Raw genomic sequence first — 55,971 nt, 5'->3', positions numbered from 1 at the left:
CGGTGCCGGTAGAGGTAGGAGATGGCGACCGCGAGGTAGTGGTTGGGGTTCATCAGGCCCGCGTCCGGGGTGACGATGCCGTGCCGGTCGGCGTCGGCGTCGTTGCCGGTGGCGATGCGGAACCGGTCGCGCTGCTCGATGAGGGAGGCCATGGCGTACGGCGACGAACAGTCCATGCGGATCTGGCCGTCCCAGTCCAGCGTCATGAAGCGCCAGGTGGGGTCGGTGTGCGGGTTGACCACCGTCAGGTCGATGCCGTGCTGTTCGGCGATGCGCCCCCAGTAGGCGACGGACGCGCCGCCGAGCGGGTCGGCGCCGATCCGGATCCCGGCCGCGCGGACGGAATCGAGGTCGAGCACGCTCGGCAGATCGCCGACGTAGCTGCCGAGGAAGTCGTACCGCTGAGTCGTGTCCGCGGCGAGCGCGCGGGCGTAGGGCACCCGGCGTACGTCCTTCAGGCCGCCCGCGATGATCTGGTTGGCCCGGTCCTGGATGCAGGAGGTCGCGTCGGAGGCCGCGGGTCCGCCGCTGGGCGGGTTGTACTTGAAGCCGCCGTCCGCGGGCGGGTTGTGCGAGGGCGTGACGACCACCCCGTCCGCGAGGCCGGAGGTGCGGCCCCGGTTGTGCGTGAGGATGGCGTGCGAGACCGCGGGGGTGGGCGTGTAGCCGTCCCCGGTGTCGATGAGCACGGTCACGTCATTGGCGGCGAACACCTCCAGCGCGGTGACCTTCGCCGGTTCGGAGAGGGCGTGCGTGTCGGCGCCCAGGAAGAGAGGGCCGTCGGTGCCCTGGGCGGCGCGGTACTCGCAGATGGCCTGGCTGGTGGCGGCGATGTGGTCCTCGTTGAAGGCGCTCGCCAGGGATGAGCCCCGGTGCCCCGACGTGCCGAACGCCACCCGCTGCGCCGGGTCCGCCGGGTCGGGGTGCAGCGCGTAGTACGCCGTGACCAGCCGCGCCACGTCGACAAGGTCCGCGGGACCGGCCGGCCGGCCGGCTCGCTCGTGCGGCATGAGTCCGCTCCTTGGCATCGGTGTGATCCAACACTCGACGCCCATCTTTCCTGCCGGACGCCCGCCAGGCGAGTACGCCTCACCAGCCAGGGCACCGTGCCACGGCTCGCCCGCCCGGCCTATCATCCGGTGCTCCGATCTTCGTCCCGTGCTGCCCGCTCCGCAGGACGCCTCCGACAGACAGGTCTTCCCCATGCCCGGTTCCACCACCAACGCCCCCTGGGGCCTGGCCCGTTCCGCCCAGCTCGCCGTGGCGGCAGCGGCCAGTACCGAGTTGTTCTGGGCGCTCGCTCACCGCGCTCGTCTGCTGCACCCGGCGATCACGCCGGCCACCGATCTCGTCCTGGCCACGCGGATCAACGTGTACGTCAAGCCGGCGGCGATCGTGCTGTTCCTGGTGTGGTTCGCCCGCTGCCGGCGCAACGCGGACCTTCTCTCGCCCGGCGCGGTGCGCACCTCGGTCTCGTGGGCCGTGCTCGCCTGGCTGCTGCCGGTGTTCAACCTCTGGGCACCGCGCGGGCTCGTGCAGGACGTCCTGCGCGCGAGCGCCCCCTCCGGCGCGGCGACGGACCGTTCGGACGTCATGGTGAACGTGTGGTGGGCGGCCTGGACCGGGCACGCGGTGCTGTACCTGGCCGGTCCGCCCTTGGGCTACGGCACCTCGTTGCCCCTGCTCGTGGCGGCGCAGGCCCTCGACTTCCTGGCCGCCGCGCTGGTCATAGCGGTGATCCAGCGCATCACGGCACGGCAGGCCGCCGGCCTGGGACCCGGGGTCCCGGTTCCCGTGCCCGACGGCCTGCCGCACGCTTCGTAACCCCGCGGGTCAGCCGATGTGGTAGCTGTCGCCGTACACCTTCCAGTCCAGCGGGGTGTTCAGGTCGAGGTTGCCCTTGCGCAGGAAGACCCGCTGTTCGGTGTCGACGCGGCTGGTGTCGCTGTGGGCCTCCTCCTGCTTCATGGCCCACACCCGGGCGTCGAGGAAGGCGTTGAGGTACGTCGTCTCCTTGCCGCCCTGGGCCGGCGGCTTGGCACTGCGCAGCGCCCGCTTGCGGATGTTGCGGAAGCTGGTGGGGTCGTCGCCGTCGCCGTGCATCACGATGGCGTCGTAGTAGCAGAACTGGCCGAGGGCGCGCAGGCCGTCCGTCTTGCCCTGGGCGACCGCGGGGTTGAAGTAGACGCGGTCGCGCTCGTCGTTCTGGGCCCGCTGGAACGCGGTGTCCTGGGCTGCCCTGCGCCAGTCCCGGGGGAAGTTCGGGTCGAGGCCCTTGTGGGAGTCCGTGCCGTTGACCCTCCGCAGGGCGGGCAGGTACTTGGCGAGGACGTTGCCGGGCTTGCGGTCGGTGTAGAGCTGGACGAGGTCGAGCATGTCGCCGGTGCCGGAGCAGAACCCGATGATGCCGGCGGTGTAGCCACGGCCGTCGCCGATGTCCTCGATGTACTTGTACTGGGCCTTCCAGTCGAGCGACGAGTTCTCCGCGCTCGACACGAGCTGCATGGCGATCTCCTTCTTCGCCGGGTCGTCCAGGCCCGGCGCGGCCGAGGGCGCCGCGGCGACGCGCTGGACGCCGAGCAGCGCGCCGGAGGCGACGGCACCGAACACGGCGACGGCGGCCCTGCGGGAGACGTGGGCGGAGGCTGCCGTTTCGCGGCCTGCTGTTTCATGGTCTGCGTGCACCACGGGGACTCCAAGTCGGGGTGGGGGGTGGGGAGTTGGTCCGGAACCAGCTTCGATAGGAAAGTTTCCTATCAAACACAGAGGGCACCGGTAACCCGTCCCGCCAGAACTTCGTACGATTACACAGCACCCGCTTCCCGCGACCCCGCCCTCGGCGATTCAGAAGCCACAGCACTGAATGCCATGAAGGGCATCGGTTGGACTTACGAATCATGGAGGCGCAGGGTGGAGACGCCCCGTCGCACACGACGGGCACCCCTACAGCACCACCCGGAGAAGACCCGATGACCCACGTCGCGGACCCCGATCGCTACAACGGCACCATGCGCTACCGGCGCACCGGCCGCTCGGGACTGGACCTCCCCGTCCTGTCCCTGGGCTACTGGCACAACTTCGGCGACGACCGGCCGTTCGAGACCCAGCGCGAGATCGCCCTGCGCGCCTTCGACCTCGGGATCACCCACCACGACCTGGCCAACAACTACGGTCCGCCGTACGGCTCGGCGGAGATCAACTTCGGGCGGCTGCTGAAGCAGGACCTCGCGCCGTACCGGGACGAGCTGGTGATCTCCACCAAGGCCGGCTGGGACATGTGGCCCGGCCCCTACGGGCAGGGCGGCGGCTCCCGGAAGTACGTGCTCGCGTCGCTGGACCAGTCGCTGCGCCGCATGGGCGTGGACTACGTGGACATCTTCTACTCGCACCGGCTGGACACGAGCACGCCCCTGGAGGAGACGATGGGCGCGCTCGACACCGCCGTCCGCCAGGGCAAGGCGCTGTACGTGGGCATCTCCTCCTACGACACCGAGCGCACCCGGCAGGCCGTCGCCATCCTCCGCGACCTGGGCACCCCCATGCTGATCCACCAGCCGTCGTACAGCATGCTCAACCGCTGGATCGAGACCGACGGCCTGCTGGACGCGGCCCAGGAGGAGGGCTTCGGTGTCATCGGCTTCACCGCGCTCGCCCAGGGGCTGCTCACCGGCCGTTACCTCGACGGCGTGCCCCAGGACTCGCGGGCCGCGCAGGGGACGTCGCTCGACGCCTCGTTGCTGACGGAGGACATGCTGCACCGGCTGCGCGCCCTGAACGACATCGCGGCCCGGCGCGGGCAGACCCTGGCCCAGCTGGCGCTGGCCTGGGCGCTGCGCGACCAGCGGGTCACCTCGCTGGTGATCGGTGCCTCCCGCGTCGAGCAGCTGGAGCAGAACGTCGCGGCGCTGGAGAACCTCGACTTCAGCGACGAGGAGCTGGCCGAGATCGACAAGTACGCCACCGACGGCGGCGTCGACCTGTGGCGGGACGCACGGCTGGGCAATCTCGGCTGAGACCGCCGACCGCAGGACGGCTCGCTCTGCGCCTGCGCAGCAGCCCCTACCGCACCCTCCTGACCCACCACGGGCAGGGGGGTGCGCGCCGTTTCGGCGGGACTCCGGCACGGCCACGTGTCTGTGATCAGGTTCCGGTCGGGGTGTGTGGCCGCGGCAGGGCGCCGTCACGTTCCAGGCCGACGAGCCACTGGGTGACGACGGCATTGATGAAGGTGTCCGTGACCTGGCCGCGGTCGAGGAAGAGCCGGGCAAGGACGGGCCCGTAGAGCATCGTGTATTCGTCGTCGTTGATCTGGACGCCGGAGGGTTCCAGCAGTTTGTTCAGGGCTGCGTGCCGGTCCTCGCCGATGCGGGTGAGGGCCTGGGCACTGTCGGGGTCGTGGTCCGCCTGGGCGGTGACGGCGAGGACGGCGGTACGGATGGCGGGGTCACTGATGCCGTTGCGCAGGCTTTTCAGCCAGGCGGTGGCCACAGCGCGCACGTCACTGCTCGGTTCGGGGTAATCGCCGAAGTCGGGCCCTTCGAGGATGAGGTCGAAGAGCAGGGCGGCGCGGTTGGGCCAGTGCCGGTAGAGGGTCTGGCGGGTGACGTCGGCCCGCTCGGCCAGCAGGGCATAGGTCAGTCCGGCCGGCCCGACCTCGGGCAGCAGCTCACGCGCGACGGTCAGGATGCGGGCGCGAGTGCGCTGGACGCGCGGGTTGCTCAACGTCGGTTGCCGGCGGTGGACGGGCGTGGAGGACATGAGGCCATCCTATCCAAGAATCATACGTCACGTGTGATGAGTGCCACAGCTGCCGGGCTTCATTAATCACACGCACTGTGTGATACACCGGAAGGGTAATCACACGCACTGAATGATTCAGGGTGTGTCCGTTTCCTTTCTTCCGGGAGTTCCTGATGTCCACTGCGATCACTTTCTCCGAGTACGGCGCGCCCGGCGTGCTGACGCTGTCGGAGGTCCCGACGCCGGAGCCTGGTCCGGGCCAGGTCCGCGTCCGCGTGCGGGCGAGTGCTGTGAACCCGATCGACGTGCGGATCCGTGCGGGGATGATGCAGGGCGTCTTCCCCGTCGAGTTCCCGATGGTCCCGGGCTGGGACGTCGCCGGTGTGGTCGACGAGGTCGGCGAGGGTGCGAGCTTCGCGGTCGGCGACGAGGTCTTCGGCGTCGCCTCGGTCGGCGGCTACAGCGAGTACGCGCTGCTGGACCGGCCGTTCGCCAAGCCCAAGCAGCTGTCGTTCGAGACCACGGCCGCGATGGTCACGGTCGGTGAGGCTGCCTACCGGGCGCTCAAGCACCTCGGCGTGCAGCCGGGGCAGACGCTGCTGGTCCATGGTGCGGGCGGAAGTGTCGGCACCATCGCGGTGCAGCTGGCCGCCGCGCGCGGTATCGCCGTGGTCGGCACCGTCGCCGAGCAGGACATCGAGCGCGTCAGCGGCCTCGGCGCCACCGCCGTCCGCTACGGCGAGGGCTGGGTGGAGCGCGTGAAGGCCGCGACTCCGGGCGGGGTGGACTTCGTGTTCGACGCCTCCGGTGCGGGCGTGCTCGCCGAGTCCGTCGCCCTGGTCGGCGACCCCGGGCGGATCATCACCATCGCGGACCCGTCCTTCGCCCAGCACGGGGTGCGCTTTACCGGAATGGACCCGGCCGACCGGTTCCCCGAGGCACTTCCGGAACTGGCCGGCCTGATCGCCGCCGGCAAGATCGACGTCCCGGTGTGGCGGGCCTACCCCCTGGCGGAGGCCGCGCAGGCCCACGCCGACATCGAAGCACGCCGCAACGAGGGCAAGGTCGTCCTCCTTCCCTGATCCCGAAGCCTCCGCCTCGCCGTACCCCCGTGCGGGCGGGTGAGGCGGCCCCGGGCCGCAGCCGGGACATTCCCAGACCGGCTGCGGGCCCAGCCGAAGCGTCCACCGCACCGCCGCTTTCGGCGGACGCAGACCTGACCGCCGCGTTCGAGGGGTACGAGGCCCCGCCCTCTTCCCGCCTACGCCGGCTGGTCCGGGACGGGTCCGCCCGGCCCGGTGGGCCGGGGCCGGTCGCCGGTGTCCGGGCGCTGTTCGAGCGGCGGCGGGGCGTCGCCCGTGGTGAGGTGCTCCAGCACCTCGACCAGCTCCTGGCAGGCCTGTTCCACCGAGCGCCGGGTGTTGCGCTGTTCGGTGATCACGGCGGACAGCAGCAGCGCGGTCAGCGCCATGGCGCCGTTGAAGGCCTGGAGTTTCGCCATGATCTCGATCCGGGTCAGCTCCGTGAAAGCCCCGACGCCGTCCGTCGCGGCGACGGTGGCCAGCACCGATGTCACCAGCGCGCAGAGCGTGCTGCCCACCAGTTCGAAGCGCAGGGCGGCCCAGATGATCAGCGGGTACACGAGGAAGAGCAAGCTGAGCGAGCTGTAGACGGCCAGCGGTACGAGGAAGCAGGCGACCATGGTCAGCGCGGTCGCCTCCTTCCAGCGGCGCCACGGCGGGGGCCAGCGGGCCCGGTTCAGAAGGAGCAGGAACGGGGTGACGATCAGGACGCCCATCGCGTCGCCCACCCACCAGGCCAGCCAGACCGGCCAGAAACTGTGCGCGGGCAGCTTGTCGGCGGCGAGGAGCAGTCCGACGCCGGCGGTCGAGCTGATCGTCGTTGCGGCCAGGGCGCCGAGGAAGACCAGGGCGAGGCCGTCCCGCAGCCGGCTGAGGTCGGTGCGGAAGTGGGCGCGGCGCAGCAGCAGTACAGCGCACAGCGGCGCGACGGTGTTGCCGACGAGGATGCCGATCACATCGACGTGGGGGGTGTTGATGGACCAGACGACGAGGAACGCGCCGAGCGTGATGCCGGGCCAGCAGCGCAGCCCCAGGATCAGCAGGGCGGCGACGGCGACGCCGGTCGGCGGCCAGATGGGGGTGACGACCGCGCCCTCGACGGTGAGGCGGCGCAGCAGTCCGAGCCGGCCGGCCCCGTAGTAGCAGGCCGCGACGGCCAGTACCTGGACGGCGTAGCCGCCCGGCCGGCGCAGTTCCTGGATACCCACCACAGCAGCAATTCGACACCGAAGGCCGGACGGCGGCGAGGCGAGCGGCGCCCCGTCCGGCCCTATGACTGAACGCCGGGCTCGTCGAGGCCCACGACGAGCACGGCGGCGTCGTCCTCGTGGCCCACTCGCTCCGCGCCCTTGATCACTGCGGCGGCCAGTGACTGCGGCTCCAGGCCGGCGACGGCGGCGATGCCCGCGAGCCGCACCACGTGGTCGAGCCCCTCCTCGATGCTCAGCGAGGGCCCCTCCACCACGCCGTCGGTGAGCATCACGAACATTCCGCCAGTGGTGAGCCGGTGCCGGGTGACCGGGTACTGCACACCGTGCTGGATGCCGAGCGGCGGTCCGCCTTCGTCGTCGACGACGCCGGACTTGCCGTCGGCCGTGGCCCAGACGAAGGGGATGTGCCCGGCCCGCGCGCTCTCCAGATGGCCCGTGGCGGGGTCGATCCGCATGAAGGTGCAGGTGGCGAAGAGCTCGCTGCCCAGGGAGAGCAGCAGGTCGTTGGTGCGGCCGAGGAGTTCCCCCGGCTCGCCGGTGACGGAGGCGAGCGCGCGCAGTCCGGCCCTGACCTGGCCCATGAAGGCGGCGGCCTCGATGTTGTGGCCCTGTACGTCGCCGATGGTCAGCCCGATGCGCCCGTCGGGCAGGGGGAAGGCGTCGTACCAGTCGCCGCCCACGTTGAGGCCGTAGCAGGCGGGCGCGTAGCGGACGGCCAGGTGCAGGCCGGGGACGGCGGGCAGGTCCCGGGGCAGCATGCCGCGCTGCAGGGCGATGGCCAGCTCGACCTGGGTGCGCTGCAGCTCCGCGCGCTCGCGTGCCTGGGCGGTGAGCGACCCGAGTCTGGCCAGCAGCTCGTCGCCTTGGTCCGTGGAGCGCTTGCGGGGCATCGATCACTTCCGGCGGGGCGATCGCCGTTTCTGGCGACCACCTGGATTTCCAGGCAAACGCCTAGATTTTACCGTTATAAGACGATCCTGCCTCAGGGACGGCCGGAGGGTCGATGTACCCGGCCGTCACCCGCAAGGCGTACGCCACCGGAAACGAGCGCCCGGCTCACAGCGGGGAGTGGGCCACCACCGTCACATAGGCCCCGAACAGCAGGGAGACGACGGTCAGCGCGGCTCCGACGATGAGTACCTGGGCCGGCCGTGCCCGGAAGGTGTGGGTCAGGGCGCGCGCGGGCGGGATCAGCAGCGGGAAGACCGGCAGCAGGAAGCGCGGCTTGGACGAGAACGAACCGGAGCCGCCGACCACGAGCAGGATCAGGACTCCGGCGAAGACGACCAGGACCAGCGGGGCGCGGTCCAGGCAGAGCAGCACGAACAGCAGGATGCCGGCCGCGACGATCGCCAGGGCCGCGGGATAGACGAAGCCGCCGCCGTGCAGGAGCAGCGCCCGCAGGAAGCGCAGGGAACCGGCGCCGAAGTCGAAGCGCGAGTCCCAGGCGCCCTGCACCTTGAAGTAGCCGCCGACCAGGTCGCCGGTCCGGTGCCCGACCCACAGCACATAGCCGAGCCAGCCCAGCGGCGCGAGCAGGGCCCCGATCCACAGGGTCACCGGGACCCGGCCGCGTCGGCGCAGCGCCTCGTGCACGGCGGCGACACCCACCGCGACCGCGACGGCGAAGCCGGTCGGCCGGGCGAGGCCCGCCAGCGCGCCCAGCGAGCCCGCCCACAGCCAGCGACCCTTGAGCACGTAGTACAGGGACCAGACGGCGAGCGCGGCGAACAGCGACTCGGTGTAGGCGATGGTCAGCTCGATGGCGTGCGGCTGGACGGCCCACAGGGCGACCAGCGCGGTGGCGACGCCCCGCCCGTACAGCAGGTGGCCGATGGCGTAGATCCCAAGGGCCGCCACACCCGCCGCGGCCCAGGTGATGAGCATCGCGGCCTGTCCGGGGGTGAGCGGCAGCAGCAGGGTCAGGGCGCGGATGAGCCCTGGGTAGAGCGGAAAGAACGCCCAGTCGGTCTGGACGGCGCCCTTTGGGGTGATCAGGATGAGGTGGCCGTAGCCGTGGGTCGCGATGTGCAGGTACCAGCGGGAGTCCCAGGAGTGGGCGAGGCTCTTGACCAGCGGGTGTCCGGCGAGGTGGTTGGTGATGACCACGGCGAGGAGCCCGGCGAGCCGGACGGCCGCGAACAGGGCGAGGGCCGGCAGGGCGCCGGGCGGGATGCGGTGCCGGGCGGCCAAGGGCCGGGTCGGGCGGTCGAGGGAACTGGTGGGGGCGGCCCGCTCGGGCCTGGGTACAGAGGACGTGCTCACCCCACGACCTTGATCACAACGCGTACGGGCACGCAATCGGCGACCCGGGTTTCTTACGCTCTTCCACCCTGATTCAGGAATTGCTCGAAGAAAGGGTGCGAATTGGACACCGAACCGGGTGTCGAACCAGGTTCCGAACCGGGTGCCGAACTCGGCGCCGAATGCGGACCAATCACCACACCCGGCACCCCTGTGAGGAGCCTCATGAAGGGCCGCCGTAGGGTGTGGTTACCATATGAGCGCTGCCTAGCTCGAAAGATAGATCTGTGACTGTCAACGACGACTCGTTCACCAACTGGAAGACCCGCGAGGAGATCGCGGAGTCGATGATCCCGCTCATCGGGAAGCTGCACCGCGAGCGGGACGTGACCGTCCTGCTGCACAGCCGCTCCTTGGTGAACAAGTCGGTGGTCAGCATCCTGAAGACGCACCGGTTCGCCCGGCAGATCGCCGGCGAGGAGCTGTCGGTCACCGAGACCATGCCGTTCCTTCAGGCGCTGACCGCGCTCGACCTCGGGCCCTCCCAGATCGACCTCGGCATGCTGGCCACGATGTACCAGGCCGACGACCGCGGCCTGAGCGTGGCGGAGTTCACCGCCGAGGCCGTCGCGGGTGCCACCGGCGCCAACAAGATCGACCGCCGCGAGCCGCGCGATGTCGTCCTCTACGGCTTCGGCCGCATCGGCCGGCTCGTCGCCCGCCTGCTGATCGAGAAGGCCGGCTCCGGCAACGGACTGCGCCTGCGCGCCATCGTCGTGCGCGGCGGCGGAGAACAGGACATCGTCAAGCGCGCCTCGCTGCTGCGCCGCGACTCCATCCACGGCCAGTTCAACGGCACCATCACCGTGGACGAGGACACCAACACGATCGTCGCCAACGGCAACGCGATCAAGGTGATCTACGCCGACGACCCGACGTCCGTGGACTACACCGAGTACGGCATCCGGGACGCCATCCTCATCGACAACACCGGCAAGTGGCGCGACCGCGAGGGCCTGTCCAAGCACCTGCGCCCCGGCATCGAGAAGGTCGTCCTGACCGCGCCGGGCAAGGGCGACGTCCCGAACATCGTGCACGGCGTCAACCACGACACGATCAAGCCGGACGAGCAGATCCTGTCCTGCGCCTCCTGCACCACCAACGCGATCGTCCCGCCGCTGAAGGCGATGGACGACGAGTACGGCGTGCTGCGCGGCCACGTGGAGACCGTCCACTCGTTCACCAACGACCAGAACCTGCTGGACAACTACCACAAGTCCGAGCGCCGTGGCCGCTCCGCGCCGCTCAACATGGTCATCACCGAGACCGGTGCCGCCTCCGCCGTCGCCAAGGCGCTGCCCGACCTCAAGGCGAAGATCAGCGGCAGCTCGATCCGTGTCCCCGTGCCGGACGTCTCGATCGCGATCCTCAACCTGCAGCTGGCCCGCGAGACCACCCGCGAGGAGGTCCACGACTACCTGCGTGAGGTGTCGCTGACCTCGCCGCTCAAGCGCCAGATCGACTTCACCACGGCGCCCGACGCGGTCTCCAGCGACTTCATCGGCTCGCGCCACGCCTCGATCGTGGACGCCGGCGCGCTCAAGGTCGACGGCGACAACGCGATCCTCTACCTCTGGTACGACAACGAGTTCGGCTACTCCTGCCAGGTCGTCCGCGTCGTCCAGTACGTCTCGGGCGTCGAGTACCCGACCTACCCGGCGACCGCCGTCTGACGGGTGTCGCTGTAGGCATACGGCCAGGCGTACGGCCGCCGACCGGGGTTCCGGTCGGCGGCCGTCGTGCTGCCGGGACGCGTGCGGTCAGGCCTTCGTGGGCGTGGCGCAGGCGCCCGCGGCACACGCCGTGAGCCACTGGTCGAAGTCGGCGTCGTAGCGGGTGCCGATGCCGTCGTTGTAGACGGCGTACCCGCCGGCGTAGTCACCGGTGCGGAAGCGGGCCAGCATGCGCTGGAGGTCGTCGGGGTGCCGCTCGGCCATGTAGCGCACGGCGAGGTAGCCCCACGGGTAGGTGCGGACCACGTCGCTGTTGTCGTACGTGCTCTGGAACAGGGTGCTCAGCCGGTACGTGTGCTTGCCGGCCTCCTGGATCGCCTGGTCGTCGGCGAGGCCCCGGTAGCCGTAGGAGACGTACTCGGCGACGCCCTCGATCCACCAGATGTCCGGCACCGAGATCTGCCGGCCGAAATCGCCCTTCATGTCGTCACGGCCGTCGAGGAAGTGCGTGTACTCGTGGTTCAGGTTCCAGATCCGGGCCGTGAAACCGTCGTCGTAGTTCTTCTGGTACATGATCGACATCGGCTGGTTGGCCGGGTCCGAGGGGTTGCCGTCCAGGGTCATGCCGCCGTTGTCGGTGCTGATGCCGTACATCGCGCCCGCGTAGGTCTGGTAGTCGGCACGGCTGGCGTAGACGACGAGCTGGAGGGTCGAGACGTACTGGCCGGGTATCGCGCCGTCGGCCTTCACCAGGGAGCGGAAGTAGGCGTCCTGGTGCAGCACGCTGGCGCAGGCGGCGTCGAGGTCGGCGGCGGTGAGCGCCTGGGCGCGGATGCTGATGTTCGCGTCGCACGGGTGGGTGATCGGCAGAACGGCCTTGGTGAGCTTGCCGGGCAGGTCACAGACGTCGTAGTACGCGCAGTCGGCGCTGTCGTAGTAGCTCGCCTGCGTGGCCACGGCGACCCACAGTCCGGCCGTGGGTCCGGTCATCGCCGTCCGGTCCAGCACGTCCTTGGTCAACGGCCGGATGGTTTCCCGCAGTTCCGGGTGCTCGACGTAACGGGCCAGGTTCTGCCCGGCGTTGGAGTCCAGGAAGGCCAGGTTGGTGCCGAGCCGGCCGGTGTTGGCGAGCGCGAAGTCGTGCAGCGTGCCGATGATGCGCGGGTCGGCCGCGACCGCCTGCACGTACGCCGGGTTCCAGTTGCCGCGCCACAACGGCGTGTAGACGTCGTTGACGGCCCGGACCATGCTGTCGACGGTGTCGTATGAGCTGTTGTAGCCGTCGAGCAGCCGCCGGTAGACGGAGAGATAGCGGCCCTGCTGGTCGGCGCTGTCGGTGAGGATGACGGTCTCGCCGAGGATGTCACCGTTCGCGGCCGTCACGTCCTGGGAGTGGGTGCTGGCGAAGAAGGTGTCCAGGCCGCCCGTGACGGCGGTGGTCAGGCGCGAGGTGTACGACCCCACGTCGCTGGGGTGGTTGAACTGCACGTAGTAGCCCGCGCGCAGGAACAGCACGAGTTGCAGCGGGCTGCCGGAGTTGTTGCCCTGGTACCGCCCGGCCGTGCGTGTGTACGCGTTCGCGACGGACAGCATCTGGGACTGCCGGAAGATGTCGTGCGCATTCTTGCCGGTGACCGAGAAGAGGGTGTTGACGCAGTCCGGGGTCGAGGACTTCACGAAGTAGACGAGGGCGGATCCGGTACGACTGCCGAAGTCGTCCGGGGTGCAGGACGCCGCCTTTGCCGTGGCCCCGTGGCGCGGTTGCGCGCTCTTGTGGGTGTGCGCCGACAGTGGCTGTTGCGGCGGGAGTTGAGCGGGGCTGAGCTGGTGAGTCTGGGCCGCGGGCTGCTCGGTGACGGTGGTGGGCGCGCCGGTGGGCGACGGCACCGAGACGTTACTGCGCGGCGTGGCAGCCTCCGGGCCGGTGTGGGCCTGGGGTGCCGCCAGCGCGGGCGTCGACAGCAGGCCGGCCACGGTGACACAGACGGCGGCGGCACCGGCCACGCGTCTGGGCAGCGCGAAGCGATAGCGCATCGGGAATCCTCCACTGATGGATGCGCCCCTGTGGGGTGTTGAGGCGTGTGAGGCACTGTCTCAGCGAGTCACCCCGGCCAACAATGTCGTGTGACATAGCACATGGCATTGGCTGGCCATAACACCTTGGCGTATACCGGGAGTTGACGGCGTTACGCCCCGGCCACGTTCCAGGTGCGCGAGGCCCAGTTCCGCAGGTGTGGTGCCTGTGCGACGAGGTCGCGGTAGGCCGCGGTGGCCGACTGGAAGAGGGACTCCACCACGTCGTCGGTGACGGTGTCGGGCCGCCAGGCCAGTACGTACCGGCACCACAGCGGGGAGCCGGCGAGCGGTTTGACCACGATGTGCGGGATCGGGCGCAGCGTCGGCTGCACGAGGGACACCCCGAAACCGTCGGCGATCATGCTCTGCAGCTGGGTCTGGTCGCCGAGGAACTCGTGGACCGTGACCGGCGTGAACCCGGCCGCGGCGCAGGCGTCGTAGAACACCCCCGGCCAGCCGGCACCGTCGTCCGGGGTCACGAACCACGCGTCCTCGGCCAGGTCCGCCAGCTGCACCTGGGCAAACTGGCGCAGCCGGTGCCGGGAGGGCAGGGCGACGAAGGTCGGCTCGGTGACGATCCCGCGGTGTTTCACGGCGGCCGAGTGCCGCAGCTCCATGCCCGGGTAGTCGGCGGCGATGGCCGCGTCCACCGTGCCCTCCTCCAGCAGCTCCACGATCCGCGAGGAGGCGTAGACGCTGTTCACCGCGAGGGACAGCTCCGGCAGCCGGGTGCGGACGCGGGACACCGTGCCGGAGAGTATGGGCGAGTTGGTCGCGGCCACCCGCAGGGTCCGGCGGGCTCGGGGTGCGGCCGGCCGGTGCCCGATGGCGTCGGCGCGGGCCAGGACGTCCCTGGCCTGCGCGACGACCTCGGCGCCGTAGGGTGTCGGCCGCACCCCGCTCGTGCCGCGTTCGAAGAGCGGCTCGCCCAGATGGCGCTCGATGCGCCGGAGCTGGGTACTCACGGCGGGCTGCGAGTACCCGAGCTGCGTGGCGGCACGGCCCACACTGCCCGCATCGGCGATCGCGCACAGCACCCGCAGATGCCGCAGCTCCAGTTCCATCGGTCCACTCCCCCGCTCGTCCCACGACCGGTCCCGGGCGAGGGTGCGCCCTTGGCGAAACCGGTGCTCACAGCCACTGCCGGCCGTGGTCGCGACCGGCGGATCGAAGCGTTCCATTGTGTCCGCCGCCGACACAAGTCGCGGGCCCGCCAGAAACCGGCTGGTCACGGTGTGTGCGGGAGTAGGTCCCCCCGTCGCCTCAGTGGCGGCTGATCACCTCGGCGACCCGGATGAACCCGTCCGTGCCGTGGCCGAGGCCGATGACCCGGCGGGCCATGCCCTCCACGGCACGCATCACGCCCGCGTCGATGCCGTGCGCCTCCGAGACCTCGACGACATGGGCCATGGTGGAGGCCGCCGAGGTGATGGGGTTGATCTCCCCGGAGTAGCTGCCGCTGTCGGCGTCCTCCGCGAAGGTCGCGAAGAGCGGCGGCAGGATCGCGCCGATGCCCTGGGCGAAGGGCGCCAGCTCGCGGGCGGTGACGCCCTCGGCCCGGGCGATCGCCACGGCGTGCGCGTAGCCCGCCATCGCGGTCCAGAAGATGTCGAGCAGCGCGATGTCGAAGGCGGCGGCCCGCCCGGCGTCCTCCCCCAGGTGGGTGTGCGTCCCGCCCAGCGCCTCCAGCACCGCCCGGTGCGCCTCGTAGAGGTCGCGCGGACCGCTGTGCAGGAAGACGGCCTCGGGTGTGCCGATGCTGGGGGCCGGGGTCATGATGGCTCCGTCCAGGTAGCCGATGCCGTGGGCCGCCGCCCAGTCGGCGGTGTCCCGGGCGCACTTCGGGGTGTCGGCGGTGAGGTTCACGACGGTACGGCCCTTCAGCGCGCGGGTGACCTCGTCACGGCGCAGGATCGCGTCGGAAGCGGCGTAGTTCACCACGCAGACGACGACCAACTCCGCCGCGGACACGGCTTCTTCGGCCGAGCCGGCAGCGTAGGCGCCCTGTTCGGTCAGCTCCCGGTCCTTGCCGGGCGTACGGTTCCACACCGTGGTCCGCAGGCCCGCCTTCAGGAACGCGCCGGCGAGCGCGCGGCCCATCGGGCCGAGACCGAGCACCGTGACGGCAGGAAGATTCGGCGACGTGGACATGTTGCAACTCCCGTAGTCAGTAAGGAAAAAGAGAAAACAGAGAAATACGGCCGGACGGCCGGTGGACAACCGAAGAGGACGACCATGACGCGCAGCCGTGCCCAGGATCCGAACGTCTGCGGAGTGACCGCCGCGATCGCCGTGATCGACGGCAAGTGGAAGACGTCGCTGCTGTGGCTGCTGGAGTCCGGCCCGCACCGGCCCGGCGAGCTGCGCCGCCGGCTGCCGGGGCTGAGCGAGAAGGTGCTGACCCAGGCGCTGCGCGAGATGGAGGAGAACGGCCTGGTGCACCGGGAGGTGCACGACGTACTGCCGCCGAAGACCGTGTACTCGCTGACCGCGTTCGGCCGTGACCTGGCCGAGGCACTGGACCCCTTGTCCGCGTGGGGCCACCGCCGTCTGGAGCGGCTCCGCGAGCGCGAAGCGGCCTCCTGACGCGCCGCGGCTGTCACCTCCCGTCCGTTCTCCGGCAGCCCCTGACCTCGGGAAACAGCCTCCCCCGCCCGGCCCGGGCTGCCAAGTACGCACAAAAAAGTGGGTACTCGGCTCACACGAGGTGAGCGAAGACCACCAGGTTCTCGGTGTAGTCCTTGGCGGAGTGGTCGTAGTCCCCCGCGCAGGTGATCAGCCGGGCCTCGGGGCGGCGTGTGTCGGCGTACACGCGCTTGCTGGGGAAGTCGTCCTTCGCGAAGGTCTGGGTGCTGTCCACGACGAAGTCCGCCCGGCGCCCGTCGGCCCGCTCGACGGAGAACCGGTCGCCGCGCTTCAGTTCGTCGAGGTTGGCGAAGACGGCCGCGGAGGTCTTCGTGTCGATGTGCCCGGCGATGATCGAGGTGCCCGCCTCGCCGGGCGAGGCGCCGTCGGAGTACCAGCCGACGAGGTTGGTGTTGCCCGCGGGCGGCGGCTGGAGCTGGCCCGAGGCGTTGATGGTCAGGGCGGCGAAGGGGGCGTTCACGGAGATCTTCGGGATGACCAGCCGGGTGGGCGCGGACCTGGGCAGCGCCTTGCCGACCTGGTGCGGGTCGGCCTGGCCCGCGGACGCGTCCGTGGTGAAGTTCGCCCCGTGGTGGCCGCCGAGGACGCCGACGGCGAGGAGGACGGCGGCCACGCCCCACATCGTCAGCCGCCCGCCGGAGCGGGTGCCCGGCTCGTCCGGCGCCGGTGCGGCGGGGGTCGGGGAGGAGGGAGTTGCTGCCATCGGACACCACCTCACTCGGGCACGGCAGCACGGGGGATCACGGCAGGAGATCGAGCCACCGGGATCGGGAGTCGCGCGCCGACGGGCGCCCGAGTCGCCGGTACGGGCTCCGGGCCGCAGGGGATGCGGGCCGCCGACGTGGTGCGCTCGCCGGCAGCCCCCGCAGCCCCTGAATCGCGGCAGCCGGTCAGGAGGCCGGGTCGCCGGCCTTGCGGCGGCGCAGCGCGTAGGCGCCGGTGGCGCCCACGGCCAGCACGGCCAGCCCACCCGCGGAGACGCCCGGCGTGGCGAGGGCGCCGCCGCCGGTGTGCATACCGCCACGTGGCTCGTCGCGGTCCTCGCCCCCGTCGTTGTTGTTGTCACGACCGCTGTTGTTGTCACGACCGCTGTTGTTGTCGCGACCGCTGTCCTGGCTCTTGTCCCGGTAGCTCTCGGGGTCGAACCGGCTGTCGCCGCGGTCGGAGCCCGAGTCGTCGCCCTTCACCATGGCGAGGGCACCGCCACCCGTGTGTATGCCGCCACGCGGCTCGTCGCGCCCGCTGCCGCTGTCGCGGTCCCCGCCGGAACCCTCGTCACGGTCGCTGTCACGGTCCTCGCCGGAGCCCTTGTCGCCTTTGTTGCCTTTGTCGTGATTGCCGTTTTGGTCCCGGCTGTGCGAGGAGTCGTCACGGCCGCCGTTGTCGCCCGCGGGCACCGCGAACGCGGCACCTGGTGTGGCGAAGGCGAGGGCGGCGGCGGCGGCTGCCGCGGTGGCCAGGAGCATGCGGGCAGAACGCATATCTGGTGTCCTTCCGCCGTGGCCGGTCAGCGGATACCTCATCAGCTGGTCAGACCGACCCCGACATGAACCACCGTCAGTGAGTGACGTGCTGTGCACCATTCGGTGCCACCCAGCCGGGTCACTGCACCACCCATCTGCCCCAGCGCCTGCCCGATGATCCGCCCGCCCTGAAGGCCTTGTTATGACCGCCGTCATAACGCAGGCTGGTCCCGAGAGCACGGCAGGCCGATGAGGTGGGAGGAAGCAGTGGCGGACGGGATCGCGCGAGCCATGTGGGAGCGGTACGAGCCGGTGCACGATCTCGTGTACTTCGCGCCGGAGGCGCGCGCGGCGGCGGACGCGCTCGGGCTGCGCGGCTACTGGATGGGGTACTTCGCGCTGCGCGCCGCGCCGCTCGGCGCGGTCGGCCCGTCCGTCGTGACGAGCTGTTTCTACGTCTTCGACCCCTCGCGGGTGACGCGTGCGCTGCCGGACGCCTGGGCGTACGCCGCTCCGACGGACGTGCTGACGGCCCGGTCCGAGGCCATGGACGCGGCGATGACCCGCCTCGTCGGTCCGGACGTCGTGGGCTCCGCGGAGTTCGCGGAGGCGGCGGACCTCGCCTGGGAGGCGGCGGCAGCGGCCGATGTGCCCGGCCGGGTGCTGGGCGGCGCGAACCAGGCGCTGGACCGACCGGAGCGGCCCGCCGCACGGCTGTGGCAGGCGACGACGACGCTACGGGAGCACCGCGGTGACGGGCACATCGCGGCGCTGGTGAGCCGGGGGCTCGGACCGGTCGAGGCCATGGTCCTCAAGGCGGCGGCCGGGGAGTCCGACGCGGCGTTCCTGCGGGAGACCCGGAAGCTGGAGCAGACGGACTGGGACGCCGCCGCGGCCCGGCTGCGCGCGGACGGCCTCCTCGCGCAGGACGGCTCGCCCACCCCGTCCGGGGCGGCCCTGCGCGCGGACGTCGAGGCGCTGACCGACGCGGCGGCCGAGCGGCCGTGGACCGCCCTGGGCGCCGACCGCGCCTCGCGGCTCGCCGGGCTGCTGGAGCCGCTGGCCCGTGCCGTCGAGGACTCGGGGCTGCTGCACCCGGGCAATCCCGTCGGGGTGACCCGGTCGTACGCCACCGGCGGCTGACGGCCGTCGCACGCCGGCGTCCCCCGCCCGGGGTACCGGGCCGGGGAGGCCGTACGCCTACCAGGTCACCGGCAGCCGTTCGGGGATGCGCTTCATGAAGCCGGTGCGCCAGAGGAGTTGTCCGGGCGGCACGGCGAGCGCGAGATCCGGCAGCCGGTCGAGGAGGACCTCCAGGGCGATCCCGGCGTGCGCCCGGCCCAGCGCGGTCGCGGGGCAGTAGTGGGCCCCGCCGCCGAAGGAGAGGTGATCGGCGGTGTTCTCGCGGTGGACGTCGAAGCGGTCCGGGTCGGGGAACTTCTCCGGGTCGAGGTTCGCGCCCTCCACCAGGACCAGCACGAGGTCGCCGCGGCGCACCTGGACCTCGCCGAGCCGGACGTCGTCCAGGGCGAGGCGGGGCAGGGCGTCGCCGATGGAGAGGTTCACCCGCAGCAGTTCCTCCACGCCCGGGCCGATCAGGTCGGGGCGGTCCCGCAGGAGGTCGCGGGCAACGGGGTGGGTGAGCAGGTAGACCAGGGCCATGGAGAGGAAGCCCGAGGTGGAGATGGTCCCGGCGCCGAACATGGTGACGCCGACGGTGGCCAGCATCTCGTCGGTCAGGTGGGCGTAGTCGGGGTCCTCGCGCAGGGCGGCGAGTTCGCCCATGAGCCCGTGGGTGGCGGGGTCGTCGAGCAGGGTCGTCATCCGGGCGAGGTCCCGGTCCCAGTTGATCTTCGCGCCCGTGATCGGGCAGGGCGCGTTCATGAAGGCGATGTCGAGGCTGCGCAGGAACCCCGGCGCCTCGGTCTGCGGGATGCCGAGGATGCGGCAGTGCATGCCCGCCGAGTACGGCTCACAGAACGCGCCGCGCAGGTCGGCCGTGGGCCCCTCGGCCACCAGCCGGTCCACCAGGCGGTGGGCCTCCTCGCGCAGCCGGCCCAGGAGCCCCGGCGCCTTCGGGTTGAGCGCCCGCATCACCGCCCGGCGCAGCCCGGCCCCGGTGATGTTGCCCATGTTGTTCACGACCTCGGGCGGGATCGTGAGCGCGTACTGCCGGGGCACGCCGGGGGCGGAGGTGTCCTTGAGCGAGAACCGGTCGTCCTTCAGCACCTGTGCGCACAGCTCGTACGACGACACGAGCCAGGCCTCGTCGCCGGCGATGGTCCGCACGCGCCGTACGGGGGTGGCGGCGCGCAACGCCTCGACCTCGGCGGGCACCCGGGTGCCGTCCCAGGAGAACGGGAAGGCCGGCAGCGGCGCTTCGGTGCGGATGTCGGGGGCGGTGGTCATGCCGCGGCTCCTTCCAGGGCGACGGGGGTGACGATGGCATGGCCCTGGTTGCGGGAGGCGCGCAGGCCGGCGCCGCGGGAGTACAACAGCTCGGCCATCGGCAGCAGTTGGTGGTAGCAGTTGAGCGAGGAGGGCACCTGGAGGATGGCGGGGGTGTCGAGGAACAGCGGGGCCTCGGCGCACACGTACTCCAGGCACACGGCGCGCTGCCGCTCGGTCGCCTCCTCGCCGCGGGCGTGCAGGAACCGGCCGACCAGGGCGTCGCAGACGGCGCGGAACTCGGCGTCGGAGTGCAGGCGGCCGGTCAGCTGCCGGTGGATGTCCTGGTAGGCGGGGTTGGTACGGAAGGCGGACATCGGCTGCCAGTCGGACCGGGTGCCGTCCGGGTCGGCCGCCGACACGGCGTCACGGACCTTGGCCCGCACGCCGCGCAGGTTCTTCACGGCTTTGCGGCGGGCGTCGTCCGGCGGGTAACCGCAGGCCTCGTACATCTCGGTCACATACAGGTCGGTGTAGACGAAGTCGACCCTGTCGAAGTGGTCCAGTCCCCAGCGGGCGAGGTCGTGCAGGCGCTGGGCGGAGAAGTAGCTGTTGCCCGGGGACACACCGATCACGGCGTGTGCACCCTCGCCGAGAATGACCTCGCAGTGGGAGGTGTAGGGCTGGACTTCGAAGACGTCGGCCATCAGCACGGATGCTGTGGTCAAGGGGAAAACCCTCCGCCGCACGCTAGTCCCGGCGGGGCCCTGTGCCCCTGGTGTGGCGACGCGGCGCCGCTCACGCTAGCCGTACCGGATCAACACGGGTAGTAACTGCCGGGGATTGACCGAAAACAGTCGTAGCAAACGTCGAAGTACCGAGGAGGGGTACTTGATTGCGGGTCGTAACCTGGGGCCGTGGTCAACCGAGACGAGGATCCGGCAAGGGCGGCGGCCCGGCTCACCGGACGCCGGGTCACCGGTGCGCGAAGGCCGTCCGGGTCGCCCGCCGAAGTCACGCTGGACGGCGGGACGGTCGTGATGGTCAAGCGTGGTCACGCCCCCGGCGCCGTAGGCGCGGAGGTGGCGGGGCTGCGGTGGCTGGGCGGGGCGGGCGCGGTGCGGGTGCCGGAGGTGCTCGGCCACGACGAGCGCTGGATGGTGACCGAGCGGGTCCCGACCGGGCGTCCCGGCCCCGAGGCAGCGCTGCGTTTCGGCCAGGCGCTGGCCGCGCTGCACGCCGCCGGTGCACCCGCGTTCGGGGCGCCGCCGCCCGGCGGACCCGAGGACGCGTACATCGGCCTCGCCCCCATGCGCAACGTCCCGGACGGGGAGTGGCCGCGCTGGTACGCCGAGCACCGCGTGCTGCCGTATCTGCGGGCGGCGGTCGACGCGGGCACCCTCGGCGCGGGCGAGGCCGCCCCCGTCGAGCGGGTCTGCGAGCGGCTCCCGGACCTCGCCGGGCCCGCCGAGCCGCCCGCGCGGCTGCACGGCGACCTGTGGAACGGCAACGTGCTGTGGGGCGCCGACGGCGAGGTCCAGCTGATCGACCCGGCCGCGCACGGCGGGCACCGGGAGACGGACCTGGCGATGCTCCAGCTCTTCGGCTGCCCGCAGCTGGAGCGGGTGCTGGCCGGGTACCAGGAGGTCTCCCCGCCCGCCGACGGCTGGCGGCAGCGGGTCGGACTGCACCAGCTCTTCCCGCTGCTGGTGCACGTGGTGCTGTTCGGCCGCGGTTACGTCGAACAGACCCTCGCGGCGGCCTGCGGAGCACTCGCCCAGTGAGCCGAAGGGGCCGAGGAGCCGCGGGGCGGGCTACTCCCCCTCGTCCGGGGCGGTGATCTGCCCGGACTTGATGTAGCGGGCCAGGTTGAGGTGGTCGCCGTGCTCCTCGCGCAGCCCCTCCGCCCACAGGACGCTCTGCGTGCCCTCGTGCTTGACCATGCCGGGGCTCACGCCGATCCGGAAGCCGCCGGGCAGCGGCTTGCCGTCCCGGTACGGCAGGAAGTCGAGCGGGGTCGGGCCGGCGGAGGCGTACACCGCGCAGTCGGAGAGCACCGCGACCGGGTACTGGCCGGTGGCGCGGGCCAGGTTCAGCATCTTGCGGTGCATGTTGACCCGGGCCGTGGAGATGACGGCCGCCCGGATGTCGGGGCGCCAGGTCGGCCGGTCCAGTGCCGCCCAGCGCTCGCCGGGCCGCCAGCCGGAGCGGGCCCGCTCGCGCAGCTTGCCGATGCCGCCCTTGACGGTGGCCTTGATCGCCGCGAGGACGAGCGCGAGGTGCGGGTCGCTGCTCTTGTGCCCGGCCATCGCGGACAGGAAGTCCTCGGGCGCCATGCCGGTGGTGACACCGAGGTCGGCCATGGTGGCGATGTAGGCGTCGCGGAGCCTGGTGTACCAGGCGTCCAGGTACGGGCCGTGCTCGGGGCGGACGTACGCCTCCAACGGGGCGACCTGGTAGCCGAGTTCGAGCGCGTACGCGACGGTGGGCGTCGCGTACCAGGCGGGGCCCTCGGGCGGCTCGCCGTGCGGGGTGAAGGGGCTCGGCAGCCGGGGGTCGAGGCGGATGTGGGAGAGGTCCACGAGCCAGGAGCCGGGCAGCCCGGGGTCGAAGTCCGGGTTGTGCACGTGCCGCGGGGCGCCGAGGCCGACGACCGTGCGGTTGGCGGCTGCCGCGAACGCCATGTTGACGTCGATGCCGACCAGGTACGGCTGCATGCACTCCTCGTCGGTCAGCGGCCGGGCCCAGTCGTACGCCTCCTCGAAGAGCATCTCGCTGGGGGTGCGCTGGTGGAAGCGGGGCAGGTGGGCGAGGAGCGGGTGCCCGTCCGGGGCCTCGCAGGGCGCGCAGTCGACGGCCTCGGCCAGGGCGCCGGGGTTCGGCGCGGAGACCCACTGGCCGTGCTCGTCCTTCGCGGCGCGGGTCGGCGGATGCAGCGCGGTCATCAGCTCCAGGCCGGTGACGGCGGTGGAACCGCGCGGGGTGAGCACGCGGGTGGCGTAGACGCCGAGGACGCGGGCGAGTTCGGCGGGCGGCAGCGTGGCCGCGTCGCCCCAGTACCGGGCGTCCAGGGCGTGCCAGGACGGCAGGCACAGCTGGACACAGTTGCGCCGGCCGCCCTCGGCGGGGCGGTAGATCCGGGCCCACGGTCCGAAGCCGCGCCTGGTGAGCTGCCAGTCGGCCTTCTGCACCTGCCGGACCACCGTGTGCGTGTCCGCGATACGTCCGGCCAGCCGCTCCTCGTCGGTCAGCCGCGGCGGCAGCCCGTAGCGCACGCACGCAGATTCCGTCAGGACGACCAGGGGGTCGGCGTCCTTGCCCGACCGGTGCAGCCTGGACTGCCCGAGCCGTGCCTCCGCGAGTGTCCATTCCACCAGCGCGGGCAGCGACTTGGCGGGCACGTCGAGCACCAGACCGCCCACGCAGTACGCGCTCACCCGGCCGTCGTCATCGACGTCGACGACGGCGAGCGGCCCGTGCGCGAAGCGGGGGTCGCCGCCCTGGGCCGCCGTACGGGCCGTGCCGGGGGCGGACTTCCTGGCAGCGGGGCGGGAGGGGGCGGCGGTGCGGGAGGCAGGGCGCGCGGCCGGGCGGGCGTCGGGTACGGGCGCATGCGTCGTACCCGCCGTCGGCTCCGCCGGTGCTGCGGGGACGGTGGGCGGTGCCGGGTAGCGGGTCGCCAGGCCGTCGAGGAGGCGGCGGTAGGCCTCTCTGCGGTCGTCCTTCGGTTCGGCGCGGCCCGCTTCCCAGGCCTGGATGCTGGGGACGCGTACGCCGAGGGCCTGTGCGACGGCGGCCTGGGTCAGGCCGGCCGCCTCGCGCAGGCGGGTCCGCTCCGCCGGGGCGGGCAGCACGGTGCCGCCGTCGACGGCGGCGAGCAGGGAGTCCACCGCCGCGAACAGCTCGTCGGGCTGGTCCGTCATTTCCACAACCGTCTTTCTACCTGACGCCCTGGCGGATCTCTTCGAGCCGGGTCGTCAGCCGCTGGTGGCGCTGCGAGGCGGCCTGGGAGGAGTTCAGCCCCTGGTGCTGGGCGATCTGCCGCCAGTCCATACCGCGGCGGCGCGCCTCCATCACCACCTGGCTCTCCAGCCGGTCCAGTTGGAGCCGCAGTCCGTCGAAGAGGCTGAGGGCCGCACCGATGTCGTCGGGCGTGATCTGCGGCACATTGCCGGCGTCGGCCCGAGGCCGGCCGGTCGCCGCCAGCAGCCGGCCGAGGAGTGCCGCGTCCTCGGCGACCCGGTGCGCCGGGGCACTGTCGACGGCGGGTCCCGCCGTGAGGGCGGCCAGCCGGGACCGGGCCACATCGTGCGTGTCATGTGCCATGCGGGCATGCTATCCCGGCCCGCCAACGGCCCAACGTTTTGTTGTTTCCTTGTTCCGGCACATTCTCCTTACCCTCTCCACAAGACCTTCTTGGCACCCTCTCGCACGCTGATCACGCAGTGTAAGGAAACCAACCACTCGTTCGATTCGTATAAGGACGTGAAAGCCGAATCAGGGAGAGACCATGCAACCGTTCACGCTCAACTACGCGCGGCCCGCTGTGCAGTTGGACGTCACCACTCCGTACGCGTACGACTCCGGACTGCAGTTGAACGTCCTCCCGGACGGGCGGATCGCGGCCACCGACCACGCGACCTTGAGAGCGCTGGGCACGACGACGTCGACGGCCGGCTCCAAGACGCACTTCGACGACTGAACTTCGGACGTACGACAGATGACCGTGCTCATCCTGACGAGTGAAGAAGATGTGACGGCGGACATGGTGGTCCTCCGGCTGACCGAGACCGGCGTGCCCGTGGTCCGCCTGAACCCCGCCGACCTCACCAATGGGGTGGCGCTGTCCGGCGAGTACGTGCAGGGCGCCTGCGGTGGACACCTGTCCGTCGGCGGGCGCCTGGTGAGCATGAACGGCCTGCGCTCGATCTGGGTGCGCAGGCCGGGCGACCCGGCCGCCCGTGCCGCGCAGCCGTCGGCCTGGCTGACCGAGGAGTCGGCGCAGGCCCTGTACGGCATGCTGCGCTGCACGGACGCACGCTGGATGAACCATCCGGACGCCGCCCAGCGCGCCCGCCACAAGCCCTGGCAGCTGCGTCTCGCGCAGCGCAGCGGACTCCCGGTGCCGGCCACGCTCATCACGACGTTCCCGCAGGCAGCCCGGGAGTTCACGGAACGCTTCCCGGACCTGGTGGTCAAGCCGGTCTCCGGAGCCCATCCGCAGGAGCCGCCGCGGGCGGTACCGACCAGCCGGGTCGCTCCGGACGCCGACTTCGCCGCGGTCGCCTACGGCCCGACCCTGCTGCAGCGACGCATCGTGAAGCGGGCCGACATCCGGCTCACCGTCGTCGGCGACACGCTGCTGGCCGCGCGCAAGCCGGCCGACCCGGACGCCGGCCCCGACGAGGTGGACGTCCGGTTCGCCCGGTCGGTCTCCCCCTGGCACCCCGTCGACGTGGCCCCGCGCGTCGCCGAAGGCGTCCTGCGCTACCTGCGGGGCGCCGAACTGGCCTACGGCGCCTTCGACTTCGCGGAGGATGCCGACGGGATCTGGTGGTTCCTGGAGTGCAACCAGTCGGGCCAGTTCGGCTTCGTCGAGATGGACACCGGTCAGCCGATCGCGGCGACCATCGCCAAGTGGCTTGCGAAGGAGGGGGATCCGGCGGGCATCGGTGCCGACGGCGGCCCGGGCACGGCATCTTGAGGGTGCAGCGGGCGTTGAGCGAGCGGGGAACGGCTCGGAGGAGGGAACGCGACATGCGGATCGGACTGCTGGGAACCGGCCCGTGGGCCCAGGCGGCCTACGCCCCGGCGCTCGCCGGACACCCCGGCCTGGACTTTGCTGGGGTGTGGGGCCGTCGGCCGGACGCGGCGACCGCGCTGGCCGCGCAGTACGGGGTGCGGGCGTACGACGAGGTGGACGCCCTGCTGGCCGACGTGGACGCGGTGGCGGTGGCGCTGCCGCCTTCCGTGCAGGCCGAGTTGGCGGTGCGGGCGGCACGGGCGGGCCGCCATCTGCTGCTGGACAAGCCACTGGCACTGGGGGTCGCCGAGGGGCGGGCGGTGGTGGAGGCGGTGGACCGGGCCGGGGTGACGTCGGTCGTGTTCTTCACGACGCGCTTCCAGCAGGAGCCGGAGGCCTGGATGGCGGAACAGGCTTCCCTGGGAGGCTGGTTCACCGCACGGGCGCAGTGGCTCGGCGCGGTGTTCACGAGCGACAGCCCGTTCGCGGCCTCGCCGTGGCGGCGGGAGAAGGGCGCGCTGTGGGACGTGGGCCCGCACGCCCTGTCCGTGCTGCTGCCGGTCCTCGGCGACGTACGGCAGGTCATGGCGGCGGCGCACGGCCCCGCGGACACCGTGCACCTGGTCCTCGACCACGCCACCGGCGCGTCGAGCACGCTGACCCTGAGCCTGACGGCCCCTCCGGCGGCGGCCGGGGCGGAGGTCGAGCTGCGGGGCGAGTCCGGGGTGGCCCTCCTGCCGAGGGGCACCGAAGCCCCGGTCGCCGCCCTCACCCGCGCCACGGACGCCCTGCTGACCGCCGCCGACACGGGCCGCCCCCACCCCTGCGACGCCGCCTTCGCCCTGCGCGTCACCGAGATCCTGGCGATGGCCCAGGCCCGGCTGAACGGCGGCGCCGCATAGGGCTCGCCGGACGGCCTGGGGGCCGGCCGGCGGGCGGAGCGGTGCCGGACGGCGGCGAAGCCGGGGCCGTCGGTCACCGCACCGTCAGCGTGTCACCCGGCGCGGACAGCGTCGGCCGCCCAGAAGTTGCGGCGTTCGCGTACGACGGGGTAGCCGGTCTTGGTGAAGTGGGCGGCCATGGGGAAGTTGCCCTGGTCGGTGGCGCCCGCGATGAACTCGGCGCCCCGTTCGGCCAGGAAGTGGGTGCACTCGGCGAGCAGGTCGTAGGCGTATCCGTGGCCGCGGTGTTCCGGGAGGACGCCGATGAAGCCGATGCAGGGCCCGCTCGGATTGCGTGCGGGGATGTGGATGCCGGCCAGGTCGCCTTCGGGCGTGCGGGCCGTCTGCCACCACTCGCGCGGTGACGGGAACCACCGGAAGATGTCGATCTCCTCCTGGGCCGCCTGCTCCACTCCGCCCTGTTCGATGGCTCGGAGCGCGTGGGCGTCCAGGGTGACGGAGTGGATGCGGCGCAGGGCGTCGAAGAACACGCCGTCGTCCGGTTCGGCGGAGTAGACGAGGCGGGCGGGGCGCTCGGGCAGGCCCTGGTCCGGGGTCCAGCGGTAGAGGAAGCGGTCGACCAGCGGTTCGTATCCGGCCATGCGCACGGCGGCCGTGCGCTCGTCTGCGGCGGCTCGCAGGTGCGGGGTGTCGCGCCAGCCGGCGGGAAGGTCGAGTTCGAGTTCGCCGACCTGCCAGGGCGCGGTCCGCAGGAGCTCGGCTCCCGCGTCGGCCTCGCCTTCGGCCACGTCGAACCAGTTGATCAGAAGAGGCTCGGTGTCCTCGGGCCGGGCCCACCAGGCGGCCCGGGCGACGACCCGGCCGTCGCGCAGGGCGACGCGCTGCCAGTCGGGGCGGTAGCGGGTGGTGCGGTGCCGATCGGCCAGGCCGAGCGGGTCAGGCAGGGCGTCGAACAGGTGTGCACTGCTCTCGTCGAGCGTGCGGATGATCACAGCGGTCAAGGAATCCTCCGGGATGCGAACTGCGTGGAGCGCTCCCGGTCAGCCGTGACATGCCCAAGGGACGGGGAGGGGGGAGCGCGGGATGGGTGTGAACACGACACTCGCCTCCTTCTTCCGTCCGTCTCGGGCGTGCTCGCACACGCTATGCGGACACCCGCGCCGACGTCCACCGCTTTTCCGGGCTCCGGCGTAGCGTGGGCATGTGAGGTCGCAGCGCGGCAGGTCGTCGCGTCGCTACGAGGAGGATCGCGGCTGGTTGCGGGGCGCACCGCCGCCGCGGTGGGTGCGGGTGCTGCCCGTGCTGCTGCTGGTGCTCGTGGCCGCAGCCGCGTCGGTCACCCCACACGCCAGCGATCTCGGCTTCCTGCTGGGCGCCATCCCGCCGCTGGCCGTGCTGTCGTACGGGCCGCTCGCCACCGGCGTCCTCGGCCTCCTGGTCGTGGGGCTGCTGAACATGCCGACCACGCATCTCAACCGGCCCGGCAACACCGACCTGCTGACCATCATGTTCGTGGCAGTGCTGAGCGTGTTCGTTTCGTACGTGCGCAGTCACCGCGACGCCCAGCTGGTCACCGAGCGCAGCATCGCCGAGGCGGTGCAGCGGGCCGTGCTGCCACCCGTGCCGAAACAGGTCGGGCCGCTCAGATGCGCGGGCCTGTACCGGGCCGCGCAGGACGGCACGCTGGTGGGCGGGGACTTCTTCGACGTCCGGGACGGGCCGTACGGCGTCCGGGCGGTGATGGGCGACGTGCAGGGGCATGGACTGTCGGCGGTGGCCACGGTGGTGTCACTGCTGGGGGCGTTCCGGGAGGCGGCGCTCGACCAGCCGGACCTGGAGTCGGTCGCGGCCCAGATGGACCGCAGGCTGGCGGTGGACTCGCGGGACGTACGGTACGCGGAGCTGTTCGCGACCGCGGTGCTGCTGGAGTTCTCGGCCGACCTGGCCGCGGTGCGGATGGTGACCTGCGGCCATCCCGCGCCCGTCCTGCTGCGCCAGGGGTGCGCCCGGGAGGTCCCCGTCGCCCCGGCGCCGCCGCTCGGGGTCGGCCTGGTCGGCGCCGACCCGCCGAAGGAGGTCACGCTCGCGCTGGACCGGGGTGACCTGCTGTTCCTGGCCTCCGACGGCGTGTGGGAGGCCCGGGACCACGCGGACGCCTTCTATCCGCTGACCGAGCGCTTGGCCGCCCTCGCCGGCCCGGACCCGGCCGAGCTGCCCGGTGAGGTGTGGGCGGAGCTGGTCCCGCGGTACGACGTACGCGACGACGTGACCATGCTGCTGCTGTCGCTGCCCCCGGCCTGAGCCGACGACCCACACCCCCTCGGCTCACTCCATCGACGAACCGACACTCGGAGTTCGAACATCGCGCCGCAAACGCCATGCTTCGCCACCCCTTCCACCATGTAGAAATATCTACGAGCATGCATATGCCGGGTTGGCGTGCAGCCGCACCAAGTGCCCGGACACGGCCGTTCCCTGCCCTCATATCGGACGAACGAGGATCACCCGGAGCAGTGCATGACGAACACGATGTGGATGCGTGGCGTGGAGTGGCTGGCCGCGGCGGCGGCCGACCCGCGCGCCTGCAAATGGGAGTGGGACCACGGCGAGGGCACCGCGCTGCTGGAGGCGGGCCGCTTCTGGGACGTGCTGAGCGTGCCCGAGCGGCTCGGAATGCTCACCCTGGACCTGCTGTGGCGGCCCGCGCTGCCGGTGCCGGGACCCACGCTGGTGGACACCGCGGCCGGGCGGGTCGGCTTCTTCCTGCCGCCCGATCCGTCCGGGGGGTGGGTGGGCGCCGGTCTGCGGTACGCAACCAAGGGTTCCTGGGTCGCCGTACCGCCGCCTTACCGGCGCGCCCGCTACCTGGAGTGGCTGGTCCCGCCCGACGGCACCGGCACGCTGCACTCGCCCGGCAGCCTGGAGGCGGCGCTGCGGGGGGCCAACGGCGCACTGACGGTGCTCGCTCCGATGTGCGGGAAGTAGCGGCCCACAGCACGTCGCGTTCGGCAGGCACGGTACGGCGGCCGACAGGCGATACCGGGAGGGCGCTCCTATCCTGGCTGGGACGAGCTTCGACGTCTTCACGCCCACTGCACGTTCGGCTCTCATGTGCTTGGAGTCAGCCCATGCCGCAGACCTCCGCACGCCTGCGCAGGGGGGCCGCGGTCGCCCTCGCGGCAGGCACGCTGCTGGCACCGATCGCCGCCGGTCCCGTCCCGGCGGCGCCCGCGTCCGTACCCGCCGCACTCGCCGCCGGCTCACCCAGCCCGGCTCCTTCGGGGCCGGGCGTCCGCAGCCTCACCCCGGGCGTGGCACGCCAACTCGACGCCGCCGTCCAGAAGGTGCTGCACGAGGCGAAGGTGCCCGGTGTCACCGTCGGGATCTGGACGCCTGGACAGCCGGACTACGTACGCGCGTTCGGTGTCGCCGACAAGCGCACCGGTAAGAAGATGGCCACGGATCTGTATATGCGCATCGGCAGCGAGACCAAGACGTTCACGGTGACCGCGCTGCTTCAGCTGGCGGACCAGGGGAAGGTCGGTCTGGACGAACCGATCGGCAAGTATGTCGACGGCGTGCCCAACGGGGAGAAGATCACGCTGCGTCAGCTCGCCGGTATGCGCAGCGGGTTGTTCAACTACTCCGAGGACGTCGGCTTCTTCAAGGCACTGACCTCGGACCCGAAACGCCCCTTCACGCCCCAGCAGTTGCTCGCCTATTCCTTCAGGCATCCGGTGCTGTTCCCGCCCGGGCAGAAGTTCGACTACTCCAACACCAACCTGATCCTGCTGGGCCTGGTCGTGGAGAAGGAGAGCGGCAGGCGCCTCGGGGACTACATCAAGCGGCACATCCTCGATCCGGCCGGCATGAAGCACACGGCGTTCCCCACGGGCAACGAGTTCCCCTCCCCGCACGCGCAGGGCTACACGAACCAGACGGCGAACGGGAAGGTCGCCGTCACGACCGGCTGGAACCCGTCCTGGGGCTGGGCGGCCGGCGCGATGATCTCGACGCAGCAGGACCTGCGCACCTGGTCGCGCACAGTCGCCACGGGCCGGTTCCCGGACGGGAAGCGGATGATCAGCCGCGAGATGCAGAAGCAGCGGCTGACCATGCCGGCGACCCCGGTCCCGGGCGTCGGGTACGGGCTGGGCATCTTCGATGTCCATGGCTGGATCGGCCACAACGGCTCGCTGCCGGGCTACGAGACCCTGACCGTGTATCTGCCGACCACGCGGACGAGGCTGGTCGTGCTCCTGAACACGGACATCGACTACAAGGGCCGGGAGCCCAGCACCGTGTTCGGCGAGTCGATCACGAAGATCCTGTCCCCCGGGCACGTGTTCAACCTGCAGGCCGCACCGGCGGCCCGGTGAGCCACCGACGACGAGCTGAGAGCTGAGCGCGGGGACCCGACCGGACCCCCGTCCCAGTCGCGCCCCGCGGACTCCAGAACTTACGTGCGGTTTTCACTGTGGGGTAGCGCACCGGTGCCCGCCGCGGCGCGTGCGGGGCTCACTGGTGCACAGGTGAGTCCGGATGGTTGTGGTTTGCCCGGCCGAGCGTGGGCACCGGGAGGTCACCGGTGGCCAGATGGGCCAGGACGACCTCGTACAGATCGGTGCCGGCAGCCAGCAGCTGTCGTTCCAGGACGGGTTCGGCGGCCCGGGTGTGTTCCCGGACGGTCTGCGCGTGGACGCCTCGCGCGCGGGCGGCCCGTTCGGCGTTCGCGTCGGCGGCGAGCCAGGCACGCAGGGTGCCGCGCAGGTCACGGCCGTCCGAGTCGAGACGGCCCAGCAGCTTGCGGGCCCAGGAGGCCGGTTCGACACCGCCGAGCAGGTCGCCGAGGGACACCGGGCCGGGCGCGGGTACGGCTGCACGGTCGGGGTCGTACGGGCCGCCCGCCGCCGCGGTGTTGAGGGCGAGGTGGGCGGCGGCGCGGACGGTGAGGACGGAGAAGTCGACGCCGAGCAGGGCGGCGACGCGGTCCATGCGGGCGCGGACGGTGTTGCGGCTGACGCCGAGGACCTTGGCCGCGTTCACGGCGGTGAACTCCAGGCCCAGCCGGGTGGTGGCGAGCAGTTCGGCGCGGATGTGGTGCGGCAGGGTGTCCAGCGGGCGGAGCACCTCGGCGGACCAGGCGCGCAGCGCGCCGGGATCCATCAGCCGTTCGGGGTGGGTGCGTTCGGCGTAGACGGCGGCGTGGTCCGGGCTGAAGTGAGCGACGGCGAGGGCGCTGACGGCCTGCCCGTAGCCGGTGGCGGTGCAGGCGAGGCTCTGCCGCAGGCTGCCGCCGAGGAAGGTGCCGGGCCGCCCGCCGACGAGCGAGCGCAGCCGCTCCCCCGCCACCGATGCCGCGCTGACGACGATGACGTGACTGTCCATCGCCGGGCAGCGGACGACGAGCGCCTGCCCGCCGGTGACGTCCACGCACTCCTCGGCGCGCCGGTCCCGTTCGGCGGGCGAGCCCTCGACGACGTACACGTGGGCGCTGTCCTCGGCCAGCAGACCGGGCCACAGGCCCGCGGCGACGCGACGGGCGGAGACGATGTCCTCCACCATGAGCAGTTGCAGGATGGCCAGCCGCAGGTCCGCCGCGGCCTGCCGCAGCCGGTGCCCGGAGGCCGTCAGCTCCCTTTCCCTCAGCAGCAGTTCCAGGACACCAGCGGTGTACCTCAGGATCTCGGAGAGCTGCCGGTCGAAGGGAGCCGGGCGGGCCACGGCCAGCACCGCGCCGGCCGCCGGGCCCCGCTCGGAGTGCCGTATCCCGACGAGCCGTACGTGCCGCTCGCCGTCCTGCACGGAGGCGGCGGAGATCCGGCCGGCGGCGACCTCGGCGACCACGGAGGGATCGAGCCGCAGGCGGTCTCCGGCGAGCAGGGCGCCGCCCGCGTCCCGGAGGCAGACCGTCGCGCCGACGGTCCGGGCCAGCCAGGCGACCACCCGACGCGGGTCACGCCCGCCCGGGCGGAGCTGGTCGAGCAACTGCCGCGCCCATGCGCCATCGGTGCCGTACGGCTCCTGCGCACCCGGGCCCTCGTCGGGTCTGCCGGTCACGGTCCCCTCTCCTCGTCATCGCATCGAAGCCATCACACCGACGTCATCGCATCGACGTCATCACATCGACGTCATCACATCGACCTGGTGAACGAACGCGGACCCTACCCGACCGGGCTCCCGCCCGTCTTCCGCCGTCGGCACCGGCACACGGCATAAGCTCGGCAGATGGCGAAGTACTTCGACGTGCACCCCGAGAACCCGCAGCCGCGCAGCATCGCCCAGATCGCCGACGCGGTGCGCTCGGGGGCACTCATCGCATACCCCACCGACTCCTGTTACGCGCTGGGCTGCCGGCTGGGCAGCCGGGACGGCATCGACCGGATCCGCTCGATCCGCCATCTGGACGACCGGCACCACTTCACCCTGATGTGCCGGGACTTCGCGCAGCTCGGCCAGTTCGTGCGCGTCGACAACGACGTGTTCCGGGCCATCAAGGCCTCGACCCCCGGCAGCTACACCTTCATCCTCCCGGCCACCCGCGAGGTGCCGCGCATGCTGCAGCATCCGAAGAAGAAGACGGTGGGCGTGCGTATCCCCGACCATGTGGTCACCCAGGCGCTCCTCGCCGACCTGGGCGAGCCGCTGCTGTCCAGCACGCTGCTGCTGCCGGACGAGGAGGAGCCGCTGACGCAGGGCTGGGAGATCAAGGACCGGCTCGACCACTCCGTGGACGCGGTGGTCGACTCCGGCGACTGCGGCACCGAGCCGACCACGGTGGTGGACTTCTCCGGCGGCGAGGCGGAGATCGTGCGACGCGGCGCGGGAGACACCACCCGCTTCGAATGACCGACATGACTCCGGTGAAGCGTAAAGATCTTGCGTGGCAGCATGAGGCGTACCCGCAGCGCCGAGGGGCACTCGCCTCCCGGCGCCGAATTCACTGGAGGCTTCTGCGCATGACCGTCGTACAGGGCACAGCCGTCGACATCCCGGCCGCGGACGGCGTCGCCGACGCCTACCTGGCCCACCCGGCCGACGGGGGTCCTCACCCGGCTGTGCTCCTCTACCAGGACGCCTACGGGCTGCGCCCGCACCTGAGGGCGATGGCCGACCGGCTGGCCGCCGCCGGTTACACCGTCCTGGTTCCGAACGTGTTCTACCGGCTCGGCCGCACCCCGGTCGTGGAACTGCCGGACTTCATCGACCCCGATGCCGACCCGGCCATCTGGGAGCGGCTCGGCCCGGTCGTGCACTCGCTGACACCGGAGCAGATCCGGCGGGACGCCGACGCCTATCTGGGCTGGCTCGCCGACAGCCCGCTGGCGGCCGACGGCCCGGTGGCGATCACCGGCTACTGCATGGGCGCCCGGCTGGCGCTGCGCACGGCGGCCACCCATCCCGACCGGGTCGCCGCGGCGGCGGGCTTCCACGGCGGCAGGCTGGCGACCGAGGACCCCGAAAGCCCGCACCAGGGCGCCGGGAACATCACCGCCGAGCTGTACTTCGGGCACGCCGACCAGGACCCGTCCCTGCCCGAGGAGCAGGTCCGGCGGCTGGAGCAGGCCCTCACCGAGGCCGGGGTACGGCACACCTGCGAGGTCTACCGGGGCGCGGCGCACGGCTACACCCAGGCGGACACCTCGTCGTACGACCGGGACGCCGACGAGCGGCACTGGGCGGCGCTGCTGGAGCTGCTGAAGCGCACGTTCTGACGCGGGGCACGGCTCCCCTGGCTCCGCCGAGCCGACATGCGAAGGTCCCGCACGCGGACGGCTTCCGCGTGCGGGACCTCAGGGGGTGCGTGTCAGCTGGTCGTCAGAGCGGTGTCGTCCACGACGAAGCTGGTCTGCAGCGAGGAGTCCTCCACGCCGTTGAACTTCAGGGTGACCGTCTGGCCCGCCAGCGAGGACAGGTCGAAGGTCTTCTGCACGTACCCGGTGTTGGCGTTCAGGTTCGAGTACGTCGCCAGGTTGGTCGAACCCGCGGAGACCGTCAGCTTGTCGTACTGGACGCTTGAGGTGGTCTCGGCGGTGTCGATGTGCAGCCAGAAGGTCAGGCTCGCCTTGCAGTTGGCCGGGATGCTCACCGACTGGGACAGCGTGTCGGTGTGCGAGGTGCCGTAGCCGTCGAGCCAGGCCTTGTAGGAGCCGCTGTGCGCGGGCTCACCGGTGCTGTTGTCGATGACCCCGGCGGTCGCGGTCCAGCCGGTGCTGCCCGACTCGAAGCCGGGGTTGGTCAGCCGCTGGGACGAGGTGCAGCCGCCGGTGGTGCCGACCGTCCAGGTGAAGTTCGCGGTTCCGGTGGCACCGGTGGAATCGGTCACCGTCACGGTGGTGCTGGAGGTGCCCGCCGTGGTGGGCGTACCGGTGATCAGGCCCGTGGAGCTGTTGATCGACAGGCCGGCCGGCAGACCGGTGGCGCTGTAGGTCAGCGCGCCCGCGTTGGTGCTGCTCGCCTGGATCTGGAGGCTCACCGCGGTGCCGACGGTGGAGGACTGGTTGCCCGGGTTGGTGACCGTCACGCCGTTGGCGGGCGGGTTGATGTGGCTGCCGACGTTGATGCCGGCGAACGCGTTGCCCACCCCGGCGTACTGCGTGGAGTTGGTGCCGTAGAGCGCGGTGGCCGCCTTCAGGGCGGCGGTGCGGGCGCCCGCGTAGTCGGTGGTCGACGTCATGTACGTCGTCAGCGCCTTGTACCAGATCTGCAGGGCGGCGGCCCGGCCGATGCCGGTGACGGCGACGCCGTCGGAGGTCGGGCTGTTGTACGTCACGCCGTTGATGACCTTGGTGCCGCTGCCCTCGGAGAGCAGGTAGAACATGTGGTTCGCCGGACCCGAGGAGTAGTGCACGTCGAGGTTGCCGACGCCGGAGTACCAGCTGTCGGCAGAACCGCCGTCCTTGCTGGGCTTGTCCATGTAACGCAGCGGGGTGCCGTCGCCGTTGATGTTGATCTTCTCGCCGATGAGGTAGTCGCCCACGTCGGTCGAGTTGTTGGCGTAGAACTCCACACCAGTGCCGAAGATGTCGGAGGTGGCCTCGTTCAGGCCGCCCGACTCACCGCTGTACTCCAGGCCCGCGGTGTTGGAGGTGACGCCGTGGCTCATCTCGTGGCCTGCGACGTCGAGCGAGGTCAGCGGGTCGTTGTTGCCCGAGCCGTCGCCGTAGGTCATGCAGAAGCAGGTGTCGTCCCAGAAGGCGTTGACGTACGCGTTGCCGTAGTGGACGCGGGAGTAGGCGCCGACACCGTCGTTCTTGATGCCGCTGCGGCCGAAGGTGTTCTTGTAGAAGTCCCAGGTCTCCGCGGCGCCGTAGTGGGCGTCGGCGCCCGCGGTGGCCGCGTTGGACGTGGTGCCGTTGCCCCAGGTGTCGTTGGTCTGGGAGAACAGGGTGCCGGTGCCCGAGGTGCCGTGGTTCAGGTTGTACGTCTTGTGGCCTCCGCGCGCCCCGTCGTTGAGCGTGAACGTCGAACCCGACTGGGTCGTGGTCAGCGAGACCTGGCCGCTGTACTGGGTGTTGCCGATGCCGGTCTTGATCGCCTGGTAGCGGTACAGCTCCTTGCCGCTGGTGGCGTCGGTGATGACGTGCAGCTGGCTGGGCGTGCCGTCGTCCTGGAGGCCGCCGATCACCGTCTCCCAGGCGAGCTTGGGGGTACCGTGGCCGGCCCAGATCACCTTGCGGGCGCTGTCGGTGGTGGCCTTCTTCGCGTCGAGGGCCTTCGCTGCCTTGAGCGCCTTGGTCTGGGCGGCGGACTTGGTGAAGGTCGCGGTGGTGGAGGCGACCTTGATCCGCTGCTTGTTGGCGTAGGTGGTGCTCACCGTGCCCTTGGCCAGGGAGGCGGCCGGGGTGTGCACGACGAGGTCACCGCCGAGGACGGGGAGACCGGCGTAGGTGCGCTCGTAACGCGTGTGCAGCGTACCGTCGTTGTCCTTGATGACGTCCTTGACGACCAGCTTCTCCTGCGCGCCGAGCCCGAGGGTGCGGGCGGTAGCGCCGGTCTGCTTCCGGGCGCTGTCGACCAGCGCGCGGTGCTGGGCAGGGCTGAGCTTCGCCTCGAGGCCGCCGGTGCGCAGGGCGCTGGGGTGGGGGGCGGCGGGCTTCGCGGTCGCCGGGACCGCCTGGAGGCCGACGGCGAGGAAGGCCGCGGTGGAGACCAGGGCGGCTCCGGCCATGGCCTGCTTGCGGGGAAGGCGTCTGTGGGGAAGGCGTCTCACTCGAACTCCTCCTGCTGCGACCGCCGGGGTCGCGGCCGATGACAGACCACGCAGACGGGTCATCTGCGCGGGTGCGCTGATCTGGGCGAATGTGATCCGAGCCCAGAACGGGGAGCATCAGCGTGCGGGGGGAGAATGACAGTGATGACCCGTTCATGTCATTAGGTAGGCTGTCAATCGAGGGTTTTCCCTATGAGGCGGCTGTGAGCCGGACCGAATCGGGACAATCCCGTGATAACGCGCGAAAGGTCACGGGGCACCGGCTCGCCGATGCCCCGGCCCGCGGACCGGCGCGGGTCTTGCGGCGCGGCAACACGCCCCGGAATGCTGCCCCGATGATGACATCCGTCGTGGCGTTCGTCGGCGCCGCCTTCCTCATCGCCATGGTTCCGGGGCCGAGTACGGTCGTGATCCTGCGCCGGGCGGTGGTGAACGGCCGGAGAACCGGCATGGCCACGGTCCTGGGCAACGAGTGCGGAGTCCTGCTGTGGGGTCTCGCCGCGGCCTTCGGCCTCTCGGCCCTGCTGCTGGCCTCCAGGGTCGCCTACGACGGCATCCGCATCGGTGGCGCCGCGGTCCTGGTGTGGATGGGCGCGCGTGCCCTGTGGCAGGCGCGGCGAGCCGGCCGGGCGGCCGAGGAGCCCGTGGCGGGGGCTGCCGCGGTGTCGCTGGGGCGGGCGTACCGGCAGGGTCTGGTCACCAACTTCGCCAATCCCAAGGCGGGCGTGTTCGCGGTCTCCTTCCTGCCGCAGTTCGTGCCGCAGCACGCCGCCGTGCTGCCGACGCTGCTGCTGTTCTCGGCGATCTGGGCCGTGGTCGACCTGGTCTGGTACCTCCCGCTGGTCTGGCTGGCCGGACGCGTGGGCGGGGTGCTCAGGCGGCAGTCCGTCCAGCGCCGCGTGGAACAGCTCTCCGGGCTCGTCCTGGTCGGTCTCGGCCTGCGCCTGGCCGCCGATTCCTAGACAGGGCCCAGGATCTTACGTTCCCTCAGACCCCGGCATCCCGGGCGTGATCGGCACGTTGTTACCGTGCACCGGTGTCTGACTCCTCACGCGATACCGCACAGGGCGCCGGCTGGGGCTCGGCCGAGCCGGGTGCCTACAAGCGGCTGATGCCGGAACACGTCGAGAAGTTGTCGTGGCTGAACCCGCGGCACCTGTGGGCCGCCCGCAACGGCGTACTGGCGTCGTGGTTCGGCGACCCGACGGGCCGTACCCGCAGCCGCTGGGTGGCGCGGCGGGCGGCGGCGGGTGCCCCCGCCGACAAGGTGATCCGGCGGGAGGCGGCGGACAGCTTCTCGTTCATGGTCATCGGGGACCCCGGAGAGGGCGACGAGGCCCAGTACGCCGTCGTTCCAGGGTTTCTGAAGATCAGTCAGGGAACAGACTTCGCGGTCCTCGCCAGCGATGTCATCTACCCCGTCGGCAGCACGGACGACTACGGCACCAAGTTCTTCCGGCCGTACCAGGACTACCCGGTGCCCATCTACGCGGTACCGGGCAACCACGACTGGTACGAGGACCTGGGCGCGTTCATGCGTGTCTTCTGCGCCGACACCCCGTCACCCGGCCCCGGGCCGGCGCCCCGGCCGCTCACCCGGGCCTGGCTGCGCGGCCTGCTGTGGCACAGGCCGCGCCCTGCCGACGAGCGACGCCTGGCCGCCGCACGGGCGTTGCGCCCGGCCCCGGAGCAACAGGCCGTACAGCCCGGCCCGTACTGGGCGATCGACGCGGGCCCGGTGCGGATCGTCGGGATCGACACCGGGCTGCTCGGCACCGTCGACGCCGAACAGGGCGCCTGGCTGCGCGAGATATCCGCCGGCCCGAAGCCGAAGATCCTGATCACCGGCTCCCCGCTGTACGTCGACGGCGAGCACCACCCGTGCCCCATCGAGGGCGGCGGCACGGTCGACGACATCGTCCGCGACCCGGACCACCACTACGTGGCCGCGATCGGCGGCGACATCCACAACTACCAGCGGTACCCGGTCGACGTGGACGGCCGCACCGTCCAGTACGTGGTCGCGGGCGGCGGCGGGGCGTTCATGCACGCCACGCACACCATCCCCCGGGTCTCCGTCGCGAACGTCACCGAGCGGGAGTTCCGCTGCTATCCGCTGCGCGGCGACTCGCTGGCCTTCCACAGCCGCCTGTACGGCCACCGGCTGCGGCTGCGCCGCTTCTTCGCCCTGAGCGAGGCCGAGGCGACGGCGGTTATCGCCGAGTACCTCGGTATCGAGACGGGCCGCGCGCCGGGACCGGACATCCGGGTGACCCGGCGCATGCGGCTGATCGGGACCCTGCTGGGCGCCGGCGGCAACCCGGAGCGCACCTCCCGGTTCCGGCTGCCGGTGCGCAGGATGTACACCCAGCTGCTGTCACCGGGCTCGGCCACCTACAGTCCGCCGTTCTTCAAGTCCTTCCTGCGCCTGGACGTCACCCCGGAGGAGGTCCGGCTGCGCTGCTTCGCCGCGACCGGGAACCGTGCCCAGGAACTCGAACCTCCGGTCGAGGACGAGGTCACCATCCCCTTGAAGTGAGCCGACGGGGACGGTCCGCGCGCGCAGGACGGTCGCGGCGGGCGGGTCGACGCGGGTGCCGTGGTCGAAGCACCAGCCGCACAGCAGGGTGTGCAGGCGCCGGTGCAGCCACTCGTCGCGGTCCATGCCCTACCGTCCGGCCGGTTCCAGCTGGTCGGCGGGTGTGCCGACCTCGGGGACCGGTTCGCCGAAGCGGCGCGCGAAGGCGACATGCCCGGCGTGGTCGAGCTTCAGGTCCCGGAAGAACACCGCCTTCCAGCGCTGCACCGCCTCTCACGCGTCCGGGAGCGGCTGCTCCGCCCAGATGGTCTTGCCGCTGCCCGTCTGGCGGCTGCCCCAGCGCTGGGTGAGCTGCGCGACCAGCAGCAGTCCGCGACCGCCCTCGTCGTAGGCGTGGGCGCGGCGCAGGTGCGGTGAGGTGGAGCTGGCGTCGGAGACCTCGCAGATGAGCGCACGGTCGCGGATCAGGCGCAGCTGGATGGGCGGTTCGCCGTAGCGGATGGCGTTGGTGACGAGTTCGCTGACCACGAGTTCGGTGACGAAGGCGGCCTCGTCCAGTCCCCAGACGGCCAGTTGCTCGCCGGTCGCCTGGCGCAGTACGGCGACCTGGGCGGGGTCGGGCGCGACGTCCCAGGTGGCGACGTGGTCGGCGCCGAGGGCGCGGGTGCGGGCCAGCAGCAGGGCGACGTCGTCGCCGGGCGCCTGCGGCAGGACGGCCTTGAGGACGGCGTCGCCGAGATCCTCCAGGGAGTCGGCGGGTGCGCTCAGGGCACGCCGGAGTTCGGCGTCGCCGGCGTGGTCGACGTCCCGTTCGCGGTTCTCGAGCAGGCCGTCGGTGTAGAGGGCGACGATGGTGCCCTCGGGCAGTCGTAGTTCCGTAGCCTCGAACGGCAGCCCGCCGACCCCGAGGGGTGGTCCCGCCGTCATGGGTACGAACTCGGCGACGCCGCCGGGCAGGATGACGGCCGGGGCCGGGTGGCCGGCGGCGGCCAGGGACAGGCGGCGCGAAATGGGGTCGTAGACGGCGTACAGGCAGGTGGCGCCGAGTTCGGCGGCCTCCTCGCCGCCGTTGTCGGAGGCCAGGTGGGTGACCAGGTCGTCGAGATGGGTCAGGAGTTCGTCCGGGGCCAGGTCGACATCGGCGAGCGTGCGTACGGCCGTGCGCAGCCGGCCCATGGTCGCCGAGGACTGGATGCCGTGCCCGACCACGTCGCCGACGACCAGGGCGACGCGGCTGCCGGAGAGCGGGATGATGTCGAACCAGTCACCGCCGACGCCGGCGAGCGATCCGCACGGCAGATACCGGTGGGCGACGTCGACCGCGGCCTGTCCGGACAGGCCGCGCGGCAGCAGGCTGTGCTGGAGGGCGAGGGCCGTGGAGCGCTCGCGGGCGAAGCGGCGGGCGTTGTCGATGCAGACGGCGGCGCGGCTGGCGAGTTCCTCGGCGAAGAGGGCGTCGTCGGGGGCGTAGGGGTCGAGGCGCGTAGTGCGGACGACGACGGCCACGCCGAGCCGGACGCCGCGGGCGTGCAGGGGCACGGCGATCACCGAGTGGACGTCCCGGTTCGTGGGGCTGGTCTCGGGTGAGCGGACATTGCGCTCGGTGATCAACTCGATGAACCCGAGCTCGTCGGCCTGGCTGATCACCGCGCGTCCCTCGCGCAGGGCGCGCACGGGCGGCGAGTCGGGCGGGTACATGTCGCTCCCGCCGAGGGCGACGGCGGGCTCGGGGGCGCCCCCGGCGGCGGAGGCGTGGGCGACACGGCGCAGTTCGAGAGGGCTCCCCAGGTCGACGGGCCGCTCCTCCGCACCGAGGACCCAGTCGAACAGATCCACCGAGGCGAAGTCGGCGTAGTGCGGAACGAGGAGTCCTGTCAGTTCCTCCGCGGTGCGCACGACGTCCAGCGTGGTGCCGATCGCCCTGGCGGCCTCGTTGAGCAGGGCGGCCCGGCGCCGCGCCCAGTACTGCTCGGTGCTGTCGAAGGCCGCGAGGGCGACGGCGCTCAGCTCGCCCCGGCCGTCCCGCAGCGGCCACATCTCGATGCTCCAGGTGTGCTCCTCGTTCAGCGTGGGGGCACTGGCGAAGCTCTCGTAGCGGACGGGCTCCCCCGTCTCGGCGACCTCACGCAGATGGCGCAGGAATCCCCGGTGGGGTTCGGCGTCCTCCACGGTGTCCGGAAAGTACCGGCCGAGCAGCTCCCCCTCGGGCACGCCCATCACCTCGCAGGCGGCCTCGTTGAGGCGCAGGTAGCGCTGCCGGAGATCGAAGACCGACATGGACATCGAGGCCTGCTGGAAGGCCTGGGCGGCCAGGGCGGCGCCGGGCGGGCCGGCCGTGACGACGTACGCGGCGGGCCGGCCGTCGGCGTCGAGGACGGGGCAGGCGGTCAGGGCCACCTCGAGCTCGTGACCGTCGCGGTGGCGCAGGGTGAGGGTGCCGGTCCGTGCGGCGAGGGCCCCGGCGGTCGTGGCTGCGCCGGATACGGCTGCGGTGGGCATGTCCGCGGCGAGGAGACCGGCCGCGGGCCGGCCCACGACCTCCTCGGCCAGGTGCCCGGTGAGCAGCCGCGCGCCCTCACTCCACCCGGTCACCCTGCCCTGGGCATCGATGATCGCCGTGGCCGCGACTTGCTCCATATGCCCCAGCATGGGCCGATTGTCCCGGCGCATCAAGCGCCGGGACGGCCACTTGGGCCCCGCTGGGCGGCGCCGGCCGAGCCGGGTCAGCCCCGGTGGGCGCGCAGCGCGTCCAGGGCCCGGTCGGCGTGGGTGTTCATGCGCAGTTCGCTGCGGACGACGTCCAGGACGGTGTGGTCCTGGGCGATGACGAAGGTGACACGCTTGGTGGGCGCGAGGGAGAAGCCGCGCTTGACGCCGAACCGCTCACGGACCGCGCCGTCGGTGTCGGAGAGCAGCGGCATGCCGAGGGTGTGCCGCCCGGCGAACTCCTGCTGCCGCTCCACGCTGTCTCCGCTGATCCCGACGGGCCGGGCGCCGACGGCGGCGAACTCGGCGGCGAGGTCACGGAAGTGGCAGGCCTCGGCGGTGCAGCCGGGCGTCATGGCGGCGGGGTAGAAGAAGAGGACGACCGGCCCTTCGGCCAGCAGTTCGCTGAGCCGGCGCGTGGTGCCGGTCTCGTCGGGCAGCGCGAAGTCCTCGATCTTGTCGCCGACCTCGATGGCTTTCGTCACGACAGTCCTTTCCCGTTCCGGGCGACACCACGGGCCCACAGCACCAGGGGGACCTGAAGAGGCAGCCGCGCGAGGGCGGCCGTCCGCTGCGGGGCGGGCCGGTGCCGCCAGTCGATGGCCATCTTCACATTGGCCGGGACCACCCCGACGAAGAAGGCCGCTGCCGCCTTCGCGGCCACCACACGCGTCCGGAGCACGGCCACCCCGGCGGCCGGCAGGCCTGCGAGCAGTAGGGGCGAGCGTTCGGACCGGGGCACGGATCCTCCTGTGATGACCTGCCGCCGGATCCTACTGGACGGTAGCCGAGGGGGTGACCCTGCCGTCCGGATCCCGCGGCGGGCCCGCACCCGTCGCCGTGCCCGTCCCGGGAGACGTCCCCGACGTCCCACGGGACGCGGGGACGGCATCGCGACGGCCCGTCGCGGCAACGCTGGCTGTCGTGATCACTTCCCGTGGTCACGAGAACGACAGCCGGAGGTTTCCATGATCCGACGGACTCTCAAGAGCGGCCTGCTGGCCACAGTCGTGGTGCTCGCACTCCTGCCGACGGCGGCCGGGGCCGCCCCGGCGAGCACCACCACCCCGCTCCCGGCCCCCACCGCGACGGCCGGACACCACACGCACCGCGCGGCGCACCCCGCCCGGCACAAGGCGACACCCGGCCACCACAAGGCGACGCCCGGCCACCACTGCAAGCACACCACGCACCGCAAGCACGCCACGCGCCGCGTCCACCACCGCCGCCACCAGTTCCGCCGCACCCACCGGTTCACGGTCCAGGGCATGGCCAACCGCCTGACCCTGCCCGCCACCGGCCGTGTCGCCACGCACCGCGCCGCGCTGAACGTGCGCTCCGGCCCGGGCACCGGCTACCGGGTGATCGGCCACCGGCACGCGCACCAGCTGCTGGCCCTCAGCTGCAGGACGTACGGCTCCTCGGTGTTCGGCAACCACACCTGGTACCGGCTTCGCCACCACAAGGGCTACGTCTCCGCGTACTACGTCCGCACCAACCGCGTCCTCCGCTGCTGCTGACGGCCCCTCACCGCCGTACGAGCTGACCGCCGAGGCCTGTTCGGAAACCCCGCGTTCCCGAACAGGCCCTCGACATGCGCACGCCTCACCTTCCTCATACCTCGCCGGGCGTTGCGGCCGCCGATCGCCCGGGAAGCCATTCCGGCATCAGGGGCTAAAAACGCCCATAGCGGAAAGGGAGTCGAGGGACGCGCAATGCGGCATCCCCACACATCGACCACGCCGGACGAGCCGCCGGACCAGCTACTGGCGGCGAGACTGCGCGAGTTGAAGGGCAGTACGGGACTGAGCCTGGCGGCGCTGGCCGCGCGCACCCCGTACAGCAAGTCGGCCTGGCACCGCTATCTCTCGGGCGGCAAGCGGCCACCTCGGGCGGCCGTGGAGGCCCTCAGCCGGCTGGCCGGCGCCGATCCCGTCGCCGTACTGGCCCTGTGGGAGGCGGCCGAGGCCCCGCCCACCGCGAGCCCGCCCGGGCGCGAAGGCCGCAGGGGGCCGGGGCGGGCTCACTGGCTGCCGCTGTCGGTGACGCTCGCGCTGCTCGGTGTCGCCGCCGCCGTGGCCCTGCCCGACCGGGACGACTCCCCCACCGCCCAGGTGCTTCCCGCCGTTCCCCGCTGCCATGGCCGCTCCTGCCAGGGCGAGTTGCCCGACGCCTCGGTGTGCGCCCGGGACGCGCGGACCACGAGCACGGTCACCGGCCCCGGCTACGTCGTGCGCCTGCGCTATTCACCGGCTTGCGGCACCGCCTGGTCGGAGGTTCGGATGCGCTCCGGGCAGGCCCGGAAGGTGTCGGTGCGGGCGGGCCAGGACGTGCTCTCGGCGAGCTATCCGGGGGACGGCGCCGGCGAGAACACCAGCCCGATACTCCCGGTGCCCTCACCGAGGGGCGTGGAGGCGTGTGCCGAGGTGGACGGGGAACTGGCGTGCACCGGGCTGGACGTATCGACGGGCGCGCAGGGGTGAAGCCAACAAGCCGCTCCTCTATTGCGACCGGTACAGCTCGGTGAGCAGTTCGAGTACGGCCTGCTGGGCCGGGTGCGGATCCTCGCGCCACCAGGCGAGGCGCACGGCGACGGGTTCGGCGTCCCGGACCGGCCGGTAGCCGATGCCGGGCCTCGGGTACTGGTTCGCCGTGGACTCGGCCGTCACCCCGATGCCCCGTCCGGCGGCGATGGCGGTGAGCCAGTCGTCCACGTCATGGGTCTCCTCGGTGACCGGCCGCGCGCCGGGCGGCCACAGCTCGGGGGTGGCGGTGCCGGTGCGCCGGTCGACGAGGAGGGTGCGGTCGGCGAGGTCGGCGAGCCGCACCGAACGGCGTCTGGCCAGCGGATCGTCGGAGGCGAGCGCGCACAGCCGCCGTTCCAGGCCGACGATGGCGGTGCCGAAGCGCCGGTCGGCCAGGGGACGGCGGACGACGGAGAGGTCGCAGGCCCCTTCCGCGAGACCCGCCGACGGCGAGTTGACACGGACCAGGTGCAGGTCGGTGTCCGCGTGCGCCGCGCTCCAGCGGCGTTGGAAGGCGACCGTGTGGCGGCCGAGCGCCGACCAGGCGTAGCCGATCCGCAGCCGCGTGTGTCCCGAGGTCGCCTCCCGGACCAGGTCGGACACGTCGGCGAGCACCCGCCTGGCCTGCGCCACCACGCGGAGCCCGGTCGCGGTCGGCGTCACCTCGCGGGAGGTGCGTCTGAGCAGCCGTACTCCCAGGGCCCGTTCGAGCGAGGCGAGGGTGCGGGAGACGGCGGCCTGGGAGACTCCGAGAGCGATCGCCGCGTCGGTGAAGGTGCCTTCGTCGACGATGGCCACGAGGCAGCGCAGCTGCCGCAGATCGATGTCGTCCATACGCTCAGCGTATAGATCGAGCCACGCATGCATTTTGCGCAAGGTTCCGGGCGGCGCACGATCCGGGCATGCGACAAGCTCTCGAACGCCCTCCGGCGTCCGCTTCCCCGAGCACGCGCGGCCCGGCGCCCACCGCCCGGCGCCTGGCCGGGGTGGCCACCATGGCCGGCAGCGGGCTGTGCACCCAGACCGGTGCCGCCGTCGGGGCGCTGGCCTTCCCCGTCCTCGGGCCCCTCGGTGTGGTGGCGGTACGGCAGTACGTCGCGGCACTCGCGCTGCTGGCCGTGGGCAGGCCGCGGCTGCGCGACTTCACCTGGGGGCAGTGGTGGCCGGTGCTGCTGCTGGCCGGGGTCTTCGGCACGATGAACCTCAGCCTGTACAGCGCCGTCGACCGGATCGGCCTCGGTCTCGCCGTCACCCTGGAGTTCCTGGGCCCGCTCGCCGTCGCGCTGACCGCCGCGCGCCGACGGCTCGACGCGGGGTGCGCGGTGCTGGCGGCGGGCGGGGTGGTCGTCCTGATGCGCCCGCGGCCCTCCGCCGACTACGTGGGCATGGCGCTGGGCCTGGTGGCGGCGTGCTGCTGGGCGTCGTACATCCTGCTCAACCGGCTCGCCGGCCGCCGGATCCCCGGGGCGCAGGGCTCGGCGGCGGCAGCGCTGGTGTCCGCCCTCGCCTTCCTCCCGGCCGCAGGCGCCGTCGCGCTGCGCCACCCGCCCACGGCGGGGGCCGTCCTGTGCGCCGTCGCGGCCGGTGTCCTCTCCTCCGCGGTGCCGTATCTCGCGGACCTGCTGACACTGCGTCACGTTCCCGCACAGACCTTCGGGCTGTTCATGAGCGTCAACCCGGTGCTCGCCGCCGTGGTCGGCTGGGTGGTCCTCGGCCAGGGCCTGGGCGGTGCGGAGTGGGCGGGCATCGGGGCCGTGGTGGCGGCGAACGCGGTCAGCATCGCGACGATGCGCGACTGACGACCAGCAGGGCAGCCGCGGTCGGGCCCGTTCAGGGGAACCGGTGGGGAAAGGCGCGTGCGGAGGCCACCGACGGTCGAGATCTTCACCCGTGACCGCCGTGCCCGCCGCGCCCCTGCCGCTCGTCCCGCCCATGCTCGCCACGCCCGGGACGCTGCCGCCCGCCGCCCAGGACGAGAAGTGGGCCTACGAGACCAAGCAGGACGGCCAGCGGGTGATGGCCTATCTGCCCGGCGACGGCAGCGTACTGCTGCGGGCCCGCTCGGGTGAGGACATCACCGGCGCCTACCCCGAACTGCGGCCGCTCGGCGGCGTCATGGGTGCCACGCCGGCGATCCTGGACGGCGAGGTGCTGGCCCTGGACGAGCTGGGTCGGGCCGACTTCCAGTTGCTGCAGAGCCGGATGGGCCTCGCGCACGCCCCCGCCAGGGCCGCCCGCCGGGCCGCCCAGGTGCCGGTGCATCTGGTGCTGTTCGACGTGCCGTATCTGGCGGAGCCACTGCTCCGGCTCCCCTACGTACGACGGCGGGAGCGGCTGGAGGACCTGAGGCTCGCCGGGCCGCACTGGTCGACCCCCGCAGCCGTCGTCGGCCACGGCGCCGAGGCGCTGCGGGCCACCCGGGAGCACGGCCTGGAGGGCATCGTGTGCAAGCGGCTGGACTCGGTGTACGAGCCGGGGGTCCGTTCCCGCGCCTGGATCAAGATCCGAAACCTGCGTGCCGAGGACGTCGTCGTCGGAGGCTGGCTGCCGGGCAAGGGGCGGCTGACCGGGCTGCCCGGGGCGCTCCTGCTCGGCCAGCGCGCGGGTGACCGGTTGCGCTACGTCGGCGCAGTGGGCACCGGCTGGAGCGAGGCGGAGCGCACGGAACTGGCGGGGCTGCTGCGGGCCGCCGCGAGCCCCCGGTGCCCCTTCGCCCCGGAGCCAAGGATCGCGGGCGCCCACTGGGTGCTGCCCCGGCTGGTCGGCGAGGTCAGCTACAGCACCCGTACCCGGGCCGGACTGCTCCGCCAGCCGTCCTGGCTGCGACTGCGCCCGGACCTCACACCGGAGGACTCGGCGGCGGCCTTGCCGGAGGGCTTCGGGTGAGCGTGCGGGACCACTGCAACTCGGCTTCCGCAGACCGACTTTGGCGCGCAACCGGCATGATGGCGGGATGGATCTTCACGGAGAACTGCCCCCGGCGGTGGACGCCGCCGGTCTGCTCGAACTCGCCGGGGAGCATCATGCCCGTACCGCCCGGGCCCTGGGCGTCCGGGAGGCCGCCGGGCACCTGGTGAAGGTGTACGCCCTCGCGGCACCGGGCCGCTCGGTCGACTCGGACGCCATGAAGGCGGCGCTGGAACTCGCCAAGGGGCATCTGGCGCTCGGCCGGCTGCGCGGCTCGCTCGGGCTCGCGGTGCTCCTGGTGCACGCGGGCGGCGACGGGGACTACGTCCTGGTGCACACGTGGATCGAGGGCCATATGTCCGATCTGGCCGTGTTCACCGGCCCGGCCGGCAGACCCGCGGAACTGCGGCCGGGCCGGACGGGCCTCGCACCGTGCGTCTGGGAGGCGGCCCTGCTCGCGCACGAGCGGGAGGCCTTCTCCCGGCACGTCCTCGACGGGACGGGCCCGCTCGCCGAGCGCCTCGCGGCCTGGGGAGCGGACACCGTGGAGGGCGAGGTCCGGTGAGCGGCACTCCCCTGGTCCGGCACGCCAAGCCCGCCGACCTGCCTCGCGTCGTCGAACTCGCCGCCCTGCACGCCGAGTACGAACGCGACGACCCACCGGCTCCCGGCCTGGCCGGCCGGCTGGCCGAGCTGCTGTTCGGCACCCCGGTCCCGCGGCTGTGCTGCCTGGTCGCCGAGACCGCGGACGGCGAGGTCGTCGGCTACGCCACCTGCTCGCCCCAGCTGTCCACCTGGGATGGCCGCGAGTACCTGCACATGGACTGCCTGTTCCTGGCCCCCGGCCATCGCGGCCTCGGGCTCGGTGCGCTGCTGGTGGACGCGGTGGTCGCCGAGGCCCACCGGCTCGGGCTCACCGAGGTGCAGTGGCAGACCCCGGCCTGGAACGAGGGTGCGGTGCGCTTCTACGACCGTCTCGGCGCCCATGCGAAGGACAAGGTCCGTTACAGCCTGCGCCTGACACGATGACAGGGCGCGCCCACGCCCTGTCGGCCGAAGGTCTATCGTGTCCGCATGCCGGTTCCCGAACTGATCCGTATCGTCTCCCGCGACTCGCCCATGGCGCTGGCCCAAGTAGAGCGTGTCCGAGCCGAGTTGGCCGTACTGCATCCGGGTGTGCGCACCGCGGTCGTACCGGTGAAGACCACCGGCGACAAGTGGCTCGGCGACCTGTCCAAGGTCGAGGGCAAGGGGGCGTTCACCAAGGAGGTGGACGCCGCGCTGCTGGCCGGCGAGGCGGATCTCGCGGTGCACTGCGTGAAGGACGTGCCCGCCGACCGGCCGCTGCCCGCGGGCACGGTGTTCGCCGCGTTCCTGAAGCGGGACGACATCCGCGACGCGCTGGTGCACCCGGGCGGGCTCACCCTCGACGAGCTGCCGGCCGGCTGCCGGATCGGCACCTCCTCGGTGCGCCGGGTGGCCCAACTGGCGGCCACCCACCCGCATCTGGAATGTGTGCCGTTCCGCGGCAACGCCAACCGCCGGCTGGAGAAGCTGGCCGCCGGCGACGCGGACGCGCTGCTGCTGGCGGTGTCCGGCCTGGAGCGGATCGACCGCCGTGACGTGATCAGCGAGGTGCTGTCCCCGGAGACGATGATGCCGCCGATCGGCGCGGGCATCCTCGCCCTGCAGTGCCGGCAGGACGACACCGATCTGATCGACGCGGTCAGCGGGCTCGGCGATCCGGCCACCCACCGGGAGGCGACGGCCGAGCGGATGTTCCTGCACGTGCTGCAGGGCCACTGCAACAGCCCCATCGCCGGTTACGCTCGCATGGACCGCAGCGGTGAACTCTCCCTGCGCGCCTGCGTGTTCACCCCGGACGGCAAGACCCGGCTGAACGCCCACGAGTGGGCGGGCCGGCTCGACCCGGCCACGCTCGGAACCTCGGTCGCGGTGGCGCTGCTCAGGCAGGGGGCGCGGGAGATCATCGACGGCATCCCGCACTGATCGACGGCGTCCCGCACCCGGCGGGGTGATGGAGAGCCGACGACCGGGTCAGGCGGTGTCCGGCCCGGTCTGGTCCCTCAGAAACTCGGTCTGGTCCTTCAGGAAGGCGCCGAGCTGGTGGGCCAGGCTGCCTGGCCCGGCGCCGGCCGGCGTGGCCGCCGCGGTCGTCTCCAGCACGCCGATGCCGCCCGCCCACAGCCGCCGGTCGGCCCACTCCTCGTTCACGCGCAGCTGGACCTGCACGTCCACGTGGGTGAGGGCGGCCTCGGGGCCCGCCGCATAGAGCACGGCGGTGACCCGGCGCAGCGGGTAGACGTCGAAGCCCTCGATGAACTGCGAGTTGCGCCAGTCGATGAAGGCGCCCTCCCCGTCCGGGCCGACCCGGACGTCGACCTGGCCGTCCTCCAGATGGATGCCGTAGTGCTGCGCACCACGGTTTTCGACGGTCACCCGGACACTGAAGTACGTCAGTCCGACGGCGGCGTCGTCGCGTCCGCGCGGCGGTTCTGCCGCCTCCAGGCGGTGGACGCGGACCCGCAGACCGGCATGCTCGTCACACTCATGCCAGTCCCCGACCACGTTCGGCTCGTACACAATGCCCCTCTCGACCTTCGAGAGGTGCTGTCTATCTGTGGGCTCAGCGCACTGTCAAATGAGCAGAATGCGCTGCGGGCGGCTGATTCGCCCGCTTTGATCACTGATCAAGCGCTGCCCAGGAAAAACCCGCGCAGGGGCCCTTCCGGCGGAGCGCCGGCGCGTGCCGCACATCACGTTCAGGCCGGCCTGCACCTCCGTCCCATTCACACCCATATCTCCCAATTTGTTCCGCTATCTCCCTCTGTGGGATTCTGAGGTGAGTGCTTCGGACCTTCAGCACCTGCTGAGAGAGGTTCGCACCATGCGCGTCACTGACAGCACGAAAGCCCATCCGCACGACGACGCCCCCGACACGGGCGAGTCCTTCGAACGGCTTGCGACGCTGCCCGACGGTCCGGAGCGACGGGCGCTGCGGGACGAGGTGGTCCGGTCCTGGCTACCGATGGCGGAGCGGATAGCGGTGCGGTTCCGCGGTCGCGGGGAGTGTCTGGAGGACCTGTACCAGGTGGCCGCGCTGGGCCTGGTCAAGGCCGTCGACCACTACGATCCGGAGCGCGGTCGTGCGTTCGAGGCGTACGCGGTGCCTACGATCACCGGCGAGATCAAGCGCCACTTCCGTGACCACATGTGGACCCTGCACGTGCCGCGCCGGGTGCAGGATCTGCGCAACCGGGTGCGCGTCGCCGCGAAGGAGCTGGCACAGACCACCCCGGGCCGGGCGCCCACCGTCGCCGAGATCGCCGCGCACGCCCGGCTCAGCGAGGCCGAGGTGCGCACCGGGATGGAGGCGCTGGAGTGCTTCACGGCGCTGTCGCTGGACGCCGAGGTCGCGGGTACGGACGGTTACGCCCTCGGTGACTCGCTGGGCGGGTCCGACCCCGGCTACGACCTCGTCGTCGACCGAGCCGCCGTGGGACCGTGCCTGGCCGCGCTGCCCGAGCGCGAGCGCACCATCCTCTACCTGCGGTTCTTCCGCGGGATGACCCAGAGCCGGATCGCCGAGCAGCTCGGCATCTCGCAGATGCACGTGTCCCGGCTGCTGAGCGGCTGCTTCGACCGCATTCGCGAGGAACTGCTCGCCGAGGCCCGCTGAGCCGCACGTCTGTCACTCGACTGGCCCTCTGCCACCCGGGTACTCGACCTGCGCCCGACCCCGTTGCGGTTGGACACTGGAACGAGAGCCGGGCCGCCGGGCCCCGAGACCAGGACGCGACTGCCATGAACCAAGACACGCCTGCCAGCGGTGCACCCAGGAAGCGCGAGATCCTCTCGACGCACTCCGTCTTCGGCGCGCCGTGCTGGGTGAGCCTCACCAGCCGCGACCTGGAGGGCACCCAGGATTTCTACACGGCCGTGCTGGGCTGGCGCTGGCGCGGCGCCAAGCTCGGTGAGCACTTCCGGATCGCGCTGGCGAACGGGGTGCCGGTGGCCGGGATCGCCGCGATCGCCGCGATGTGGCAGATGGCGGTGGCCTGGACGCCGTACTTCGCGGTACCGGACGCCGACCTGGCCGTGGCCCGGGCCCGGGAGCGCGGCGGTACGGCGGCGGTCGGGCCGCTGTCCTTCCCGCCCGGCCGGGCCGCTCTGCTCGCCGACCGGGACGGCGCCACCTTCGGGATCTGGCAGGGGGAACTGATCTCCAACTGGGAGTCGTGGCGGCGGGCGGCACCGACCTTCATCCGGCTGCACACCCGCAACGCCTTCGACTCCGCGCTCTTCTACGGCGAGATCCTCGACTGGGCCTCGAACAAGCCGGGCTGCTGCGAGGTCGAGTACGAGGGCGGCGAGGTGGTGCTGCGCAGCCGGGGTGACGTGGTGGCCCGCATCGACTCGGGCGCGGCGGAGGCCGTCCCGGACCCCGAGGTGCGACCGCACTGGCAGGTCCACTTCGCGGTGGCGAGCGTGGCGGACTGCGCCCGCGCGGCGGAGAAGCACGGCGGCAGCGTGCTGCGCGAGGACGAGTCCGAGGCGATCCTGCGCGACCCCGACGGCGCCCAGTTCACAGTGACCTCACACCCCACCCGCTGACCCGTCCCGCGCGGTACGGCTCAGCGCCCGGCCCGTGATGAACGCGACGGACGGGACGGACGGGACGGACGGGACGGACGGGACGGACGAGACGGACGGGACAGCAGGACCATGCTGCGGGCCTCCACGCGAAGCCTCGTGCCCGCCTTGTGTTCGCGTTCGTCGGGGATGCCCTCGGGGTCGGCGGTGTCGGTCAGGGTCGTCCAGCGTTCGCCGTAGGAGGCGTCGGGCAGGCGGAAGTCGACCGGTTCCCAGTAGCCGTTGAGGAGCAGCAGGAACGAGTCGTCGACGAGGCGGCGGCCGTAGGGGTCGCGTTCGGCGATGGCGTCGCCGTTGAGGAACACGCCGACCGAGTGCGCGTCGTCGCGCTGCCAGTCCCGGCCGGTCATCTCACGGGCGTCGGGCCGCAGCCACACCAGGTCGGGCAGCGGCTGCCGCGCGTTGGTCGCCGTCTCGCCCTGGAAGAAGCGTCGGCGGCGCAGCACCGGGTGCGCGGCGCGCAGGGCGATCAGCCGGCCGGTGAAGTCCGCGAGGGCCCGCTGCTCTTCGGTAAGCTCCCAGTTCACCCAGGAGATTTCGTTGTCCTGGCAGTAGGCGTTGTTGTTGCCGCGCTGGGTACGGCCGATCTCGTCGCCGTGGCAGAGCATCGGGATGCCCTGCGACAGCAGCAGCGTGGCCAGCAGGTTGCGCTGCTGGCGGGCGCGCAGTTCGAGGACGGCCGGGTCGTCGGTGTCGCCCTCCGCCCCGCAGTTCCAGGACCGGTTGACGCTTTCGCCGTCCCGATTGCCTTCCCCGTTCGCCTCGTTGTGCTTGTCGTTGTACGACACCAGGTCGCGCAGCGTGAAACCGTCGTGCGCGGTGACGAAGTTGACGCTCGCGCGCGGCCTGCGCCGACTGTGCTGGTAGAGGTCGGAGGAGCCGGTCAGACGGGAGGCGAACTCGCCGAGCGAGCCGGGTTCCGCGCGCCAGAAGTCCCGTACGGCGTCCCGGTACCTGCCGTTCCACTCCGACCACAACGGCGGGAAGTTGCCCACCTGGTAGCCGCCCTCCCCCACGTCCCAGGGTTCGGCGATGAGCTTGACGCGGCTGATCACCGGGTCCTGCTGGATCAGGTCGAAGAACGCCGACAGCCGGTCCACCTCGTGGAACTGCCGGGCCAGGGTTGCCGCGAGGTCGAAACGGAAGCCGTCGACGTGCATCTCGGTGACCCAGTACCGCAGCGAGTCCATGATCAGCTGAAGCACGTACGGGTGCCGCATGAGCAGGCTGTTCCCGGTGCCCGTGGTGTCGTAGTAGTGCGCCCAGTCGCCGTCGACCAGGCGGTAGTAGGAGGCGTTGTCGATGCCCCGGAACGACAGGGTCGGGCCGAACTCGTTGCCCTCGGCGGTGTGGTTGTAGACCACGTCGAGGATCACTTCGAGGCCGGCCGCGTGCAGCGCCTTCACCATCGCCTTGAACTCGTTGACCTGCTGGCCCCGGCTGCCGAAGGCGGCGTAGGCGTTGTGCGGGGCGAAGAAGCCGATGGTGTTGTAGCCCCAGTAGTTGGCGAGGCCCCGGTCCTGGAGCACACCGTCCTGCACGAACTGGTGCACCGGCATCAGCTCCACCGCGGTCACGCCGAGCGAGGTCAGGTGCTCGGTCACCGCGGGGTGCGCGAGGCCGGCGTAGGTGCCGCGCAGCTGTTCCGGGACGTCCGGGTGGGCACGGGTCATGCCCCGCACATGGGCCTCGTAGATCACGGAGTCCGCGTACTGGGTCCGGGGCGGGCGGTCGTCGCCCCAGTCGAAGTACGGGTCGGTGACCACGCCGAGCATGGAGTGCCCGGCGCTGTCGGCCGAGGAGCGGCCGTGCGGCGCGCGTTCGTAGAGCGAGGCGTGGTTGTCGATCTGGCCTTCCACGGCCCGGGCGTACGGGTCGAGCAGCAGCTTCGCCGGATTGCACCGGTTGCCGAGCGACGGGTCCCAGGGGCCGTGCACCCGGTAGCCGTAGCGCCGGCCGGGGCCGATGCCGGGGAGGTACGCGTGCCACACGAACCCGTCGACCTCGTGCAGCGGCACGGGGGTCTGGGCGCCGGCGTCGTCGACGAGGATCAGCTCGACCCGCTCGGCGACCTCGCTGAACAGGGCGAAGTTGGTGCCCTGTCCGTCGAACACGGCGCCCAACGGGTAGGGGTGCCCGCTCCACACGGGCACCCCTTTCCTGGCCTTGCGGGCCGTCACCGGCTGCCCTCCAGGGCGTCGTCCAAGGCGGCGGCCGGGGCAGCCAGCACGACCAACGGTTCCTCGCGCGGCACCTGGAGGCCCTGGGTCAGGGTCGGCGCCGGGGCGAGGGGCACCAGCGGGACGCGCTCACCGGCGCGGGCCCGCTGCGAGAACCAGATGAGCTTGCTGCCGGTCTCCGGGGCGCAGCAGCCCCAGCCGTCGCTCATGGCGGCGATGTCCGTCAGGCAGGCCCGCAGATCCTGGTCCGGGCGCAGGTCGGGATCGTCGCCCCCGAACGCGGTGATGAGGTGCTGGCCGTTCCACCACAGCTCGATGGACGTGCGCTTGTCGGTCGCGTGCTCGTCGATCGCCCGCAGCAGCAGTTCGGCGCCGCGGCAGACGGGGGCCACGAGGTTGTCGAGGTCCCAGTAGCGGAGATGGGCGGCCAGGATACGGCTGACCTGTCCCACCCGTTCAGTGCTGACTTCCACGTCAAGGTGGTAGTAGCAGGGCACTGCGGTCTTCATAGTCGCTTGCTCCTCACCCGCGAAGCTCCCGCTCCCCCCACCCGTCCGGAAGGGATCCAGACACACAGCGTGAGCGTCGATCGCTTCTGAGTCACATCCACAGTGCGGCCACTACGCCATTCGTGCAACACGAGCACCGCGACACGACCGTGGTTGAAGCTCCAACAAGACGCTGCGTCCTCATGCGTGCACCATGAGTGAAAGCCTCGATCGCCGTAACGGTGCCGCGCCCCTCCGTGCGCGGACGCCACCCGAGGGTCGGGAACGCGCCCAGTCGAGAGCGTGGAGGGTGAAGAGGGCCATGCTGCTACCCGCCAAGGCCGAAGTGGCCCGGCAGTTGCGGCGTTACCGGGCGTGGGAGCGGATGATGCTCGCCTCGCCGCACGACCGCTCGCTCCGAGCCACCTTCGAGGACTCGGGCTACACACTGTGCGTGCTCATGGGCAAGCGCTGCGCCCGGGAGGCCGCGGACGCCGCCGAGCGCTATCTGCGCACCAACCTGGTCACCTACCTGCAGGAGCAGGACGGCCGGTCCAAACCGGCCCGGACCGCCAGAAGGAGGCCGCCGGAGCGGCGTTCCCCGGCGTCAAGCCCCTGACCTGGCACCGTACATGGCGTCTTGGCGGTTCGGCGGAAGCCGAACCGTTTTCTCGGATCGCGAGGCCGGGCCGGGTGCCCGGCTTCGCACACGGCGGAGGTGAACACATGCGCAGGACCCCGGCCATCGGCCGCGTACCGGTACGTGACGTCCGGCCGGCCGTTGAGTGCGGCAGGCGCCCGGCGAAGGCGGTGGCCGGGGAGACCTTCCAGGTCACCGCCACCGTGTTCCGCGAGGGGCACGATGCCGTCGGTGCCAATGTCGTCCTGCGCGATCCCTGGGCCCGTCGTGGCCCCTGGACACCGATGCGCGAACTCGCCCCCGGCAGCGACCGCTGGGGCGCGGACGTCACTCCGGACGCCACGGGCCGCTGGACCTTCCGCGTGGAGGCCTGGAGCCATCCGCTGGCCACCTGGCGGCACACCGCCTCCGTGAAGGTGCCGGCCGGGATCGACACCGGGCTGGTCCTGGAGGAGGGTGCCGAGCTGTACGAGCGTGCGGCGGCCGGCGTGCCCAAGGGGCCGGAACGGCAACTGGTCCTGACCGCGGCGCGCGCCCTCGACGACGACTCGCTACCGGTGCACGAGCGCTTCAAGGCGGCGCTGGCGCCGGAGGTGGACGCGATCCTGGCCCTTTACCCCTTGCGGGAGTTGGTCACCGCCTCCGACGCGATGCCGCTGCTGGTCGAGCGCGAACGCGCCCTGTACGGCTCCTGGTACGAGTTCTTCCCGCGCTCAGAGGGCACCGCCGAGCAGCCCCACGGCACGTTCCGCACCGCCGCCCGCCGCCTCGAGGACATCGCGGAGATGGGCTTCGACGTCGTCTACCTGCCGCCGATCCATCCGATCGGTACGACGTTCCGCAAGGGCCGCAACAACACCCTCACCCCCGC

Annotated in this window: 53 protein-coding genes and 1 pseudogene (1 of these 54 only partly in view); 28 read left to right on the top strand and 26 right to left on the bottom strand. The window is 71.9% G+C overall.

The window, feature by feature from the left end; all coding sequences use genetic code 11:
- Nucleotides 1–1,010, bottom strand: the 5' portion of a protein-coding gene (gene pgm / locus ACWD3E_RS28500; RefSeq protein ID WP_451390426.1) for a phosphoglucomutase (alpha-D-glucose-1,6-bisphosphate-dependent). It extends 631 nt beyond the left edge of the window; only the first 1,010 of its 1,641 coding nucleotides appear in the window; its start codon is at nt 1,008–1,010; the stop codon falls past the left edge of the window.
- 148 nt (nt 1,011–1,158) lie between these two features.
- Here pgm and ACWD3E_RS28495 point away from each other — a divergent pair, with 148 nt between their 5' ends.
- Complete coding sequence (locus ACWD3E_RS28495) at nt 1,159–1,824, top strand: DUF4328 domain-containing protein (RefSeq protein WP_451390425.1); 666 nt, start codon at nt 1,159–1,161, stop codon at nt 1,822–1,824.
- A gap of 9 nt (nt 1,825–1,833) precedes the next feature.
- On the opposite strand, the gene ACWD3E_RS28490 is transcribed toward ACWD3E_RS28495, so the two are convergent.
- On the bottom strand, nt 1,834–2,688 hold the full coding sequence (locus ACWD3E_RS28490; RefSeq protein WP_451390424.1) for a chitosanase: 855 nt from the start codon (nt 2,686–2,688) through the stop codon (nt 1,834–1,836).
- 281 nt (nt 2,689–2,969) lie between these two features.
- On the opposite strand from ACWD3E_RS28490, the gene mgrA reads away from it, so the two are divergent.
- Nucleotides 2,970–4,013, top strand: a complete 1,044-nt coding sequence (mgrA, locus tag ACWD3E_RS28485) for an L-glyceraldehyde 3-phosphate reductase (protein ID WP_451390423.1) — start codon at nt 2,970–2,972, stop codon at nt 4,011–4,013.
- A gap of 127 nt (nt 4,014–4,140) precedes the next feature.
- Here the strand turns inward: mgrA and ACWD3E_RS28480 are convergent, their stop codons facing one another.
- Nucleotides 4,141–4,758: a TetR/AcrR family transcriptional regulator gene (locus tag ACWD3E_RS28480; RefSeq protein WP_451390422.1), complete on the bottom strand. Its 618-nt coding sequence runs from the start codon at nt 4,756–4,758 to the stop codon at nt 4,141–4,143.
- A gap of 155 nt (nt 4,759–4,913) precedes the next feature.
- Between ACWD3E_RS28480 and ACWD3E_RS28475 the strand changes: the two genes are divergently transcribed.
- Nucleotides 4,914–5,822 carry an NADP-dependent oxidoreductase gene (locus ACWD3E_RS28475; RefSeq protein WP_451390421.1) on the top strand — a complete coding sequence of 303 codons (909 nt, stop codon included), beginning with the start codon at nt 4,914–4,916 and terminating at the stop codon, nt 5,820–5,822.
- A 179-nt stretch (nt 5,823–6,001) separates the two neighbouring features.
- Here the strand turns inward: ACWD3E_RS28475 and ACWD3E_RS28470 are convergent, their stop codons facing one another.
- From ACWD3E_RS28470 to ACWD3E_RS28460, 3 genes are all read right to left on the bottom strand, one after another.
- The gene (locus ACWD3E_RS28470; protein ID WP_451390420.1) at nt 6,002–7,033 is read right to left on the bottom strand and encodes an MASE1 domain-containing protein; all 1,032 of its coding nucleotides are present in this window, start codon (nt 7,031–7,033) and stop codon (nt 6,002–6,004) included.
- A gap of 59 nt (nt 7,034–7,092) precedes the next feature.
- On the bottom strand, nt 7,093–7,923 hold the full coding sequence (locus ACWD3E_RS28465; protein WP_451390419.1) for a PP2C family protein-serine/threonine phosphatase: 831 nt from the start codon (nt 7,921–7,923) through the stop codon (nt 7,093–7,095).
- A gap of 166 nt (nt 7,924–8,089) precedes the next feature.
- Entirely contained in the window at nt 8,090–9,298 is a 1,209-nt protein-coding gene (locus ACWD3E_RS28460; RefSeq protein WP_451390418.1) for a hypothetical protein, read from the bottom strand.
- Between the two features lie 266 nt (nt 9,299–9,564).
- Between ACWD3E_RS28460 and ACWD3E_RS28455 the strand changes: the two genes are divergently transcribed.
- Nucleotides 9,565–11,010, top strand: coding sequence for a glyceraldehyde-3-phosphate dehydrogenase (locus ACWD3E_RS28455; RefSeq protein WP_451390417.1), 1,446 nt, complete (start codon nt 9,565–9,567; stop codon nt 11,008–11,010).
- 87 nt (nt 11,011–11,097) lie between these two features.
- On the opposite strand, the gene ACWD3E_RS28450 is transcribed toward ACWD3E_RS28455, so the two are convergent.
- From ACWD3E_RS28450 to ACWD3E_RS28440, 3 genes are all read right to left on the bottom strand, one after another.
- The gene (locus tag ACWD3E_RS28450) at nt 11,098–13,044 is read right to left on the bottom strand and encodes a collagenase (protein ID WP_451390416.1); all 1,947 of its coding nucleotides are present in this window, start codon (nt 13,042–13,044) and stop codon (nt 11,098–11,100) included.
- 152 nt (nt 13,045–13,196) lie between these two features.
- Complete coding sequence (locus ACWD3E_RS28445) at nt 13,197–14,150, bottom strand: LysR family transcriptional regulator (RefSeq protein ID WP_451390415.1); 954 nt, start codon at nt 14,148–14,150, stop codon at nt 13,197–13,199.
- 199 nt (nt 14,151–14,349) lie between these two features.
- The gene (locus tag ACWD3E_RS28440; protein ID WP_451390414.1) at nt 14,350–15,237 is read right to left on the bottom strand and encodes an NAD(P)-dependent oxidoreductase; all 888 of its coding nucleotides are present in this window, start codon (nt 15,235–15,237) and stop codon (nt 14,350–14,352) included.
- 84 nt (nt 15,238–15,321) lie between these two features.
- Here ACWD3E_RS28440 and ACWD3E_RS28435 point away from each other — a divergent pair, with 84 nt between their 5' ends.
- Nucleotides 15,322–15,672, top strand: coding sequence for a winged helix-turn-helix transcriptional regulator (locus tag ACWD3E_RS28435; RefSeq protein ID WP_451390413.1), 351 nt, complete (start codon nt 15,322–15,324; stop codon nt 15,670–15,672).
- A gap of 112 nt (nt 15,673–15,784) precedes the next feature.
- Here ACWD3E_RS28435 and ACWD3E_RS28430 read toward each other — a convergent pair whose 3' ends face one another.
- Nucleotides 15,785–16,435 (bottom strand): class F sortase, encoded by a 651-nt coding sequence (locus ACWD3E_RS28430; RefSeq protein WP_451390412.1) that lies wholly within the window; start codon nt 16,433–16,435, stop codon nt 15,785–15,787.
- Nucleotides 16,436–16,622: 187 nt separating this feature from the next.
- Nucleotides 16,623–17,213, bottom strand: a complete 591-nt coding sequence (locus ACWD3E_RS28425) for a hypothetical protein (RefSeq protein WP_451390411.1) — start codon at nt 17,211–17,213, stop codon at nt 16,623–16,625.
- A gap of 249 nt (nt 17,214–17,462) precedes the next feature.
- On the opposite strand from ACWD3E_RS28425, the gene ACWD3E_RS28420 reads away from it, so the two are divergent.
- The gene (locus ACWD3E_RS28420) at nt 17,463–18,338 is read left to right on the top strand and encodes an SCO6745 family protein (protein ID WP_451390410.1); all 876 of its coding nucleotides are present in this window, start codon (nt 17,463–17,465) and stop codon (nt 18,336–18,338) included.
- A 57-nt stretch (nt 18,339–18,395) separates the two neighbouring features.
- Here the strand turns inward: ACWD3E_RS28420 and ACWD3E_RS28415 are convergent, their stop codons facing one another.
- On the bottom strand, nt 18,396–19,604 hold the full coding sequence (locus ACWD3E_RS28415; protein ID WP_451390409.1) for a cytochrome P450: 1,209 nt from the start codon (nt 19,602–19,604) through the stop codon (nt 18,396–18,398).
- Nucleotides 19,601–20,311, bottom strand: coding sequence for a tRNA-dependent cyclodipeptide synthase (locus ACWD3E_RS28410; protein ID WP_451390408.1), 711 nt, complete (start codon nt 20,309–20,311; stop codon nt 19,601–19,603). The genes ACWD3E_RS28415 and ACWD3E_RS28410 overlap by 4 nt, the downstream gene beginning before the upstream one ends.
- 189 nt (nt 20,312–20,500) lie before the next feature.
- Here ACWD3E_RS28410 and ACWD3E_RS28405 point away from each other — a divergent pair, with 189 nt between their 5' ends.
- On the top strand, nt 20,501–21,367 hold the full coding sequence (locus tag ACWD3E_RS28405) for a fructosamine kinase family protein (RefSeq protein ID WP_451390407.1): 867 nt from the start codon (nt 20,501–20,503) through the stop codon (nt 21,365–21,367).
- A 30-nt stretch (nt 21,368–21,397) separates the two neighbouring features.
- Here the strand turns inward: ACWD3E_RS28405 and tap are convergent, their stop codons facing one another.
- Nucleotides 21,398–23,506: a telomere-associated protein Tap gene (gene tap / locus ACWD3E_RS28400; RefSeq protein WP_451390406.1), complete on the bottom strand. Its 2,109-nt coding sequence runs from the start codon at nt 23,504–23,506 to the stop codon at nt 21,398–21,400.
- A gap of 16 nt (nt 23,507–23,522) precedes the next feature.
- A complete protein-coding gene (locus tag ACWD3E_RS28395) occupies nt 23,523–23,909 on the bottom strand; it encodes a hypothetical protein (RefSeq protein ID WP_451390405.1) in 387 nt (128 codons plus the stop codon).
- Between the two features lie 184 nt (nt 23,910–24,093).
- Here ACWD3E_RS28395 and tgmA point away from each other — a divergent pair, with 184 nt between their 5' ends.
- From tgmA to ACWD3E_RS28380, 3 genes are read left to right on the top strand one after another with little or no spacing between them, the layout of a single operon-like run.
- Nucleotides 24,094–24,285, top strand: a complete 192-nt coding sequence (tgmA, locus tag ACWD3E_RS28390) for a putative ATP-grasp-modified RiPP (protein WP_020938095.1) — start codon at nt 24,094–24,096, stop codon at nt 24,283–24,285.
- Between the two features lie 18 nt (nt 24,286–24,303).
- On the top strand, nt 24,304–25,287 hold the full coding sequence (tgmB, locus tag ACWD3E_RS28385; protein WP_451390404.1) for an ATP-grasp ribosomal peptide maturase: 984 nt from the start codon (nt 24,304–24,306) through the stop codon (nt 25,285–25,287).
- Nucleotides 25,288–25,340: 53 nt separating this feature from the next.
- On the top strand, nt 25,341–26,228 hold the full coding sequence (locus tag ACWD3E_RS28380) for a Gfo/Idh/MocA family protein (RefSeq protein ID WP_451390403.1): 888 nt from the start codon (nt 25,341–25,343) through the stop codon (nt 26,226–26,228).
- A gap of 92 nt (nt 26,229–26,320) precedes the next feature.
- On the opposite strand, the gene ACWD3E_RS28375 is transcribed toward ACWD3E_RS28380, so the two are convergent.
- Entirely contained in the window at nt 26,321–27,229 is a 909-nt protein-coding gene (locus ACWD3E_RS28375) for a GNAT family N-acetyltransferase (protein WP_451390402.1), read from the bottom strand.
- Between the two features lie 202 nt (nt 27,230–27,431).
- Here ACWD3E_RS28375 and ACWD3E_RS28370 point away from each other — a divergent pair, with 202 nt between their 5' ends.
- The 3 genes from ACWD3E_RS28370 (at nt 27,432) to ACWD3E_RS28360 (ending at nt 30,607) form a co-directional block, all read left to right on the top strand.
- A complete protein-coding gene (locus tag ACWD3E_RS28370; RefSeq protein WP_451390401.1) occupies nt 27,432–28,529 on the top strand; it encodes a PP2C family protein-serine/threonine phosphatase in 1,098 nt (365 codons plus the stop codon).
- Nucleotides 28,530–28,745: 216 nt separating this feature from the next.
- Nucleotides 28,746–29,213 carry a hypothetical protein gene (locus tag ACWD3E_RS28365; protein WP_451390400.1) on the top strand — a complete coding sequence of 156 codons (468 nt, stop codon included), beginning with the start codon at nt 28,746–28,748 and terminating at the stop codon, nt 29,211–29,213.
- Between the two features lie 143 nt (nt 29,214–29,356).
- A complete protein-coding gene (locus ACWD3E_RS28360; protein ID WP_451390399.1) occupies nt 29,357–30,607 on the top strand; it encodes a serine hydrolase domain-containing protein in 1,251 nt (416 codons plus the stop codon).
- A gap of 139 nt (nt 30,608–30,746) precedes the next feature.
- Here the strand turns inward: ACWD3E_RS28360 and ACWD3E_RS28355 are convergent, their stop codons facing one another.
- Nucleotides 30,747–32,288, bottom strand: a complete 1,542-nt coding sequence (locus tag ACWD3E_RS28355; RefSeq protein WP_451390398.1) for a helix-turn-helix domain-containing protein — start codon at nt 32,286–32,288, stop codon at nt 30,747–30,749.
- A gap of 168 nt (nt 32,289–32,456) precedes the next feature.
- On the opposite strand from ACWD3E_RS28355, the gene ACWD3E_RS28350 reads away from it, so the two are divergent.
- Together ACWD3E_RS28350 and ACWD3E_RS28345 are read left to right on the top strand one after the other, a co-directional pair.
- Nucleotides 32,457–33,077: an L-threonylcarbamoyladenylate synthase gene (locus ACWD3E_RS28350; protein WP_451390397.1), complete on the top strand. Its 621-nt coding sequence runs from the start codon at nt 32,457–32,459 to the stop codon at nt 33,075–33,077.
- A gap of 110 nt (nt 33,078–33,187) precedes the next feature.
- Nucleotides 33,188–33,943, top strand: coding sequence for a dienelactone hydrolase family protein (locus ACWD3E_RS28345; RefSeq protein ID WP_451390396.1), 756 nt, complete (start codon nt 33,188–33,190; stop codon nt 33,941–33,943).
- A gap of 92 nt (nt 33,944–34,035) precedes the next feature.
- Here the strand turns inward: ACWD3E_RS28345 and ACWD3E_RS28340 are convergent, their stop codons facing one another.
- Nucleotides 34,036–36,399, bottom strand: a complete 2,364-nt coding sequence (locus ACWD3E_RS28340; protein ID WP_451390556.1) for a M4 family metallopeptidase — start codon at nt 36,397–36,399, stop codon at nt 34,036–34,038.
- Nucleotides 36,400–36,776: 377 nt separating this feature from the next.
- Between ACWD3E_RS28340 and ACWD3E_RS28335 the strand changes: the two genes are divergently transcribed.
- On the top strand, nt 36,777–37,403 hold the full coding sequence (locus ACWD3E_RS28335) for a LysE family translocator (RefSeq protein ID WP_451390395.1): 627 nt from the start codon (nt 36,777–36,779) through the stop codon (nt 37,401–37,403).
- A gap of 74 nt (nt 37,404–37,477) precedes the next feature.
- Complete coding sequence (locus tag ACWD3E_RS28330; protein WP_451390394.1) at nt 37,478–38,980, top strand: metallophosphoesterase family protein; 1,503 nt, start codon at nt 37,478–37,480, stop codon at nt 38,978–38,980.
- A 6-nt stretch (nt 38,981–38,986) separates the two neighbouring features.
- Here the strand turns inward: ACWD3E_RS28330 and ACWD3E_RS28325 are convergent.
- The 4 genes and pseudogenes from ACWD3E_RS28325 to ACWD3E_RS28310 all read right to left on the bottom strand — a co-directional run.
- Nucleotides 38,987–39,250, bottom strand: a pseudogene (locus tag ACWD3E_RS28325) (TauD/TfdA family dioxygenase); the annotation flags it as partial.
- Nucleotides 39,251–39,253: 3 nt separating this feature from the next.
- The gene (locus tag ACWD3E_RS28320) at nt 39,254–41,617 is read right to left on the bottom strand and encodes a SpoIIE family protein phosphatase (RefSeq protein ID WP_451390393.1); all 2,364 of its coding nucleotides are present in this window, start codon (nt 41,615–41,617) and stop codon (nt 39,254–39,256) included.
- Nucleotides 41,618–41,703: 86 nt separating this feature from the next.
- Entirely contained in the window at nt 41,704–42,171 is a 468-nt protein-coding gene (locus tag ACWD3E_RS28315; RefSeq protein ID WP_451390392.1) for a peroxiredoxin, read from the bottom strand.
- Nucleotides 42,168–42,428 (bottom strand): hypothetical protein, encoded by a 261-nt coding sequence (locus ACWD3E_RS28310; protein ID WP_451390391.1) that lies wholly within the window; start codon nt 42,426–42,428, stop codon nt 42,168–42,170. The genes ACWD3E_RS28315 and ACWD3E_RS28310 overlap by 4 nt, the downstream gene beginning before the upstream one ends.
- Nucleotides 42,429–42,654: 226 nt before the next feature.
- Between ACWD3E_RS28310 and ACWD3E_RS28305 the strand changes: the two genes are divergently transcribed.
- Nucleotides 42,655–43,206, top strand: coding sequence for a hypothetical protein (locus ACWD3E_RS28305; RefSeq protein WP_451390390.1), 552 nt, complete (start codon nt 42,655–42,657; stop codon nt 43,204–43,206).
- Nucleotides 43,207–43,401: 195 nt separating this feature from the next.
- A complete protein-coding gene (locus ACWD3E_RS28300) occupies nt 43,402–44,169 on the top strand; it encodes an XRE family transcriptional regulator (protein WP_451390389.1) in 768 nt (255 codons plus the stop codon).
- 18 nt (nt 44,170–44,187) lie between these two features.
- Here the strand turns inward: ACWD3E_RS28300 and ACWD3E_RS28295 are convergent, their stop codons facing one another.
- Nucleotides 44,188–45,045 carry a LysR family transcriptional regulator gene (locus tag ACWD3E_RS28295; RefSeq protein ID WP_451390388.1) on the bottom strand — a complete coding sequence of 286 codons (858 nt, stop codon included), beginning with the start codon at nt 45,043–45,045 and terminating at the stop codon, nt 44,188–44,190.
- A gap of 152 nt (nt 45,046–45,197) precedes the next feature.
- Between ACWD3E_RS28295 and ACWD3E_RS28290 the strand changes: the two genes are divergently transcribed.
- The 5 genes from ACWD3E_RS28290 (at nt 45,198) to hemC (ending at nt 49,128) form a co-directional block, all read left to right on the top strand.
- Entirely contained in the window at nt 45,198–46,010 is an 813-nt protein-coding gene (locus ACWD3E_RS28290) for an EamA family transporter (protein WP_451390555.1), read from the top strand.
- 133 nt (nt 46,011–46,143) lie between these two features.
- A complete protein-coding gene (locus ACWD3E_RS28285; protein ID WP_451390554.1) occupies nt 46,144–47,097 on the top strand; it encodes an ATP-dependent DNA ligase in 954 nt (317 codons plus the stop codon).
- A gap of 67 nt (nt 47,098–47,164) precedes the next feature.
- On the top strand, nt 47,165–47,683 hold the full coding sequence (locus tag ACWD3E_RS28280; protein WP_451390387.1) for a hypothetical protein: 519 nt from the start codon (nt 47,165–47,167) through the stop codon (nt 47,681–47,683).
- The gene (locus ACWD3E_RS28275; RefSeq protein WP_451390386.1) at nt 47,680–48,147 is read left to right on the top strand and encodes an N-acetyltransferase family protein; all 468 of its coding nucleotides are present in this window, start codon (nt 47,680–47,682) and stop codon (nt 48,145–48,147) included. Before ACWD3E_RS28280 ends, ACWD3E_RS28275 begins: the two co-directional genes overlap by 4 nt.
- 45 nt (nt 48,148–48,192) lie before the next feature.
- Nucleotides 48,193–49,128, top strand: a complete 936-nt coding sequence (gene hemC, locus ACWD3E_RS28270; RefSeq protein WP_451390385.1) for a hydroxymethylbilane synthase — start codon at nt 48,193–48,195, stop codon at nt 49,126–49,128.
- Between the two features lie 48 nt (nt 49,129–49,176).
- On the opposite strand, the gene ACWD3E_RS28265 is transcribed toward hemC, so the two are convergent.
- Nucleotides 49,177–49,722, bottom strand: coding sequence for a hypothetical protein (locus tag ACWD3E_RS28265; protein ID WP_451390384.1), 546 nt, complete (start codon nt 49,720–49,722; stop codon nt 49,177–49,179).
- Nucleotides 49,723–50,026: 304 nt separating this feature from the next.
- On the opposite strand from ACWD3E_RS28265, the gene ACWD3E_RS28260 reads away from it, so the two are divergent.
- Nucleotides 50,027–50,818 (top strand): RNA polymerase sigma factor SigF, encoded by a 792-nt coding sequence (locus ACWD3E_RS28260; RefSeq protein ID WP_451390383.1) that lies wholly within the window; start codon nt 50,027–50,029, stop codon nt 50,816–50,818.
- 125 nt (nt 50,819–50,943) lie between these two features.
- On the top strand, nt 50,944–51,753 hold the full coding sequence (locus ACWD3E_RS28255; protein WP_451390382.1) for a VOC family protein: 810 nt from the start codon (nt 50,944–50,946) through the stop codon (nt 51,751–51,753).
- 20 nt (nt 51,754–51,773) lie between these two features.
- Here ACWD3E_RS28255 and glgX read toward each other — a convergent pair whose 3' ends face one another.
- Nucleotides 51,774–53,972, bottom strand: a complete 2,199-nt coding sequence (gene glgX, locus ACWD3E_RS28250) for a glycogen debranching protein GlgX (RefSeq protein WP_451390381.1) — start codon at nt 53,970–53,972, stop codon at nt 51,774–51,776.
- The gene (locus ACWD3E_RS28245; protein WP_451390380.1) at nt 53,969–54,481 is read right to left on the bottom strand and encodes a pep a2; all 513 of its coding nucleotides are present in this window, start codon (nt 54,479–54,481) and stop codon (nt 53,969–53,971) included. Before ACWD3E_RS28245 ends, glgX begins: the two co-directional genes overlap by 4 nt.
- Nucleotides 54,482–54,782: 301 nt before the next feature.
- Between ACWD3E_RS28245 and ACWD3E_RS28240 the strand changes: the two genes are divergently transcribed.
- Together ACWD3E_RS28240 and ACWD3E_RS28235 are read left to right on the top strand one after the other, a co-directional pair.
- The gene (locus ACWD3E_RS28240) at nt 54,783–55,079 is read left to right on the top strand and encodes a DUF5133 domain-containing protein (RefSeq protein WP_451353178.1); all 297 of its coding nucleotides are present in this window, start codon (nt 54,783–54,785) and stop codon (nt 55,077–55,079) included.
- Nucleotides 55,080–55,186: 107 nt separating this feature from the next.
- A partial coding sequence (locus ACWD3E_RS28235) for a maltotransferase domain-containing protein (RefSeq protein ID WP_451390379.1) occupies nt 55,187–55,971 on the top strand: 785 nt, incomplete at its 3' end.

Source organism: Streptomyces sp. NPDC002676 (genome assembly GCF_053592455.1).
The sequence above is the reverse complement of the archived record's forward strand: the minus strand, read 5'-3'. Positions and strand labels throughout refer to the sequence as shown.

Bases quoted from the DNA above. Each gene is read 5' to 3' on its own strand.
- mgrA (WP_451390423.1), top strand. From the start codon at position 2,970: ATGACCCACGTCGCGGACCCCGATCGCTACAACGGCACCATGCGCTAC.
- ACWD3E_RS28480 (WP_451390422.1), bottom strand. From the start codon at position 4,758: ATGTCCTCCACGCCCGTCCACCGCCGGCAACCGACGTTGAGCAACCCG.
- ACWD3E_RS28475 (WP_451390421.1), top strand. From the start codon at position 4,914: ATGTCCACTGCGATCACTTTCTCCGAGTACGGCGCGCCCGGCGTGCTG.
- ACWD3E_RS28465 (WP_451390419.1), bottom strand. From the start codon at position 7,923: ATGCCCCGCAAGCGCTCCACGGACCAAGGCGACGAGCTGCTGGCCAGA.
- ACWD3E_RS28450 (WP_451390416.1), bottom strand. From the start codon at position 13,044: ATGCGCTATCGCTTCGCGCTGCCCAGACGCGTGGCCGGTGCCGCCGCC.
- ACWD3E_RS28445 (WP_451390415.1), bottom strand. From the start codon at position 14,150: ATGGAACTGGAGCTGCGGCATCTGCGGGTGCTGTGCGCGATCGCCGAT.
- ACWD3E_RS28440 (WP_451390414.1), bottom strand. From the start codon at position 15,237: ATGTCCACGTCGCCGAATCTTCCTGCCGTCACGGTGCTCGGTCTCGGC.
- ACWD3E_RS28435 (WP_451390413.1), top strand. From the start codon at position 15,322: ATGACGCGCAGCCGTGCCCAGGATCCGAACGTCTGCGGAGTGACCGCC.
- ACWD3E_RS28430 (WP_451390412.1), bottom strand. From the start codon at position 16,435: ATGGCAGCAACTCCCTCCTCCCCGACCCCCGCCGCACCGGCGCCGGAC.
- ACWD3E_RS28425 (WP_451390411.1), bottom strand. From the start codon at position 17,213: ATGCGTTCTGCCCGCATGCTCCTGGCCACCGCGGCAGCCGCCGCCGCC.
- ACWD3E_RS28415 (WP_451390409.1), bottom strand. From the start codon at position 19,604: ATGACCACCGCCCCCGACATCCGCACCGAAGCGCCGCTGCCGGCCTTC.
- tap (WP_451390406.1), bottom strand. From the start codon at position 23,506: ATGACGGACCAGCCCGACGAGCTGTTCGCGGCGGTGGACTCCCTGCTC.
- ACWD3E_RS28395 (WP_451390405.1), bottom strand. From the start codon at position 23,909: ATGGCACATGACACGCACGATGTGGCCCGGTCCCGGCTGGCCGCCCTC.
- tgmA (WP_020938095.1), top strand. From the start codon at position 24,094: ATGCAACCGTTCACGCTCAACTACGCGCGGCCCGCTGTGCAGTTGGAC.
- tgmB (WP_451390404.1), top strand. From the start codon at position 24,304: ATGACCGTGCTCATCCTGACGAGTGAAGAAGATGTGACGGCGGACATG.
- ACWD3E_RS28380 (WP_451390403.1), top strand. From the start codon at position 25,341: ATGCGGATCGGACTGCTGGGAACCGGCCCGTGGGCCCAGGCGGCCTAC.
- ACWD3E_RS28365 (WP_451390400.1), top strand. From the start codon at position 28,746: ATGACGAACACGATGTGGATGCGTGGCGTGGAGTGGCTGGCCGCGGCG.
- ACWD3E_RS28360 (WP_451390399.1), top strand. From the start codon at position 29,357: ATGCCGCAGACCTCCGCACGCCTGCGCAGGGGGGCCGCGGTCGCCCTC.
- ACWD3E_RS28350 (WP_451390397.1), top strand. From the start codon at position 32,457: ATGGCGAAGTACTTCGACGTGCACCCCGAGAACCCGCAGCCGCGCAGC.
- ACWD3E_RS28345 (WP_451390396.1), top strand. From the start codon at position 33,188: ATGACCGTCGTACAGGGCACAGCCGTCGACATCCCGGCCGCGGACGGC.
- ACWD3E_RS28340 (WP_451390556.1), bottom strand. From the start codon at position 36,399: ATGGCCGGAGCCGCCCTGGTCTCCACCGCGGCCTTCCTCGCCGTCGGC.
- ACWD3E_RS28335 (WP_451390395.1), top strand. From the start codon at position 36,777: ATGATGACATCCGTCGTGGCGTTCGTCGGCGCCGCCTTCCTCATCGCC.
- ACWD3E_RS28320 (WP_451390393.1), bottom strand. From the start codon at position 41,617: ATGGAGCAAGTCGCGGCCACGGCGATCATCGATGCCCAGGGCAGGGTG.
- ACWD3E_RS28305 (WP_451390390.1), top strand. From the start codon at position 42,655: ATGATCCGACGGACTCTCAAGAGCGGCCTGCTGGCCACAGTCGTGGTG.
- ACWD3E_RS28300 (WP_451390389.1), top strand. From the start codon at position 43,402: ATGCGGCATCCCCACACATCGACCACGCCGGACGAGCCGCCGGACCAG.
- ACWD3E_RS28295 (WP_451390388.1), bottom strand. From the start codon at position 45,045: ATGGACGACATCGATCTGCGGCAGCTGCGCTGCCTCGTGGCCATCGTC.
- ACWD3E_RS28285 (WP_451390554.1), top strand. From the start codon at position 46,144: ATGCTCGCCACGCCCGGGACGCTGCCGCCCGCCGCCCAGGACGAGAAG.
- ACWD3E_RS28280 (WP_451390387.1), top strand. From the start codon at position 47,165: ATGGATCTTCACGGAGAACTGCCCCCGGCGGTGGACGCCGCCGGTCTG.
- hemC (WP_451390385.1), top strand. From the start codon at position 48,193: ATGCCGGTTCCCGAACTGATCCGTATCGTCTCCCGCGACTCGCCCATG.
- ACWD3E_RS28260 (WP_451390383.1), top strand. From the start codon at position 50,027: ATGCGCGTCACTGACAGCACGAAAGCCCATCCGCACGACGACGCCCCC.
- ACWD3E_RS28255 (WP_451390382.1), top strand. From the start codon at position 50,944: ATGAACCAAGACACGCCTGCCAGCGGTGCACCCAGGAAGCGCGAGATC.
- ACWD3E_RS28245 (WP_451390380.1), bottom strand. From the start codon at position 54,481: ATGAAGACCGCAGTGCCCTGCTACTACCACCTTGACGTGGAAGTCAGC.
- ACWD3E_RS28240 (WP_451353178.1), top strand. From the start codon at position 54,783: ATGCTGCTACCCGCCAAGGCCGAAGTGGCCCGGCAGTTGCGGCGTTAC.